Origin of the sequence: Novosphingobium flavum, from assembly GCF_014230315.1 — a bacterium.
GTDB lineage: Bacteria > Pseudomonadota > Alphaproteobacteria > Sphingomonadales > Sphingomonadaceae > Novosphingobium > Novosphingobium flavum.
Genome location: NZ_JACLAW010000001.1, coordinates 400578 through 457599, shown reverse-complemented (window position 1 = coordinate 457599; position 57022 = coordinate 400578). Strand labels below are relative to the sequence as shown.

At 64.0% G+C, this 57022-nt stretch carries 53 protein-coding genes and 1 tRNA gene (1 of these 54 running past the window's edge); 31 read left to right on the top strand and 23 right to left on the bottom strand.

Translation table 11 applies throughout. The annotated features are described in order from the left end of the window. A protein-coding gene (locus H7F51_RS01965; RefSeq protein ID WP_185662507.1) for a DNA recombination protein RmuC crosses the window boundary here: on the bottom strand, window positions 1-1064 show its 5' portion. Its footprint begins 355 nt before the window's first position; 1064 of the gene's 1419 nt are visible here — the first part of the coding sequence; the start codon lies at window positions 1062-1064; its stop codon lies beyond the left edge, outside the window. Between the two features lie 150 nt (window positions 1065-1214). After that, window positions 1215-1781: a peptide deformylase gene (gene def, locus H7F51_RS01960; protein ID WP_185662506.1), complete on the bottom strand. Its 567-nt coding sequence runs from the start codon at window positions 1779-1781 to the stop codon at window positions 1215-1217. A 115-nt stretch (window positions 1782-1896) separates the two neighbouring features. Here def and H7F51_RS01955 point away from each other — a divergent pair, with 115 nt between their 5' ends. Continuing rightward, on the top strand, window positions 1897-2283 hold the full coding sequence (locus H7F51_RS01955) for a nuclear transport factor 2 family protein (RefSeq protein WP_185662505.1): 387 nt from the start codon (window positions 1897-1899) through the stop codon (window positions 2281-2283). A gap of 11 nt (window positions 2284-2294) precedes the next feature. Here H7F51_RS01955 and recR read toward each other — a convergent pair whose 3' ends face one another. Next, window positions 2295-2891, bottom strand: coding sequence for a recombination mediator RecR (recR, locus tag H7F51_RS01950; protein WP_185662504.1), 597 nt, complete (start codon window positions 2889-2891; stop codon window positions 2295-2297). 53 nt (window positions 2892-2944) lie between these two features. Here recR and fmt point away from each other — a divergent pair, with 53 nt between their 5' ends. Then, complete coding sequence (gene fmt / locus H7F51_RS01945) at window positions 2945-3853, top strand: methionyl-tRNA formyltransferase (RefSeq protein ID WP_185662503.1); 909 nt, start codon at window positions 2945-2947, stop codon at window positions 3851-3853. Next, window positions 3850-4608, top strand: coding sequence for a tRNA pseudouridine(38-40) synthase TruA (gene truA, locus H7F51_RS01940; RefSeq protein WP_185662502.1), 759 nt, complete (start codon window positions 3850-3852; stop codon window positions 4606-4608). The genes fmt and truA overlap by 4 nt, the downstream gene beginning before the upstream one ends. A gap of 128 nt (window positions 4609-4736) precedes the next feature. Here truA and cobS read toward each other — a convergent pair whose 3' ends face one another. After that, window positions 4737-5729 (bottom strand): cobaltochelatase subunit CobS, encoded by a 993-nt coding sequence (gene cobS, locus H7F51_RS01935; RefSeq protein WP_185662501.1) that lies wholly within the window; start codon window positions 5727-5729, stop codon window positions 4737-4739. Between the two features lie 61 nt (window positions 5730-5790). Further along, the gene (locus H7F51_RS01930) at window positions 5791-6477 is read right to left on the bottom strand and encodes a winged helix-turn-helix transcriptional regulator (RefSeq protein WP_343061167.1); all 687 of its coding nucleotides are present in this window, start codon (window positions 6475-6477) and stop codon (window positions 5791-5793) included. A gap of 134 nt (window positions 6478-6611) precedes the next feature. Between H7F51_RS01930 and H7F51_RS01925 the strand changes: the two genes are divergently transcribed. Genes H7F51_RS01925 through H7F51_RS01895 form a run of 7 tightly spaced genes read left to right on the top strand, consistent with a single transcriptional unit; the run spans window position 6612 to window position 10451 of the window. After that, entirely contained in the window at window positions 6612-7043 is a 432-nt protein-coding gene (locus tag H7F51_RS01925; protein ID WP_185662500.1) for a VOC family protein, read from the top strand. Window positions 7044-7070: 27 nt separating this feature from the next. Further along, the gene (locus tag H7F51_RS01920) at window positions 7071-7442 is read left to right on the top strand and encodes a DUF1428 domain-containing protein (RefSeq protein WP_185662499.1); all 372 of its coding nucleotides are present in this window, start codon (window positions 7071-7073) and stop codon (window positions 7440-7442) included. After that, window positions 7442-8233, top strand: coding sequence for a VOC family protein (locus tag H7F51_RS01915; protein ID WP_185662498.1), 792 nt, complete (start codon window positions 7442-7444; stop codon window positions 8231-8233). Before H7F51_RS01920 ends, H7F51_RS01915 begins: the two co-directional genes overlap by 1 nt. A 5-nt stretch (window positions 8234-8238) precedes the next feature. Beyond that, window positions 8239-8871 carry a glutathione S-transferase family protein gene (locus H7F51_RS01910; RefSeq protein WP_185662497.1) on the top strand — a complete coding sequence of 211 codons (633 nt, stop codon included), beginning with the start codon at window positions 8239-8241 and terminating at the stop codon, window positions 8869-8871. Continuing rightward, window positions 8868-9344 carry a VOC family protein gene (locus H7F51_RS01905; protein WP_185662496.1) on the top strand — a complete coding sequence of 159 codons (477 nt, stop codon included), beginning with the start codon at window positions 8868-8870 and terminating at the stop codon, window positions 9342-9344. The genes H7F51_RS01910 and H7F51_RS01905 overlap by 4 nt, the downstream gene beginning before the upstream one ends. Window positions 9345-9348: 4 nt before the next feature. Next, the gene (locus tag H7F51_RS01900) at window positions 9349-9999 is read left to right on the top strand and encodes a glutathione S-transferase N-terminal domain-containing protein (RefSeq protein ID WP_185662495.1); all 651 of its coding nucleotides are present in this window, start codon (window positions 9349-9351) and stop codon (window positions 9997-9999) included. Between the two features lie 11 nt (window positions 10000-10010). Continuing rightward, a complete protein-coding gene (locus H7F51_RS01895; protein WP_185662494.1) occupies window positions 10011-10451 on the top strand; it encodes an SRPBCC domain-containing protein in 441 nt (146 codons plus the stop codon). A gap of 59 nt (window positions 10452-10510) precedes the next feature. Here the strand turns inward: H7F51_RS01895 and H7F51_RS01890 are convergent, their stop codons facing one another. After that, entirely contained in the window at window positions 10511-11101 is a 591-nt protein-coding gene (locus tag H7F51_RS01890; protein ID WP_185662493.1) for a J domain-containing protein, read from the bottom strand. 40 nt (window positions 11102-11141) lie between these two features. Here H7F51_RS01890 and H7F51_RS01885 point away from each other — a divergent pair, with 40 nt between their 5' ends. Both H7F51_RS01885 and H7F51_RS01880 read left to right on the top strand, forming a co-directional pair. Then, a complete protein-coding gene (locus H7F51_RS01885) occupies window positions 11142-11414 on the top strand; it encodes a BolA family protein (protein ID WP_185662492.1) in 273 nt (90 codons plus the stop codon). 3 nt (window positions 11415-11417) lie between these two features. Then, window positions 11418-12308 (top strand): pirin family protein, encoded by an 891-nt coding sequence (locus H7F51_RS01880; RefSeq protein WP_185662491.1) that lies wholly within the window; start codon window positions 11418-11420, stop codon window positions 12306-12308. Here H7F51_RS01880 and H7F51_RS01875 read toward each other — a convergent pair. Further along, on the bottom strand, window positions 12299-13378 hold the full coding sequence (locus tag H7F51_RS01875) for a DUF2332 domain-containing protein (RefSeq protein WP_185662490.1): 1080 nt from the start codon (window positions 13376-13378) through the stop codon (window positions 12299-12301). The two genes, H7F51_RS01880 and H7F51_RS01875, sit on opposite strands and share 10 nt — an antisense overlap. A 44-nt stretch (window positions 13379-13422) precedes the next feature. Between H7F51_RS01875 and hisG the strand changes: the two genes are divergently transcribed. The 6 genes from hisG to H7F51_RS01845 all read left to right on the top strand — a co-directional run bounded on the left by hisG (window position 13423) and on the right by H7F51_RS01845 (window position 20729). Then, complete coding sequence (gene hisG / locus H7F51_RS01870) at window positions 13423-14088, top strand: ATP phosphoribosyltransferase (RefSeq protein WP_185662489.1); 666 nt, start codon at window positions 13423-13425, stop codon at window positions 14086-14088. After that, entirely contained in the window at window positions 14088-15380 is a 1293-nt protein-coding gene (gene hisD / locus H7F51_RS01865) for a histidinol dehydrogenase (protein WP_185662488.1), read from the top strand. Before hisG ends, hisD begins: the two co-directional genes overlap by 1 nt. Beyond that, window positions 15377-15835 (top strand): transcription antitermination factor NusB, encoded by a 459-nt coding sequence (gene nusB / locus H7F51_RS01860; protein WP_185662487.1) that lies wholly within the window; start codon window positions 15377-15379, stop codon window positions 15833-15835. The genes hisD and nusB overlap by 4 nt, the downstream gene beginning before the upstream one ends. Next, on the top strand, window positions 15832-16710 hold the full coding sequence (thiL, locus tag H7F51_RS01855) for a thiamine-phosphate kinase (protein WP_185662553.1): 879 nt from the start codon (window positions 15832-15834) through the stop codon (window positions 16708-16710). Before nusB ends, thiL begins: the two co-directional genes overlap by 4 nt. Before the next feature lie 133 nt (window positions 16711-16843). After that, window positions 16844-18943: a sodium-translocating pyrophosphatase gene (locus H7F51_RS01850; RefSeq protein WP_185662486.1), complete on the top strand. Its 2100-nt coding sequence runs from the start codon at window positions 16844-16846 to the stop codon at window positions 18941-18943. A 148-nt stretch (window positions 18944-19091) separates the two neighbouring features. After that, entirely contained in the window at window positions 19092-20729 is a 1638-nt protein-coding gene (locus H7F51_RS01845; protein ID WP_185662485.1) for a family 43 glycosylhydrolase, read from the top strand. Window positions 20730-20977: 248 nt separating this feature from the next. On the opposite strand, the gene H7F51_RS01840 is transcribed toward H7F51_RS01845, so the two are convergent. Then, a complete protein-coding gene (locus H7F51_RS01840) occupies window positions 20978-22285 on the bottom strand; it encodes a bifunctional diguanylate cyclase/phosphodiesterase (protein ID WP_185662484.1) in 1308 nt (435 codons plus the stop codon). Window positions 22286-22382: 97 nt separating this feature from the next. Between H7F51_RS01840 and H7F51_RS01835 the strand changes: the two genes are divergently transcribed. The 3 genes from H7F51_RS01835 to H7F51_RS01825 all read left to right on the top strand — a co-directional run bounded on the left by H7F51_RS01835 (window position 22383) and on the right by H7F51_RS01825 (window position 26053). Beyond that, entirely contained in the window at window positions 22383-23165 is a 783-nt protein-coding gene (locus H7F51_RS01835; protein WP_246447586.1) for an NAD kinase, read from the top strand. 76 nt (window positions 23166-23241) lie between these two features. Next, window positions 23242-23316: transfer RNA gene (locus tag H7F51_RS01830), tRNA-Asn, on the top strand. A gap of 748 nt (window positions 23317-24064) precedes the next feature. Beyond that, window positions 24065-26053, top strand: coding sequence for a hypothetical protein (locus H7F51_RS01825; protein WP_246447585.1), 1989 nt, complete (start codon window positions 24065-24067; stop codon window positions 26051-26053). A gap of 57 nt (window positions 26054-26110) precedes the next feature. Here the strand turns inward: H7F51_RS01825 and H7F51_RS01820 are convergent, their stop codons facing one another. The 10 genes from H7F51_RS01820 to H7F51_RS01775 form a co-directional block, all read right to left on the bottom strand. Beyond that, entirely contained in the window at window positions 26111-26848 is a 738-nt protein-coding gene (locus tag H7F51_RS01820) for an RES family NAD+ phosphorylase (protein ID WP_343061170.1), read from the bottom strand. Beyond that, on the bottom strand, window positions 26814-27188 hold the full coding sequence (locus tag H7F51_RS01815; protein ID WP_185662483.1) for an MbcA/ParS/Xre antitoxin family protein: 375 nt from the start codon (window positions 27186-27188) through the stop codon (window positions 26814-26816). Before H7F51_RS01815 ends, H7F51_RS01820 begins: the two co-directional genes overlap by 35 nt. Before the next feature lie 283 nt (window positions 27189-27471). Then, window positions 27472-28242, bottom strand: a complete 771-nt coding sequence (locus H7F51_RS01810; protein WP_185662482.1) for a hypothetical protein — start codon at window positions 28240-28242, stop codon at window positions 27472-27474. Between the two features lie 678 nt (window positions 28243-28920). Beyond that, the gene (locus tag H7F51_RS01805) at window positions 28921-29283 is read right to left on the bottom strand and encodes a cyclophilin-like fold protein (RefSeq protein ID WP_221773947.1); all 363 of its coding nucleotides are present in this window, start codon (window positions 29281-29283) and stop codon (window positions 28921-28923) included. A gap of 140 nt (window positions 29284-29423) precedes the next feature. Next, window positions 29424-30308, bottom strand: coding sequence for an aldo/keto reductase (locus H7F51_RS01800; RefSeq protein WP_185662480.1), 885 nt, complete (start codon window positions 30306-30308; stop codon window positions 29424-29426). 4 nt (window positions 30309-30312) lie between these two features. After that, window positions 30313-30837: a (R)-mandelonitrile lyase gene (locus H7F51_RS01795; protein ID WP_343061166.1), complete on the bottom strand. Its 525-nt coding sequence runs from the start codon at window positions 30835-30837 to the stop codon at window positions 30313-30315. Window positions 30838-30839: 2 nt separating this feature from the next. Then, window positions 30840-31919 (bottom strand): alpha/beta hydrolase, encoded by a 1080-nt coding sequence (locus H7F51_RS01790; protein ID WP_100868569.1) that lies wholly within the window; start codon window positions 31917-31919, stop codon window positions 30840-30842. Next, window positions 31916-33148 carry an MFS transporter gene (locus H7F51_RS01785; protein ID WP_185662479.1) on the bottom strand — a complete coding sequence of 411 codons (1233 nt, stop codon included), beginning with the start codon at window positions 33146-33148 and terminating at the stop codon, window positions 31916-31918. The genes H7F51_RS01790 and H7F51_RS01785 overlap by 4 nt, the downstream gene beginning before the upstream one ends. Window positions 33149-33271: 123 nt before the next feature. Further along, the gene (locus H7F51_RS18575; RefSeq protein WP_185662478.1) at window positions 33272-34174 is read right to left on the bottom strand and encodes a LysR substrate-binding domain-containing protein; all 903 of its coding nucleotides are present in this window, start codon (window positions 34172-34174) and stop codon (window positions 33272-33274) included. A 654-nt stretch (window positions 34175-34828) separates the two neighbouring features. After that, a complete protein-coding gene (locus H7F51_RS01775) occupies window positions 34829-35773 on the bottom strand; it encodes a LysR substrate-binding domain-containing protein (protein WP_185662477.1) in 945 nt (314 codons plus the stop codon). 317 nt (window positions 35774-36090) lie between these two features. Between H7F51_RS01775 and H7F51_RS01770 the strand changes: the two genes are divergently transcribed. The 10 genes from H7F51_RS01770 to H7F51_RS01725 all read left to right on the top strand — a co-directional run bounded on the left by H7F51_RS01770 (window position 36091) and on the right by H7F51_RS01725 (window position 49148). Next, complete coding sequence (locus H7F51_RS01770; protein ID WP_185662476.1) at window positions 36091-36903, top strand: alpha/beta fold hydrolase; 813 nt, start codon at window positions 36091-36093, stop codon at window positions 36901-36903. Next, on the top strand, window positions 36900-37964 hold the full coding sequence (locus H7F51_RS01765; protein WP_185662475.1) for an MBL fold metallo-hydrolase: 1065 nt from the start codon (window positions 36900-36902) through the stop codon (window positions 37962-37964). The genes H7F51_RS01770 and H7F51_RS01765 overlap by 4 nt, the downstream gene beginning before the upstream one ends. A 56-nt stretch (window positions 37965-38020) precedes the next feature. After that, window positions 38021-39007, top strand: coding sequence for an ABC transporter substrate-binding protein (locus H7F51_RS01760; protein ID WP_185662474.1), 987 nt, complete (start codon window positions 38021-38023; stop codon window positions 39005-39007). A gap of 17 nt (window positions 39008-39024) precedes the next feature. Then, entirely contained in the window at window positions 39025-39924 is a 900-nt protein-coding gene (locus H7F51_RS01755) for a substrate-binding domain-containing protein (protein WP_221773946.1), read from the top strand. 185 nt (window positions 39925-40109) lie between these two features. Next, a complete protein-coding gene (locus tag H7F51_RS01750; RefSeq protein ID WP_185662473.1) occupies window positions 40110-42971 on the top strand; it encodes a TonB-dependent receptor domain-containing protein in 2862 nt (953 codons plus the stop codon). A gap of 216 nt (window positions 42972-43187) precedes the next feature. Further along, a complete protein-coding gene (locus tag H7F51_RS01745; protein ID WP_185662472.1) occupies window positions 43188-44657 on the top strand; it encodes an NAD-dependent succinate-semialdehyde dehydrogenase in 1470 nt (489 codons plus the stop codon). Between the two features lie 76 nt (window positions 44658-44733). After that, on the top strand, window positions 44734-45753 hold the full coding sequence (locus H7F51_RS01740; RefSeq protein ID WP_185662471.1) for a dihydrodipicolinate synthase family protein: 1020 nt from the start codon (window positions 44734-44736) through the stop codon (window positions 45751-45753). A gap of 10 nt (window positions 45754-45763) precedes the next feature. Beyond that, window positions 45764-46786 (top strand): ornithine cyclodeaminase family protein, encoded by a 1023-nt coding sequence (locus tag H7F51_RS01735; RefSeq protein WP_185662470.1) that lies wholly within the window; start codon window positions 45764-45766, stop codon window positions 46784-46786. A 28-nt stretch (window positions 46787-46814) separates the two neighbouring features. Next, window positions 46815-47717 (top strand): VOC family protein, encoded by a 903-nt coding sequence (locus tag H7F51_RS01730; protein ID WP_246447652.1) that lies wholly within the window; start codon window positions 46815-46817, stop codon window positions 47715-47717. A gap of 57 nt (window positions 47718-47774) precedes the next feature. After that, entirely contained in the window at window positions 47775-49148 is a 1374-nt protein-coding gene (locus H7F51_RS01725) for an MFS transporter (protein ID WP_221773945.1), read from the top strand. A 361-nt stretch (window positions 49149-49509) separates the two neighbouring features. Here H7F51_RS01725 and H7F51_RS01720 read toward each other — a convergent pair whose 3' ends face one another. The 5 genes from H7F51_RS01720 to H7F51_RS01700 all read right to left on the bottom strand — a co-directional run bounded on the left by H7F51_RS01720 (window position 49510) and on the right by H7F51_RS01700 (window position 56066). Beyond that, the gene (locus H7F51_RS01720; protein WP_185662468.1) at window positions 49510-51831 is read right to left on the bottom strand and encodes a hypothetical protein; all 2322 of its coding nucleotides are present in this window, start codon (window positions 51829-51831) and stop codon (window positions 49510-49512) included. Then, window positions 51821-52951: a hypothetical protein gene (locus tag H7F51_RS01715; RefSeq protein ID WP_185662467.1), complete on the bottom strand. Its 1131-nt coding sequence runs from the start codon at window positions 52949-52951 to the stop codon at window positions 51821-51823. The genes H7F51_RS01720 and H7F51_RS01715 overlap by 11 nt, the downstream gene beginning before the upstream one ends. 514 nt (window positions 52952-53465) lie before the next feature. Next, on the bottom strand, window positions 53466-53663 hold the full coding sequence (locus H7F51_RS01710) for a hypothetical protein (RefSeq protein ID WP_185662466.1): 198 nt from the start codon (window positions 53661-53663) through the stop codon (window positions 53466-53468). Window positions 53664-53676: 13 nt separating this feature from the next. Then, a complete protein-coding gene (locus H7F51_RS01705; protein ID WP_185662465.1) occupies window positions 53677-54237 on the bottom strand; it encodes a hypothetical protein in 561 nt (186 codons plus the stop codon). Between the two features lie 197 nt (window positions 54238-54434). Further along, window positions 54435-56066, bottom strand: a complete 1632-nt coding sequence (locus H7F51_RS01700) for a recombinase family protein (RefSeq protein WP_185662464.1) — start codon at window positions 56064-56066, stop codon at window positions 54435-54437. Window positions 56067-57022 lie beyond the last annotated feature (956 nt).

Here is a 57022-nt window from a genome sequence, read left to right as displayed (position 1 = left end):
GTGGCCAGCAGGACCTTGTTGCGAAAGGCGAAATCCCACAGTTCCGGATCGTGTTCGAGCGCGGCGGCAACGAAGTGTTCGCCCGGCACGAACATCACCACATAGTCCGGCGCCTCGTCGAACTGGCTGTGATAGGCCTTGGCGCCGAGTTGCTGCACGTGGTTGCGCATAGAACGCGCGTGCTGGTCGAGCGCCAGCTTGCGCGCCCCGTCGTCATCCGCCTCGAAGGCTTCCTGATAGGCGTTGAGCGAAACCTTCGCGTCGATGATCAGGCTTTTCTGCCCCGGGATGCGGATGATCGCATCGGGCCGCAGGCGCCCGTCCTCGGTACTCACCGAATGCTCGGTGACGAAATCGGTGTGCTCGGCCAGGCCGCATTGCTCCAGCACGTTCTGCAGCGCCCGCTCGCCCCAGCGCCCACGCGCCTTGGGAGCATTGGTCAGCGAATTGCCGAGCCGCTGCGCCTCGCGCCGCACCTGCTCCTGCCCGGCACGCAGAGCCTCGATCTGGCCGAACAGCTGCCCGAAGGCATCGACCCGCTTGGCCTCGAGCCCGGCCACCTGCTCCTCATAGTCCTTGAGCCGCTGGCCGACCGGCGCGAGCAGCGTGGCAAGCCGCTCGGCGCTCGCCTTTTCGCTTTCCGAAAAGCGCTGCTGCGCGCGGGCCAGAAAGGTTTCCTGCGCCTTTTCCAGCACCCGGTTGCCGGCGTTCTCGAACTCCTTGCGCAGGGCCTCCTGCGCTTCGAGCATCAGCCGCTTCTGCTCCTCGAAATGGGCGGCATTGGCCTTGAGCGTGGCAAGGTCGCCGGACAGCCGCACCTGCTCCTGCCGCGCCGATTCGAGCGCATGGGCAAGATCGTCTGCCCGCTCGGCCCTGACGCTAGCCCCCTCAAGATCGACGATGGCGCGGCGGAACTTCTCGTCCAGCTCCCGCGCGTCGAGATCGCGGGCGGCAAAGCGCGCCTTCCATTCGGAAACCGGCTTGTTGCCGAGAAACCAGCCAAGCGCCGCCCCGGCGCCAAGGCCGATCAGAAGCGCTGCGAAACTGACGATCTGCTGGTCCACGCCCGCACCCTAAAATATGGAACGAACCGTGAACCTAGAGAATGCCGACGAACAAGGCAAGCCGTTCGGCGAAGCCGCCGATGGACAAAGTTCAGCTAAGGTGAGCCGCCCCTCCCCGCCCCCACCCGCAGGCGGGAGCGAACGAAGGGATCACGCCGCCTTGCGCAGCTTTTCGAGCTTCTTGAGCGCCATGTTGCGCTTGAGGCGCGAGAGGTGGTCGATGAACAGGATGCCCTCGAGGTGGTCCATCTCGTGCTGGATGCAGGTGGCCATCAGGTCCTCCATCGCCTCTTCGTGCACCTTGCCGTCAAGGTCCTGCCAGCGCACGCGGACGGCGGCGGGGCGCTCGACCTCGGCATAGATGTCGGGCACCGAGAGGCAGCCCTCCTGGTAGATCGAATGCTCTTCCGAGGGATCGAGGATCTCCGGGTTGATGAACACCCGCGGGTCCTTCTTGGTCGGCTGGTGGTGATGGTGGTGGCCATCGTGATCGCAGGCGACCGGCTCGGCGTCCGGGTCTTCCGGTTGGAGGTCGATTACCAGTACGCGCAGCGGCACGCCGACCTGGATCGCGGCAAGGCCGATGCCGGGAGCATCATACATCGTCTCCAACATGTCGGCGACGAGCGTCTTCAGCTCCGCGTCGAACGCGGTGACGGGGGCGGAGACCTGCTTGAGGCGCGGGTCGGGGACTTCGATGATCTCGCGGATAGCCATGGGGCGCAGATAATGGCGATCCGGCCGGTTCGCAAGACGCCCGCGACGATCAGGGGAACCGCCGAGGCCGCCCGTTGGTTCCTTCAGCGAAAACCGCCGCAGGAGCCCCCGCGCCATGCACGCCAACTCACAGTCCATCCTCGATCTCGAATCCCGCTTCTGGCAATCGATGGTCGACAAGGACGCCGCTCTCGCCAAGACCATGATCGCCGACGAATGTCTGATCACCGGGCCTCAGGGCGCCATGCTGATCGACCCGGCCAAGTACGAGGAAATGACCGAGGAGGGCCAGTGGCGGCTCGATCATTACCAGTTCAGCGACGTTTCGGTGATCTTCCCGCGCGAAGATACCGCCGTCATCGCATACAAGGTCCACCAGACCGGCGAGATGAAGGGCCAGCCGATGGACCTGACCTGTGCCGACAGCAGCACCTGGGTGCGTGATGGCGAATCGTGGAAGTGTGCGCTGCATACCGAGACGATCCTCGGCCTGCCGCACTAAACAGGGTCGAACTAGGAAACCGGCCGCCTCGCCCTCAGCGCCTGCGCGAGCGTACCCTCGTCGAGATAGTCGAGTTCCCCGCCCACTGGCAGGCCATGCGCCAGTTGGGTGATCCGCACCGGGAACTGCTCGAGCCGCTCGGCGAGGTAATGGGCCGTGGTCTGGCCTTCGAGCGTGGCGTTCATGGCGAGGACCACCTCGTCGATCCCGCCCTGCCCGACCCGCTCCAGCAGCGCAGGAATGGCCAGATCCTCGGGCCGCACTCCGTCCAGCGCCGAAAGCCGCCCGCCGAGCACGTGATAGCGCCCGGCGAACAGGCGCGCCCGATCGAGCGCCCAGAGGTCGGCCACGTCTTCCACCACGCACAGCGCGCGGGAATCGCGGCGCGGATCGGCGCAGATCGCGCAGGGGCTGGTGGTATCGATATTGCCGCAGGTAGCGCACTCCACCAGCGCCTCCTGCACATGGGCGAGCGCCTCCAGCAGGGCCGGAAGCGCGCTCTGACGGCGCTTGATCAGCCACAGCACCGCGCGCCGGGCCGAGCGGGGCCCCAGCCCCGGCAGGCGTGACAGGGCGGCGACCAGTGTCTCGATCTCTTGCGATGCCATGGCATGGCAGATAGGGACCGCGCGCAACAAGAGCCAGTGTTTTGGATTCCGCCATGCGCATCATCTTCATGGGCACGCCCGATTTCGCGGTGCCGACGCTGGTTTCGCTGGCCGAGGCCGGGCACGAGATCGTGGCCGTCTACAGCCAGCCCCCCCGGCCCGGCGGGCGGCGGGGCAAGGAACTGACCCCTTCCCCGGTCCAGCGCGAGGCGGAACGCCGCGGATTTCCGGTGCGCCATCCCGTTTCGCTCAAGGGCGCCGAGGAGCAGGCCCAGTTCGCCGCGCTCGGCGCCGATGTCGCGGTGGTCGCGGCCTATGGCCTGATCCTGCCGCAGGCCGTGCTGGACGCGCCGAAGAACGGCTGCCTCAACGTCCACGGCTCGCTGCTGCCGCGCTGGCGCGGGGCGGCGCCGATCCAGCGCGCGATCCTTGCGGGCGACGCGGAAACGGGCGTGGGCATCATGCGGATGGAGCGCGGGCTCGATACCGGGCCGGTCCTGCTCGAAGGGCGCACCACGGCAGAGGGCAAGAACGCGGGCGAGCTGACTGACGAACTGGCCGCGATGGGCGCAAGCCTGATGGTCAAGGTCCTCGCCGACCTTGCGGCCTTTCCCGAGGCGGCCCAGCCTGACGAGGGCGTGACCTACGCGCACAAGATCGACAAGGCCGAGGCCCGGCTCGATTTCACGCGCTCCGCCGAAGAGGCCGAGCGACAGGTGCGCGCCTTCAACCCGGCGCCGGGAGCCTTCTTCGAGCTGGAAGGCGAACGCTTCAAGGTGCTGACCGCCGAGCTGGCGCCGGGCTCGGGCGAGCCGGGCGTGACGCTGAACGATGCCCTGACCGTCGCCTGCGGGACCGGCGCCCTGCGCCTCGCCGTGCTCCAGCGCGCGGGTCGCCCGGTGATGCAGGCCGCCGAACTGCTGCGCGGCAAGGCCATTCCTGCGGGCACGAGGCTGGGTTGACCCGCTTCGCCCTCACCCTCGAATTCGACGGCGGGGCCTTCATGGGGCTCCAGCGGCAGGCGCACGGTCCCTCGGTGCAACAGGCGGTGGAAGAGGCCGTCCTCTCCGTCACCGGCGAGACGGTGACCATGCACGCCGCCGGGCGCACCGATGCCGGGGTCCACGCCCGCGCCATGCGGGTCCATGTCGATGTGACCAAGGCCATCGCCCCGTTCCGCCTGATGGAAGCGCTCAATGCGCGGCTCAGGCTGGCCGGGTTTCCGATCGCCGTGCTGGCGAGCGAGGAAAAACCCGACGACTGGCACGCCCGGTTTTCCTGCGTGGGGCGGCGCTATCTCTACCGCATCGTCAACCGCCGCGCCCCGCTCACGCTCGACAAGGGCCGGGCGTGGAACGTGAAAGGCGGCCCGCTCGACGCCCTTGCCATGCACGAGGCGGCACAGGCCCTGATCGGCAAGCACGATTTCACCACTTTTCGCTCAACTCAGTGCCAGTCGGCCAGCCCGGTCAAGACGCTCGACCTCCTGACCGTGCGCCGCGAAGGCGGCGAGGTCCTGATCGAGGCCGCGGCGCGCTCGTTCCTCCACCATCAGGTCCGCTCGATGGTCGGCTGCCTCGCCCTCGTCGGCCTCGGCCACTGGCGGATCGAGCAGATGCGCGAGGCGCTGGAAGCCCGCGAACGCCAGGCGCTGGGTCACAATGCCCCGCCGGAGGGGCTCTATTTCATGCAGGCGATCTACCCCGACGAAGGGTGACCGCCCCATCGTCACTGCGAGCGCAGCGAAGCAGCCCAGAGCGGCTGCGAGTAGCCGCCCTGGATTGCTTCGGCCTACGCCCTCACAATGACAAATTCAGTTAGTGCAGCGAACAGCCCGGGAAAGCCTCACCCCCGCCCGACCACGCTCTCCGGCAGGTCCTGCCCGAACACCCGCTGGTAATACTCGGCCACCAGCATCCGCTCGGTCTCGTCGCACTTGTTGAGGAACGAGAGACGGAAGGCAAAGCCCGGGTCCTTGAAGATTTCCGAGTTCTGCGCCCAGGTAATGACGGTGCGCGGGCTCATCACGGTCGAGATATCGCCGTTGATGAAGCCGGTACGGGTCAGTTCGGCCACGCGGACCATGGCCCCGATGGTATCGGCAGCGATGCCGGGCACCTTCTTGCTGACGATCTCGGTTTCCACCGCGTGCGGCAGATAGTTGAGGCCGACGACGAGGTTCCAGCGGTCCATCTGGCCCTGGTTGATCGCCTGGGTGCCGTGATAGAGGCCCGAAGTATCGCCGAGGCCGACAGTGTTGGCCGTGGCAAAAAGGCGGAAGAACCCGTTCGGGCGGATCACCCGGTTCTGGTCGAGCAGGGTCAGCTTGCCCTCGGTCTCCAGCACGCGCTGGATCACGAACATCACGTCGGGGCGGCCCGCGTCGTATTCATCGAACACCAGCGCCACCGGGCGCTGAAGCGCCCAGGGCAGCAGGCCTTCGCGGAATTCGGTGACCTGCAGCCCGTCGCGCAGGACGATGGCATCGCGCCCGATCAGGTCGATGCGGCTGATGTGCGCGTCGAGGTTGATGCGGATGCAGGGCCAGTTGAGCCGCGCGGCGACCTGCTCGATGTGAGTCGACTTGCCGGTGCCGTGATAGCCCTGGACCATGACGCGGCGATTGAAGGCAAAGCCCGCAAGGATCGCCAGCGTGGTGTCCGGGTCGAACACATAGGTCTCGTCCCGGTCGGGCACGCGCTCGTCGGCCTTGGAAAAGGCCGGAACCTTCATGTCGATGTCGATCCCGAAGGTTTCGCGCACGTCGATTTCGATGTCGGGCGCGGAGAGGATCGTGTTGTCGCGGCTGTCAGGTTGCATCGGGCTCATCTCGGTCATCACCGGCCGTGCTAGGGGATGGAGCGCTGCGCCGCAATAAGCTTTGGGGCCGTAATTCGCCTTAGACCTTCGGCGGCAATCCGAACAGGGCGATGAAGCGCCGCGCCACATCGGGGTCGCCCTCGATCGTCAACCGGCCTCCAGCCTCTTCGGGGCTGCGCTTGCCATAGAAAACGGGCAGGAAATCGCCCGCCGTAGGCGCGGAGAAGCGCAGCGCCGGGGCCGCGAGCGGGGTCACCGCCCGGTGAACCGAAAGCGTGCCGGCGCGAAGGCGGGCGACATAGTGCTCCGGCCCGATCTCGAAGCCGATCCACATGTCCTCGCCCGCCGCGGCAAGAGGATCGAACATCGTGCGCAGGGAGAGCAGGAAAGAGACCGCGCTGAACGGCAGCGTGGGATCGTGAAGCGGCGATTGCACCGCCCAGCGCCCGAGCACCTGAAGCACCTCCTCCAGCCCCCGGCCCCACTCGGTCAGGCCGTAAACGCGCGAGGCGGCGGGCGGCGGCAGGATGGTCCGTTCAACCACCCCGATCTCTTCCAGCCAGGCGAGCTTGTCGGTCAGCGTCTTGGCGCTGATACCGGGCAGGCTGGCTCTTATGTCACTGAAACGCCTTGCGCCGAGCATAAGCTCGCGCACCACCAGCAGGGCCCAGCGCTCGCCCACCAGTTCGAGCGCAAAGGCCGCACCGCAGGCATCGTCATACCAGCGGCCGTGCATGTTGGTAACTTTTTGCAACTGTTCAGTCACCTAATGGACCCTGCAAGTTACATTTCCCTATTTGATAGTTGTGTTTTGTAACTCACGGTGAGACCTTCGGCAAGAAAGAACGATTCGCCACCCAAGAATCGCCAACGCTGGAATCGAAAGCGGGAGAACGGCCGATGCCCAAGATGTGCTTCATAAACCTGCCGGTGGCCGACCTGCCCCGCGCCATGGCGTTCTATTCCGCGCTCGGCTTCGTCAACGAACCGCGTTTCACCGACGAAACGGCAGCCGCCATGCAGTGGAGCGACACGATCGTGGTCATGCTCCTCACGCACGAGAAATGGCGCGGCTTCACCACCCGCCCGATCCCCGACACCGGGTCGAGCGAGGTCATGCTCTGCATCAATTTCGACAGCCGCGAGGAAGTCGATGCCCTCGCCGCCACGGCAGCGGCGAACGGCGGCACGGTCGACGTCAATCCGCCGCAGGACTATGGCTTCATGATGAGCCGGTCTTTCGCCGATCCCGATGGCCATGTGTGGGAGCCAATGTGGATGGACCCCGTTGTTGCCTCTGGGCAGCAGGAAGTGCCGCACGTCAGTTCCTGAGAAGCCCGAGCCGAGAGGAGGCCCGCCATGTCATACATCGATGGTTTCGTTATTGCCGTACCCAGCGCGAACCGGGACAGCTTCGTCGAACATGCCCGCATCTTCGATACGATCATCATGGAGCAGGGCGCACTGCGGATCGTGGAATGCTGGGGCGACCAGGTGCCCGATGGCAAGCTCACCGACTTTCGCCGCGCGGTCCAGGCGACCGACGAGGAAACGGTGTGCTTCTCGTGGATCGAATGGCCCGACAAGGCAACCCGCGATGCGGGCCATGCCCGGATGGAGGCGATGATGAAGGACGGAACCTTCGCCGGCGCCGACACGCAGATGCCCTTTGACGGCAAGCGCATGATCTACGGCGGTTTCGCGCCGGTCCTCGAACTGGGAGGCAAGTGATGGGCAATCCCGTGGGCAGCTTCATCTGGTATGAACTGATGACCACCGACGCCGATGCGGCGAGCAGCTTCTACGGCGCCGTGATCGGCTGGTCCGTCTCGCCGAAAGATCCGGCCGCGCCGCTCGACTACCGCTTCATCGGCCGCGCCGACGGCGGGATGAACGGCGGCATTCTCCAGCTGTCCGACGACATGGCGGCGCACGGCGCCCGGCCCGCTTGGGTGCCCTATCTCTACGTGACGGACGTTGACCAGGCCGTGACCGCGATCCTCGACGATGGCGGCAAGGTGCTGATGCCCAAGAACACCATCCCGCAAGGCAGCTTCGCCATGGTCACCGACCCGCAGGGCGTGCCGTTCTACGTGATGACCCCGGCGCCCCCGCCCGGCAAGCCCGAGGCGAAGAGCGACGTCTTCTCGGTCACCGAGCCGCAGCACGTGCGCTGGAACGAGCTGGCCAGCCCCGACCTCGAAGGCGCCAAGGCCTTCTACGCCTTCCATTTCGGCTTCGAGTTCAACAATTCGATGCCGATGGGCCCGATGGGCGACTATTGCTTCATCGACCACCACGGCCAGACGCTGGGCGCGATCATGCAACAGCAGCCGGAACAGCCGCCTCTGTGGCTGCCCTACATCGGCGTGGCCTCGACCAGCGCGGCCCGCTTGGCGATCGAGGAAAATGGCGGCACGGTGCTGCGCGGCCCGATGGAAGTGCCGGGCGGAGACTGGATCGTGATCGCCACCGACCCGGCCGGCGCCGTGTTCGGGGTGGTCGGACCGAAGGGGGACTGAGCGCGATGGCCGAATATACCTTCTACACCAACCCGATGAGCCGCGCCCAGATCGCCCGCTGGGCCTTGCACGAGGCCGGCGCCGAATACGAACAGGTGCTGGTCGACTGGACGAACAAGCCGGCCGGCCTGCTCGCGGCCAACCCCATGGGCAAGGTGCCGACCATCGTCCACCACGCGCTTGACGGGGACCGGGTGATCACCGAATGCGCCGCCATCTGCGCCTACCTCGCCGAAGAACACCCCGGCGCCGAACTCGCCCCGCACGAGCTGGAGCGGGCAGACTATTTCCGCTGGATGTTCTTCGCCGCCGGCCCGCTGGAACAGGCGATCACCGCCCGCTCGATGGGCTTCGAGCCCAAGGATGCGCGGGCCGAAGGCATGGCCGGGTTCGGCTCCTACGCCCGCACGATCAAGACGCTGGAAAGCCTCTTCGTTGACGGGCGCGACTGGGTCTGCGGCGAACGCTTCACCATGGCCGACGTCTATGTCGGCAGCCATGTCGACTGGGGGCTGACCTTCGGCACGATCCCGCCAAGCGTCGATTTCGTCGCCTATGCCGAGCGCATCCAGGCGCGCAACGCCTACAAGGCCGCCAAGGCGATCGACAACGCGCTGATCGAGGACATGAAGAAATGACCGAAGCAATCATCTGCCTGTGGTACGACGGCGCCGCCGAAGAGGCCGCCCGCTTCTATGCCGAGACCTTCCCGAACAGCTCGGTCGGCACCGCCCACCGCGCCCCGGCCGACTTTCCGAGCGGCAAGGAGGGCGACGCGATCACGGTCGATTTCACCGTGCTGGGCGTGCGCTGCGTCGGCCTCAATGGCGGACCGGCCTTCCCGCAGACCGAGGCCTTTTCCTTCCAGGTCCTGACCGACAGCCAGGAAGAGACCGACCGCTACTGGAACGCCATCGTCGGCAATGGCGGGCGAGAATCGGCCTGCGGCTGGTGCAAGGACAAGTGGGGCATGAACTGGCAGATCACCCCCCGCATCCTGATCGAGGCGCTCGGCAATCCCGACCGCGCCGCTTCCAAGCGCGCCTTCGAGGCGATGATGACCATGCACAAGATCGACATCGCCGCGATCGAAGCGGCGCTGAAGGGCTGATCCGGTGCTGGCGCTCTATGGTCACCTGTTCTCGTCCTACACCTGGAAGGCGCTGATCCCGCTCTACGCCAACGAGACCCCGTTCGAGTTCCGTTCGGTCGGACCCGACCAGCCGGAAAACACCGCCTTCGTCCAGGCCGCCGGGCCGATGGGCAAGTTCCCCGTCCTGCAGGACGGCGAGACGGTGGTGTTCGAATCGAGCGCGATCATCGACCATCTCGATGCCTTCCACCCCGGACCCAACCGCTTCGTTCCCGCCGATCCCGCCGCCGCGATCCGCACCCGAATGATGGACCGGGTTTTCGACAACTACGTGATGAACATGATGCAGGAGAGCGTGGTCGCGGCCATCCGCAATCCCGGCGCGCCCGATCCGGAAGTGCTCGCCCGGGTGAACGAGAAGCTCGAGCGGGTCTATGCCTGGCTGGAGAACTGGCTCGACACTTACGACCCGCCGCTCGGCATCACGCTGGTCGAATGCGCGGCCGCCCCCTCGCTGTTCTATGCCGACTGGGTCCACCAGATCGACCGCCGCTTCCCCCGCCTCGCCCGCTGGCGCGCCCATCTTCTCACCTTGCCCGCGGTCTCCCGCTGCGTCGAGGACGCCCGCCCGTTCCGCGCTTGGTTCCCCCTCGGCGCGCCGGACCGGGACTGAAAGGACCCGAAATGCACGACCTTACCATCACCCGCTTCATCGCCGCGCCGACCGACAAGGTCTGGGAAATCATGGCCCACCGCACCGGCGAATGGTGGTGCCCCGTGCCCTGGCGCGCCGACGTCTCGCAGTGGGACCGCCGCCCCGGCGGCTCGTCATGGACCACGATGTACGGCCCCGACGGCGAGGTGCACGAACACGGCGGCTTGTTCCTCGCCTGGGAGGAAGGCCGCCGCTTCGCCTCGACCGACGCGGTAACGCCCGACCTCCAGCCGGCCGGCCCCTTCATGATCGGCATCTGGGAAGTCACCCCCGAAGGTGAAGGCACCCGCTACACCGCCACGGCCCGCCACTGGACCGACGAAGCCCGGAACAAACATGCAGAAATGGGCTTCGAACAAGGCTGGGGCGCCTGCGCCGACCAACTCGCCGCCCTCTGCGAAAACCCCTGAGCCCCTGCTCACTCGTCATTGCGAGCGCAGCGAAGCAATCCAGTGCCGAACGCGGAACGTCACTCGAACAAGGCGGAACCCTTCAGCAGGTTGTAAGCCTCCACCACCCCTTGCAGCTTGCTCTCCAGCGACCGATCCCCGCCATTGCGATCGGGGTGATACCGCCGCACCAGCTGCGAATAACGCGCGCGCAGCGCCTTCCTGTCCGCATCCGGCGCAAGGCCCAGCGCCTCGAAGGCCCGCCGCTCTTCTTGCGTCAGCAAGCGCCCATCGGGCCGCTGTTGCGGCCGAAACGCCCGCGCCCGCTGGTTGATCGCGTCGAGCGGGTCCTTGAAGTCAGCCCAGCGCGGCGCGTGATCGACGCCCGCCGTCGGGCGAAAGGCGCGCGATTCGGGCTCCCACCCGGCCATGGGATGCTGGGCTGCGAAGATCTCCTCCGCACTCATGCCTTCAAACCAGTCGTAGCCGGCATTGAATTCGCGCACGTGATCAAGGCAGAACCAGCGGTATTCGCCCGGCCCGTCAAAGCCGTGAGCGCGATTTCCGGGCGCGCGAAACTCGCCCTGCTCGTCGCAGCCGGGCCGATCGCACCCCCGCCGGGGACCGTCCCCGCCCTGGCCAACGCGGCCGTGGAACCTGTCGTGTCTCATGGCTTTCGCAAATGGGCATTTTCGTCCTAGAAGGGAAGACATGACCGGACCAATCGCCCAAGAAATCAGCCAACTGCTCCAGCTGGCCTTTGCCCCCACCCACCTCGCCGTGATCAACGACAGCGCGAAACACCACGGCCATCTGGGTGACGACGGCACGGGCGAAAGCCACTTCACCGTGGAGATCGAGAGCGCGGCTTTTGCCGGCATATCCCGCCTGCAGCGCCAGCGGATGGTCAACGCCGCACTGGGCGATCTGCCCGGCCAGCGCGTCCATGCCCTCGCCATCAAGGCACGGGCACCGGGAGAGTAAGCCATGAGCGAACCGATCATCGAGACGATCACCCCCGTCACGCACGATCTCGGCGCCTTTCAGGTCCGCCGCGCCATTCCCGGCAAGCAGCGGACCATGGTCGGCCCCTTCATCTTCGTTGACCAGTTCGGCCCCGCCCACCTGCCGCCCGGCAAGGCGATGGACGTCCGCCCCCACCCCCACATCAACCTCGCCACCGTCACCTGGCTGTTCGAAGGGGCGATCGACCACCGCGACAGTCTCGGCTCCTTCGCCACGATCCGCCCCGGGCAGGTCAACCTGATGACGGCGGGCTCGGGCATCGTCCATTCCGAGCGCTCCCCCGCGACCGAACGGGTCGACGGTCCGCACCTCTACGGAATGCAGACCTGGCTGGCCCTGCCCGACGGCAAGGAGGAAATCGCCCCGGCTTTCGAAACGCAGATCGACCTCCCGCTGGTCGAAGACACCTGCGCAACCGCCCGGGTCATCATGGGCTCGCTCTGGGGCCGCCGTGCCGCCACGACCTGCCATTCCGACACGATCTACGCCGAGATCGTCCTCGCCCCGGGCGGGTCGATCCCACTCGACGACGACGCCGACGAACGCGCGGTCATGCTGGTCGGCGGCGAAGCCTCGGTCGATGGCCATCCGCTCGAACTCTACACCCTGACCGTGCTGGCACCCCACGCGAAGCTGGCCCTGACCTCGCAGGCCGGCGGGCGCATCATGCTGCTGGGCGGCGCAGCTTTCCCGACCCGGCGTTACGTCTGGTGGAACTTCGTCTCCTCCTCGCGCGAACGGATCCAGCAGGCCAAGGCCGACTGGAAGGGCGGACTTTTCCCCAAGGTGCCGGGCGACGAGGTGGAATTCATCCCCCTACCCGAAGTGGCGACGACCGTTTCCTATCCCTGATCGAGCCACTCGACCCACAGTCCATGGGCATGAGCCTGGCCCAGCAGGGCAGCCTCATCCCCGCCCGGCCAGTATCGCACCCTTAGTTCATGACGGAACGTTGCCCGGTTGGTCTCCAGCATGATCCACGCGAGCGGCCGTTCCGGGGTGGCCCGCGCGGCCGCCTGCGCCATCGCCGCCTCGATCCGCGCGCGGCCCGCTTCCGGCAGATATTGCCAGACGATCGAATGATAGAGCACCCGGGTCACGCCTTCGGCCTGCGGCTCGGCCAGCCGCGCCTCCACCCAGTCGGCCGCGTCGGCCCGGTCGATCCGGGGCGGCTGCTGGCGAGCGAGCGCGATGATCGCGTCGAGCCGCTCCAGCCGCGCGGTCATCTCCGCCCAGACATAGGACTTGAGCCGCAGCGCTGCCGCATCGTCGGAAAGGTCGATCGGCGCCACGTCGCAGCCCCTGATCGAGACGATCTCGACCGGCGCCCGAGGCGGCGGGGCGCCGCGCCATTCCGGACGGATCAGCACCGGCGATTGCTCCGGCCCCACCCGAACGCCGCCCAGATCATAGGCATATCGCTCGATCATCGTATTGGCCCCGGCGCTGGAGCCGATTTCCAGCAGTTCGAACTTCGGCCCGACCCGCCCGGACAACCACAGCAACCCGGCCATGATCGCGGATGAGCGCCCGGCCTCGTTGGTCTGCGGCGGCCCGTCGAACCACGGCAGCAGCGCCGCATCGTGATCAGCCACCACGGCGCCCACGATCGCGTCGATTGCCGCCTGCTCGGCCACCTCGTCCGCATAAACCGGTCCGAGCCGCGCGTCCGCGCCCGACAGGTGGAGCCAGTGCAGCCCACCCGCAAGCCTGAGCGGCATGGCCGATTCCAGCACCTTGCCCTGCCAGTTCGCCATGCGCCGACCCACGGCCGTTTCGCCGTTCAGCAATGGCAGCAGGGCCTCGATGACCTTGCCGGTGATCGGCGCGGAGTTGTTGCGCGCATGGTCCGCCTGCCAGGCGATCCCCTCGGCCGGATCGGTCGTCTCCATCGAGATCGCCTTTTGCTGGTCCTGACCCATCGCCATTCCTTGCCCTTTTCCTCCGCTCCGCCTAAGCGGCGCCCATGCCGGTTGAGACCAGACCCCTGACCTTCGCGGTCCCCAAGGGCCGTATCCTCGACGAAGCCTTGCCGCTGATGGCGGCTGCTGGCGTCGTGCCCGAAGCCGAGTTCCACGACAAGAACTCGCGCGCCCTGTCGTTCGCCTGTGTGGCGGACGACACGCGGATCATCCGCGTGCGCGCGTTTGACGTCGCCACATTCGTCGCTCACGGCGCGGCGCAGGTCGGCATCGTCGGCTCCGACGTCGTGGAAGAATTCGCCTATGCCGATCTCTACGCGCCGGTCGATCTCGACATCGGCCACTGCCGCCTGTCGGTGGCGGAACCCGTCGGCGCGGCTGAGCGCGAAGGCGCGGTGAGCCACCTGCGCGTCGCCTCCAAGTATCCCAGCCTGACCCGCCGCCACTTCGAGGGCAAGGGCATCCAGGCCGAGGTGGTCAAGCTCAACGGCGCGATGGAACTGGCCCCCAGCCTCGGCCTCGCCAGCCGGATCGTCGATCTCGTTTCCACGGGCCGCACGCTTAAGGACAATGGCCTGGTCGAGACCAGCGTGATCATGCCGGTTTCCGCGCGCCTGATCGTCAACCGCGCCGCGCTCAAGACCGATGGCCGCGTGGCCGAGCTGGTCGAGCGCTTCCGCGCGCTGGCCGCCAGCAAGGCCGCCGCCTGATGCTCCGCCTCAACTCCCGCGATCCCGGCTTCGCCCAGGCCTTCGACCGGCTGGTGCGCGACCGGCGCGAGAGCGACGACGATGTCGCGCGCGACGTCCAGATCATCCTGGGCGACGTGAAGAACCGCGGCGATGCGGCGCTGGCCGAACTCACCCGCAAGTTCGATGGCCACGCCCTCGTGAATGAGGACGACTGGCGGATCAGCGCCCAGGCCTGCCGCGACGCCTACGACGCCCTGACGCCCGAACTGCGTGACGCGCTCGAACTCGCCGCCACCCGCATCCGCGCCTATCACGAAGCGCAGAAGCCGGAAGACCGCGACTATGTCGACCATGTCGGCATGCGCCTCGGCGCGATCTGGCGCCCGGTCGATGCCGCCGGGCTCTATGTTCCGGGGGGCCGCGCAGCCTATCCCTCCTCGCTGCTGATGAACGCCATTCCCGCCAAGGTCGCGGGCGTCGAACGGCTGGTCGTCGTCACCCCCACCCCCAAGGGCCAGGTCAACCAGCTGGTCCTCGCCGCCGCCCATATCGCGGGGGTGGATGAGGTCTGGCGCATCGGCGGCGCGCAGGCGATCGGCGCGCTCGCTTACGGCACGGACCGGATCAAGCCGGTCGACGTCATCACCGGCCCCGGGAATGCCTGGGTGGCCGAGGCCAAGCGCCAGCTCTACGGCGTCGTCGGGATCGACATGGTGGCCGGGCCGAGCGAGATCCTCGTCATCGCCGATGGTAAGAACAAGCCCGAATGGATCGCCGCCGACCTGCTCAGCCAGGCCGAGCACGATCCCGCCGCCCAGTCGATCCTGATCACCGACGATCCGGTTTTCGCCGATCACGTCGCCGATCAGGTCGGGATCGAACTGGCCATGCTGCCCACGGGCAAGACCGCCAGCGAAAGCTGGAACACTCACGGCGTGATCATCGAGGTCGAGAGCCTCGATGAAGCCCCGGCGCTCGCCAATGCGCTGGCCGCCGAACACGTCGAAATCGCGGTGGACGAGCCGGAAGCCCTGTTCCGCGCGATCCGCCATGCCGGTTCGGCCTTCCTCGGCCGCCACACGCCCGAGGCCATCGGCGACTATCTCGCCGGGCCCAACCATGTCCTGCCCACGGGCCGCCGCGCGCGGTTCGCCTCGGGCCTATCGGTGCTGGATTTCATGAAGCGTACGTCTTTCCTTGCCGCCAGCGAAGCCGCGCTCGCCGCCATCGGCCCCGCCGCCATTGCCCTTGCCGAAGCCGAGGGCCTGCCCGCTCACGCCCGCTCGGTCGCCGTGAGGCTCGGCCAGTGACCGGGCGCGCGAAGAGCGGCTCCAAGGCCCGCGCCGCCGCCCGCCTCGCCGCGGTTCAGGCGCTCTACCAGTTCGAGATGGAGCAGACCCAACTGCCCATGCTGCTCGACGAGTTTCACCGCCACCGCCTCGGCGCCGAGATCGAGGACGCGCAATATGCCCAGGCCGAAGTCGCCTTCTTCGACGACGTGGTGAAGGGCACCATCGCCCGCCGCGACGAGATCGACGGCGTCGTGGCCGACAAGCTGGCAGACGGCTGGAAGCTGGAGCGGCTCGACCGCACCATGCTCCAGATCCTGCGCGCCGGGGCCTATGAACTGATGGCCCGCAAGGACGTCCCCACCGGCACTGCGATCAGCGAATACCTCGACGTCGCTCACGCCTTCTTCGACGCGAAGGAGGCCAAATTCGTCAACGGCGTGCTCGACGCCGTAGCGAAAGCCGTGCGCAGCTGACCAGCGAGCTCGCCTTCATCGCCGCCTTGCGCGCCCTGGCCGACAATCCGGCCGCGCGCGGGCTGAACGATGACTGCGCGGTGCTCGACTTTGGCGGCGAGGCTCTTGTCCTCACGCACGACATGATGGCCGCCGGGGTCCATTTCCTGCCCGATCAGGACCCGGCGGACGTGGCATGGAAGCTGGTCGCCACCAACCTGTCAGACCTTGCCGCCAAGGGCGCCGAACCGGTCGGCGTCCTGCTCGGCTACCAATTGGGCGAAAGCGCGCAGGACGCCCGCTTCATCGCCGGCCTGCGCGAGGCGCTCCACCATTATCGCGCGCCCCTGCTCGGCGGTGACACGGTCGGCGGGGACGGGCCCAAGGTGCTTGGCCTCACCGCCTTTGGCCGCGCCACGCACCGCCCCGTGCCTTCGCGCTCCGGCGCGCAGGCCGGCGACGGCGTCTGGCTGACCGGCGCCGTGGGCGGGGCCATGGTGGGCCTCGAAGCCCTGCGCTCCGGCCATGGCGAGAGCGCCCGCTATCGCCGCCCAGAGGCGCGGCTGGCCGAAGGCATCGCGCTCGCCCCGCAAGTCACCGCGATGATGGACGTGTCCGACGGCCTCCTGCTCGACGCGCTGCGCATGGCCCGCGCCAGCGGCGTGTGCCTCGCGCTCGCCAGCAAAGCCGTGCCCCTCGCCTGCCCGGAAGACCGCCGCGCCGAGGCGCTGCGCTGGGGCGACGACTACGAATTGCTGTTCACCCTCCCCCGCGGCGCGACTCCGGCTGCGCCGGCAACCTGCATCGGCGAAGTGCGCGATGCCCCCGCGGGCACCCTGCTGGTCGATGGAACGCCGCCCGATACTGGCGAAAAACTCGGTTTCGAACATCACTAGGGGATGAAGCGCCGATTAACGGTTGCGCTCCCCTGAATTCCTCCATAGCCCTTCGTCCCCAGGCGACCCCGCGCCAAAAAGCGGGGCGCTTTTTTTGGTGAGTCAGGATTCCACTTAAAGGGAAGGGCAGCGCGTGAACCTTGTCACGATAGCTATTGTCCTGGGACTGTTGGCCGTCGTCTACGGCTTCATTACCAGCCGCCAGGTACTGGGTGCGCCGGCGGGCACCGAACGGATGCAGGAAATCGCCGCGGCCATCCAGGAAGGGGCGCAGGCCTACCTGAAACGGCAATATTCCACGATCGCGGTCGTCGGGGTCGTCGTCGCCGCCATTATCTTCGCAACGCTCGGCGGCATCTCGGCCGCCGGTTTTGTTTTGGGCTCCGTGCTTTCGGGCGCGGCGGGCTTCCTCGGCATGAACGTCTCGGTCCGCGCCAACGTGCGCACCGCCGCCGCTGCCCAGCAGGGCCTCCAGGCCGGGCTCACCCTCGCCTTCCGCGCCGGCGCGATCACCGGCATGCTGGTGGCGGGCCTCGCCCTCCTCGCGATCGCGGGTTTCTACTGGTATCTCATCGAGGTTGCCGGCTACACCGTCGGGGGTGAGGACCGCACCGTGGTCCAGGCGCTCACCGCCCTCGCCTTCGGCGCCTCGCTGATCTCGATCTTCGCGCGTCTCGGCGGCGGCATCTTCACCAAGGCGGCCGACGTCGGTGCCGACCTCGTCGGCAAGGTGGAGGCCGGCATCCCCGAGGACGATCCGCGCAACCCCGCCGTCATCGCCGACAACGTGGGCGACAACGTGGGTGACTGCGCCGGCATGGCCGCCGACCTGTTCGAGACCTACGTGGTCACCGTCGGCGCCACCATGGTGCTCACCGCCCTCACGCTGAAGGGCGCGGGCGGCCTGCTCATGTCGCTGATGGCCCTGCCGCTGCTGATCGGCGGCGTCTGCATCGTCACCTCGATCATCGGCACCTATTTCGTGCGCCTCGGCGGCTCGAACAACATCATGGGCGCGATGTACAAGGGCTTCCTGGTCACCGCGGTGCTCTCGGTCCCGGCGATCTGGTGGGCCATTTCCTACGCGCTCGGCGGCGATCTCAACTCCACCATTGCCGACCAGCCGTTCACCGGCATGGACCTGTTCTGGTGCTCGCTGCTCGGCCTCGTCATCACCGGCCTGATCATCTGGATTACCGAATACTACACCGGCACCAATTTCCGCCCGGTGAAGTCGATCGCCAAGGCCTCGATCACCGGCCACGGCACCAACGTGATCCAGGGCCTCGCCATCTCGATGGAGGCAACCGCGCTTCCCACGCTGGTGATCGTCGCCGGGATCATCATCGCCCATCAGCTCGCAGGCCTCATGGGCATCGCCTATGCGGCCACGGCGATGTTGGCGCTGGCCGGCATGGTCGTCGCGCTCGACGCCTATGGGCCCGTCACCGACAATGCCGGCGGCATTGCCGAAATGGCCGGGCTGGACGATGCCGTCCGCGCCAAGACCGACGCGCTCGATGCCGTGGGCAACACCACCAAGGCCGTAACCAAGGGCTATGCCATCGGTTCGGCCGGCCTTGCGGCGCTGGTGCTGTTCGCCGCCTACACCACCGACCTGAAGGAGTTTTTCAGCACGGTGCCGGTGAACTTTTCCCTCGAAAACCCCTACGTCATCGTCGGCCTGCTGCTCGGCGCGCTCCTGCCCTACCTGTTCGGGTCGATGGGCATGACCGCGGTGGGCCGCGCCGCCGGCGACGTGGTGGTCGACGTGCGCGAGCAGTTCGCCAGCAACAAGGGGATCATGGAAGGGACCTCCAAGCCCGACTATGCCCGCACGGTCGATCTCGTCACCAAGGCCGCGATCAAGGAAATGATCGTACCCTCGCTGCTCCCGGTCCTCGCCCCGATCGCGGTCTACTACGTGATCACGGCCGTGGCCGGGCAAGCCAACGGCTTTGCGGCGCTGGGCGCCCTGCTCCTCGGCGTGATCGTCGGCGGCCTGTTCGTCGCCCTCTCGATGACCTCGGGCGGCGGTGCGTGGGACAATGCCAAGAAGTACATCGAAGACGGTCACTACGGCGGCAAGGGCTCCGATGCCCACAAGGCCGCCGTCACCGGCGACACCGTGGGCGATCCCTACAAGGACACCGCGGGCCCGGCCGTGAACCCGATGATCAAGATCACCAACATCGTCGCGCTGCTGCTGCTGGCGGCCCTCGCGGCGCACTGAGACCATCGGTTTAGCGGGGCGGCAGACCCCGCCAACTAGCCCCGCCGGGTCCGTCCCGGCGGGGTTTTTCTGTTGAAATCCGGGACCGGCCTTGCCGCTTCAAAAACTTGCAATTAGAATACCTCCTCTAATTAAGGGAGGGAGCCGCATGGAATCGCGTCGCGCCGCAATCAAGCTTGGACTCGCCGGTTCATTTGCCGCCGCCGGCATGAACTATGCGCGCCCCTCCGCGGCTACCGCGGTGGCGGCAAACGCGCAGGCGGGCGCCGCCGACCTGAAATGGGCTCGCGGCATCGAGGGGCAACGCAAGGCCGACCTCGGCGACGGGCGCTACCTGAACCCCGTGCTGCCGGGCGATTACCCTGACCCGTCTGTCCTCAAGGACGGCGACGACTACTACATGACGCACTCGTCGTTCGACGGCGCTCCGGGTTTGCTGATCTGGCACTCGCGCGACCTTGTGAACTGGCGTCCGCTCGGCCCGGCGCTGGCGAAGCCCATCGGCACCGTCTTTGCCGTCGACATCGCCAAGCACGATGGCCGCTACTTCATCTACATCCCTTTCATGAAGGCGCCCTGGTCCCCGCCGCTGGCCAGCTTCGCCAACATCTACGTGATCCACGCCAGCGCGATGGAAGGACCCTGGAGCGATCCGATCGACCTCGGCATCGGCGGCCTGATCGACCCCGGCCATGTCGTCGGGGAGGATGGCCATCGCTATCTCTTCTTCAACGACGGCAAGCGTGTCCGGCTCGCGCCGGATGGACTGGCCACCGCCGGGCCGGTCGAAACGGCTTACGAGGCCTGGCGCTACCCGGACGACTGGATCACCGAGGCCTGGTCGCCGGAAGGCCCGAAGCTGTTCCGGCGGGGCCAATACTTCTATCTCGTGAACGCCGTGGGCGGGACCAGCGGCCCGGCAACGGGCCACATGATCGTGGTGGCACGCTCCCGCTCGATCCATGGTCCTTGGCAACATTGCCCCCACAACCCAATCGTGCGGTCGAAGACAGAAGCCGAACTGTGGTGGTCGCGCGGCCACGCCACCTGCGTGGAGGGCCCCGGGGGGCGGTGGTACCTAGTCTATCACGGCTATGAGAACGGCTACCAGACACTCGGGCGGCAGACCCTGCTGGAACCCCTCGAGTGGACCGAGGACGGCTGGTTCCGGGCGACTGGTGGCGACCTGTCGAGGCCCCTGACCAAGCCCGCCGGGAAGGCCGTGCCGCACGGCATGCCTCATTCCGATGACTTCGGTCAGGACGCCTTGGGACGACTATGGAGCCTCTACGCGAGCGCGCCGAAAGAAGCCGGACGCGTATCGCTCGCAAATGGCACCCTGACCCTCCGGGGCAAGGGCACCGGACCGGCAGACTGCTCCCCCTTGACCCAGCAGGTCGGCGACCGGGCCTACGAAATCGAAGTCGAACTGGAACTTGTCGGCGAGGCCGAGGGCGGTCTTCTGCTCTTCTTCGACGACCGCCTGTTCCTCGGCATGGGGATCGATGGAAAGCGCATGACCACCTACCGCGGCGGGAAGCGGTCCTATTGGCCCGAACCGGCCCCGCCTGCGCGCAAGATGCACATGCGGATCACCAACGACCACCAGATCGTCACCTTCCATTACAGCCTCGATGGCAAGGCATGGACCCGGCACGGCGTGCGCAGCGAGGTGACCGGCTACAACGCGAACACCGTCGACAATCTGTTGAGCCTCAGGCCCGCACTTTTCGCAGCGGGCAGCGGAAGCGTGGCGTTCAGGCGGTTCCGCTTCCGCGCTCTGTGAGATCGGGCCGGGTGTCGCAGGGCCAGGGGCAGGGAGCGGGCCGCCAATGCCCCTCCCCCCTCACGGAGCCAACCGCATTTCCTACATCACCCCGATATGCCATGATCCGCACTGCTCTTTGACAGTGTCGCTCACCGCCTTCGCACAGGCCGCTAAAGCGCAGGTGGTTGGAAAAGTGTCACCCATGCACCGCGCGGCGGGTCCGTTTATTTTCAATAACTTGAGAAAGACCAACGGGTAAGGCAGGGTTACACTCGTGTCACCCTCGCCCGGCCTTCGGCAAACTGCAGGAAGGCCGCCGCCCCCATCGGCCGGGCACGGTGGAAGCCCTGCACGTAGCCGCAGCCCTCGCGCGCCGCAGTCTCTTCCTGAGCCGCGTCCTCCACCCCTTCCGCGATCACTTCGAGCCCGAGCGCGCGGGCCATGGCGACGATCCCGCGCAGCACGGCCAGGTCACGCGCATCGCGGGTGATCCCCTCGACCATCGACCGGTCGAGCTTGAGATAGTGCAGCGGCAGCAGCTTGAGGTAACGGAAGTTGCAGAAGCCCGCGCCGAAATCGTCGAGCGCCATCCGCACCCCGCTCTCGGCCATATGGGCGAGCGCAAGGCTCGCCTGCCCGATATCGGCGATCAGCGCCTGCTCGGTCACTTCCAGCGTCAGCCGGGCCGGATCGAAGCCGCTCCCGGCAACAATCGCGGCCATGTTCTCCGCAAAGCTCGCCGCCGCCAGATCGGCCGAGGTGACGTTGAGCGACAGGCGCAGCGGTTCGGGCCACTGAGTGGCGAGCGCCAGCGCCTTGGCCGCGATGTGCTGGGAAAGCGGGGCCATCTGGTCGGCCCGGTCGGCCAGCGCGAACAAAGCGCCCGCGCCGATCCTGCCGAGCCGGGGATGGTTCCACCGCGCCAGCGCCTCGGCCCCGGTCAGCGCGCCGTCCGGCAGGCTGAACTGCGGCTGGAACAGGATCTCGATCTCGTCCCGGTCGAGCGCTTCGAGCAGGTCCGCCTCAAGCGCCGCCGCGCTCTGGCCCGGGCGGACCACTTCGCCGTCGGCCCAGAGCAGGCGGCGGCCGGAACGTTTTTCGAGTACGGCCATGGTCTGCCCCAAACGGTCGAGCAGGCTTTCGGCTCCCTCCCCCGGCATGGCGCGCAGCAGGGCGATGCGCGGGGTCAGGCGCAGCGTGGCCGCGCCGCCGGGAATCGGGCGGGCGATGGCCTCGGCCAGACCCTCGCCCAGCAGTTCCCAGCGCTCGCGGCTCAGCGGCTCGCGGGCCAGCAACAGGAACGAGCCGCCGTCGAGCCTTGCGGCAAACCACGGTCCGTCGAATTCGGCCGCGGCGAAATGAACCAGCCGGGCCGCCGCCTCGGCAATTGCCACGTCGCCGGTCTTCCGGCCGAAGGCAAGGTTGATCCCCGACAGGCGCGAGAGGACCAGCAGCAGGCCGTGCGCCGGCGCTTCGAGCGCCCAGGCGTCAAGTTGCTTCCTTGCCGCATCGAGGCCCGGCAGCCCGGTCAGCGCATCGCGCGCCGCGGACAGCGAAGGAACATGGGAGTCCATCGCTTGCCCATACGTTATCGAGGGTTGCGAAAGCCTCAACCTTCGTTGCCAAACCCGCACCCGCGCCATAAACCTTGCGGCGCGGCTGAGGAGCACCATGAAAAAAGAACGCGAAAAGCTGGCCCTGATCGTGTCCGACAGCGCCAAGGCCCAGGCAGGCGCCGATGCCCTGCGCGATTCGCACCCCTGGGTGAGCGAGGAAGAAGCCGATGCCATCGTCGTGCTCGGCGGCGACGGCTTCCTGCTCCACGTCCTCCACCAGATGATGGACACCAACACGGTCAAGCCGTGCTACGGGATCAACCTCGGCACGGTCGGCTTCATGCTCAACCGCAACAGCTCCTCGCGGTCGATCGCCGAACGTGTCACCCGTGCCCGCGAGGTCGAGGTCGTCCCCTTGGAGATGGACGCAATCACCCAGGACGGCCAGCACCACCACTTCTACGCCATCAACGAGGTCTCGCTGCTGCGCGAAACCCGCCAGTCGGCCAAGCTGGAAGTGGCGATCAACGGCAAGGTGAGGATGCAGGAACTGGCCGGCGATGGCGTGCTGGTGGCCACCCCTGCCGGCTCCACCGCCTACAATCTCTCGGCCAATGGCCCGATTCTCCCGCTCGGCTCACGCCTCCTCGCCCTCACCCCGATCAGCCCGTTCCGCCCGCGCCGCTGGAAGGGCGCGATCCTGCCGGAAAGCGCCAAGGTTTCGTTCCGGGTCCGCGAACCGGCCAAGCGCCCGGTCGCCGCCGTGGCGGACCAGAAGGAAGTCCGCGACGTTGCCGAAGTCCATATCGCCAGCGCGCGCGACCACCGGCTGACCCTGCTGTTCGATGCCGGCAAGACGCTGGAGGAACGCATTTTCGCCGAACAGTTCCAGGTGTGAAAAAACCCGGCGCTAACCGCTTGCAATGCCCGAAAGCGGTGATATAGGCGCACCCCTGCCCCGGAGACGGGGCTGCTCCCTGATAGCTCAGCGGTAGAGCTCTCGACTGTTAATCGAGCGGCCGTAGGTTCGAATCCTACTCAGGGAGCCACTTTCTTTTTCGAACGCATAGGCCGCCTCCCCGCATCGCGGACGGAGGCCTAAAGCGATTCAAATCCCGCCTTCTCGACCATTTTGATCATTTTCGAACGCGCAATTTCCGCCACCCAGTGGGCCATTCGCGTGCCCAGCTTTCTTGCATTCCGCAACGCTATTTCGATCGAGCTCTTCTCGAAATATGCGGCGCCGTCCGAACTTAAACTCATCACAGATTATCACACCCGACCACGATCAAAGAATTTCCTCTTCATCAATCCAATACGATTACAGTACTCCTCTTGCTTGAGGCCATCAAGCACTATGGTGACTTTGGGTATTGTCGTACCGACATGAGGTCCTAGCGCGCCGCTTTCGTAATTTAATTTCCGGCTTCATGAAATTTCTGCCGCACCGAAGACATAGCGGCCCGCGCGACTCGAGATACGAAAGCATCCATGAGCGGCAGCACCGCCGTCACATCTGCCGAAGTGGTGCCGGGCGGAGCTCACAGACCCTCACAAGTGACTTCTAACGTGGCAAATAGATCGTGGCGGTCAGCTGGCGGCCATCACTTTCGCGCACCGCCGGAAGGAAAAAGCCCTCGGAATGCCGCCGTTCAGGGGCGTTTTCGGCCTGTTCGAATCCTGCCCTCGTCAGACGTCGGGCAAGATTCTTCCGGGAGCCTGACTATCATCCCATCTGAAATCCTGTAGGGGACGCCGCCCACTCGGATCCAGGCAAGCCTCTCCCAATCCATGTCTTTGAAGATCACGACCCCGCCGGGCGAACAGGCCGACCCAGTGCAAGCACCAGCCGCCCCCGGTCGCAGGCGCGGCCGCAAACCCAAGGCGGTGACAGAGTTCCCTGAAGCACTGACCACTGACTGGCTCGAGCCCGACAGCTTTCACGAAGCGTTGGCACTCCATGTCTCCCGTCATGGCGATTCGATCTGCCATCTCTATAAGGCCCTCACCCACCAAGGTATTCGGGTCGAGCGATCGACACTGCTGCAGTGGGCCGCGGGCAACAAGATCCCGCGGTCGGTCCGAAGCCTGGCCATTCTGGCCAAGATCGAGCAGCGCTATCGTCTTCCCCCGGGCTATTTTCAGGCCAAGCTGCCCATGGGAGCGCGGGCAGCGACCGGCCACGGCAAGCTCAAGGGGATAGCCGCGTCCGAGCAGCGGAGGATGGCCTGGCACTTGCCGGATGATTTCGACCGTCGGCCACCGCGCGAGCGCGAGGAAATCCTCTCGTGGGTGCGGCGGGTCATCATATCCGGATCGACCGACTACCGCCGGTTTCAGGCGGAAGCATCCCGGCACCGCTACGCCGTGCGTTTTCCCGAGATCACCGGGCACAAATCGCAGCGCTCACCCTCCAACGAAAGCGACGAGAGCCACGCCCTCGACGATGTAGAGGCCGAGCTTGCGGCCGCCACGATGGACGCCCCGCGCCGGCTGGCAGACGAGTTGGCAGAACTGATCCGGTTCAAGACCGCAACCCTGACCGACATCGGCTTCCAGCGCAGCGGCGTGTGGAAAGACAGCACCGCCCTACAGAAGGTCGAACACCTCGGGCTGCTGTTCGGCGCCCTTACAGCCCCACCATCTGATCCGGTGAAAGGGTTCGGCCTTCCCCGGGCCGCGTTGACGATGGGACTGCTGGTCTTTCCCGCGGTGTGGGACTGGTACGTGCAGTGGCGCGAACGGCGACGCGAGTTCTACACGGTGTGGGAGGTCAACATGCTCCACCTCGGCATGGCCCTGACCCGGACCGATACCGGCTGGCTGCGCCAGTCGCCCGGACTTGCCCGTCATCTGAAGCCGATCCCGGGGCTGGTTGCCGCAGCGGAAGTTACGGCGGCGCGGAAGGACTGGGGTGCGGCCTGCGACCTGTTCCACCAGCATGCGCTGGGCCGCGCAAAGGAAATCCAGCGGGTGGTACGGGTACACCGCGACCCGTTCGAGCCGATCATGCCGGTGCTCGAGGCCGACAGCCCACTCGGCGAGTACCGCAAGATCACCGAGGAAATCCTGCGTCTGATGCCGGATGAGCGGCGCTATCCCCGCGCGGCAGCCGAGGCGGTGCGGGCATTCCTGATGCTGCGGCTCGGACTTCACCTCGGACTGCGCCAAAAGAACCTGCGCGAATTGCTGCTTTGTCCGCGCGGCACGGTCCCCACCTCCGAACGCCAGCTCGAACTGCGGCGCCGGGGGGAGCTACGCTGGAGCGAACGTGACGCCGGGTGGGAGGTTCTGATCCCTGCAGCGGCGTTCAAAAACGCCGGATCCTCGTTCTTCGGCGGCCGGCCGTTCCGGCTGGTCTTGCCCGATCTCGGCGGCCTCTACGGTTGGATCGAGGCCTATGCCGCCCGGTACCGGGCGGCGCTGCTCAACGGGGCACCCGATCCCGGCACGATGTTCGTCAAGACGGTCAAGCGCACCAGCCGGGATGCCGCCTATAACCAGACCACGTTCTACGAGGCGTGGCGCCTGACCATCCAGCGCTATGGCATCGCCAACCCGTACACTGGGCGCGGCGCGATCACCGGACTACTGCCGCACGGCCCGCACAACGTGCGCGACGTGCTGGCAACGCATATCCTCAAGCAGACTGGCTCCTACGAGCAGGCGAGCTATGCGATCCAGGACACGCCCGAGACGGTCGCCCTGCACTACGGCCGCTTCCTGCCGCAGGACAAGGCTGCCCTCGCCGCGCAGATCCTGAACCGGGTGTGGGAGGCCGCGTGAGGGAAGACAGCTCGACCGGCAAGCAATAGCAGGCCGCGTCGAACAGCCGAAGGATTCTCAACGCTCTTCGTCGAGGCCGAAGCCTGCCGCGGTGAATTCCAGTTGGTCAGGCGAAGGGAATGCCGCCAAGGCAAGGAGCCGGCCGTCCTGGAATCGGAAGTGCCAGGTTCGACCCAGCCGATGTGTACGTTCCACGAAGGCAGCCGGATCCAGTATCACCACATTGCAACCGCCGGCCGCATCGCGGACCGACCTCGTCCGGAGTATCTCGGTGCCGGCGATTCGAGCTTCGGCGGCCAGTTGCTGACATACTGTGTAATCAACCGGATCGGTCCACTCCTTCTCGTGCTCATCGAACGGCGGCAGGGTCAAATCCAAAGCTCGTTCCGAGCGGATGGCCACTCGAAAGCTGCTGTGTTCCGTAGTAGTGGTCGGCGGACGAAATCCCGGCGAACGCGAAAGGAACCGCAGACGCCAATATGCAGCCTCGGCAAGAGCGGTTTCTTCAGTCTCGGCGGAGTAGAAAATGCCGGGCAACTCGCCGCTTTTGCGGAAGCGGCTGGCCCCGGCATGGCCGTAACGAAACGGAGCGGCGAGCAAGTAGTCGAGATGATGCGCCGACGCAGGAAGGCGAGGTTTGATCTCCTCGATCAGCTCCTCCAACAATGACTGCTCATCCCGGTTGATGGACAGCCGGTTGGTCGAGATACGGTGCTGAGCTTCAACGACGCGCCAGACTTCTCCAGCGTAATGTCGGTGCTCAGACGCGAGCGCGGTAGAAGTCCACATAATCACAAACTGCAATCAACCCACGCATTGTCTCAATCGCTTCGATCGGCCTGGCACCCAAATCAAGGTTCAGCGTCTGGAGCCACTGCCGGGCAGCGTCGTCATCGCTGCCCAACAGGGCATCCAGGCTACGAAATAGCCGGACCAAAAACTGGCCTGCTTCGAAGGATTTGCTCGCGACATCGAGCTTGGTTTCGCCCCGCTTCAGACGCGAGATCGTCGGTCCAGACAACCCCAGAACGGCGCCGAGCTTCGTGTTGCTGAGACCCCATAGGTCGGCAACGCGCGTGACCGCGGTTGACAGCACAACGCTGCGATCAGGCGTAGGCTTCGCGAATGCGTTCATGATATCCGCCCTTCATGTGAAATATATAGCTCACCATCATTCACTTGAAAAGGGATGAGTCGCGTTTGTAGCTAGCCCGCAGATCCCCCTGAACGTCGAGCGGGTCTGATACAGTGTCGCCCGTCCTTCGACATGTCGGTCATTCGCAGATGAAGTGAGGTGCCCTCGAACCGGACGTTCGTTCAGCAGGCCTAAGGCCATCGTCCCGCCGCCCAGCAGGGAGGCATAGGTGCTATAATTTCGAGACCTTCCGATGTTCCGGCAAATCTCGATCCTCCTGATCTCAATCGACGCGCGAATAGTACTTGTCACGTCGAGTCAGTTTGCGCTGGTCTGCCGTGCGCAATTGCGACGTTTCCTGCCAGAACTCAGTAAGAGTCTGGATGTTTTCGATGAGCAGTTTGCTGGCTCGAGGATTTCTGATTGCCCTGCGCCCAGGTGTGAAGGTTGTGTATGCCCATTCCGGTTCGCCGAGTTTCTCTGTCTCGGCGATGGCAACGCAGTTGATGCCGATCCGTTCGTCGATCTCCTGGGCAAAGAGGCGGCGGTACTGCCGCTCTGCGGCGAAGAAGCTGGTTAGATCTTCCTGCCCTTCGCCCAACACCTCGTAACGGCCGGTGAGTGGATCGACGATACGCGCATAGGTGATCGGCCGATGAAACTCCTCCGGCCCGTCGAGACTGACGACGATGTGGAGCAGTCCGACATACGGAAATCCAGCAGCGAGCAGACCAGTCGCCTGTCGGATCCCGTAACGATCGACGCTCTTGGTCCAGTTGGGTCCCTTGAGCGCCAGTCGCTTCACTTCGACCGCCGCTGCCCGTTCTGCGACGAGCTTGCCGTCGCGGACCGGAACAACAAGGACATCGATGTCGCCAGGCTGGCATCCCGGGCGCAGGCCAAAGTATTCCCGCGGGACGTTACAGGCGAAGAAGAAGTCCCACTTCCCGCGCTCGCTTGGATCACCGATCGCCGGGGTGACCACGAAGTCGAGCAGTTCGTAGAGCCCGGGCCAGTTGTCGATCACGTGTGCGATCAACGCCGGCTCGGGCAAGTCGATGAGACGCCTTCCGCGTCGGAAGTCTCGAGACGTACCAGGTCCGATATCGTCCTCCTCGTGGGTCTACGCCGGGTGGTCTGGCGGGTGAGGCTGGCCGATCAATCCTATCCCCTGTTCCAAAGCTCGCTGGTTCGCTCGATCGCCATCAACTCGGGTGGAAACAGGAGGCTCTGGAAGGCCAGGAGGTCCTCAATCGGACAGCTAAGCCACTGGTCGTACTTGTCCTCATGGCACAGCACCGGCATCCGGCTGTGCACCGGGGCGACTGCACTTTAGCAGAGGTCATCAGACCGGCATAGACCGCACCCGCTGACATTGCCGACATTCACGGTGCCGGATCAGGGCCATGTAACCGGTCGTTGGATCTCGTCGCTCGCGGCGCGCCAGAGTGACAAGCTTTGGGACTTTGCCGCCGTTCGCGACCGCGGCGGTAAATGACCAGTTTCGGATTAAACCGGCCATTCGTGAAGCGTCGGACATCAACCGAGGAAAGACAAAGATGGGGGTCGAGTGCAGACTGGCGGCTTCTGGGCACCCAAAGCGAGACAGCTGCCGTTCGATCCGGCAGGTCTCTCATGGCCAGTATCGACCAAACTCTTCAGTTCCTGCATCAATCACAGTCGACTGATAGCTGCCGAGCGTATACCGCGTTAGCGCGCGCCCAAGCAGCATTCATTCAGAGCGTTCGGCTTGACGGATGGTGACGGGAAACGGCTCTTTGCCGCCGAATTCCGCCACATCGCCCTGTAGCCGGCCAAGGCGGATCAGTCCCGGCGAGTGATGTCCGTCGCGATAGAAGACGGCGAGATTGCCCCATGGCGCATAGAACGCCAGATCGCCGGCCCGGGGTGTAATCGCATCCGGCGCACCCTCCCGCGACAAGGGACGCGGAAGGTCCGCGATTTTCTCGTTCCCGGCGTAATCGTTGAGGGCCAGCGTCAAGGGAAGCTGGACGAGGAAGTCGCGCGCGGAAGGGCTATCCTCGATGTTCGCGGTCCATCGGCGCGAGCCCGAGACAATGTCGATGCTGGTCACATTTGGTACCCTCTCCGCCGATCCGACGGCGGTCGAACGCTCATTGGACGCCCTGGTCTCGCCCGGCTCGGCATGACTGCATGCTGCCGTGCTCAACAACAAGGCAGCTGACGCGAACCGGGCGAGACGCAGTATCATCGTCAGTTGTCCGCCCCGACAACCTGCCGCTTCTTGCAAAATACCGGGAATGCCCCCGCGTCGCCATAATCGGTGCGATCATGGGCTTCTCGCAGCGCGGCCATGTCCTCATCGGAAATGGCGAAGTCGATCGCGGCGTTTTCGCGGATATGTTCGGCGCTGCTCGACTTGGGCAACGGCAGCAGGCCAAGCTGCAGGCAGTAGCGAATGCAGAGCTGCGCGATACCGACGCCGTATTTGTCGGCAAGCGCGATCAGCATGCCGTTCTTTAACGCAGCGCCGTGGGCGACCGGTGAGTATGCCTCGACCAGTAGGCCCTTGCTGCGGCTATAGTCGATGAGGTCGAACGGCGTGTTGCCGACATGGGCTAGGATCTGGTTGACCACCGGTGCGATGCTGCCGTGCTCGATCAGATTGTCGATATCCGCCGCCTCGAAATTTGAGACGCCGATCGCGCGGAGCTTGCCTGCCTGATGGGCATCCTCGAGCGCGCGCCACGCCTCGAGATTGCCCTCGAAAAAGTGCTCGCCCTCGCGAAACTCGGCCCAGGGCTGCGGGCTGTGAATCAGCATGAGGTCGATATGGTCGAGCCCGAGTGTCTTCAACGATCCGTCGATCCGCTCGCGCGCCTCGACGAAGCTCTTGCATTCGGCGGCGAGCTTGGTGGTGACGAACAGCGCATCGCGTGCGACTCCGCTGGCTCGCACTGCCTCACCGACGCCGCGCTCGTTGCCATAGGCCTGGGCAGTATCGATGTGGCGATAGCCGATGCCGATCGCGTTTCGCACGACCTGCCCGACCGCGTCATCGTCGATCCGCCAAGTGCCGAGGCCAAGCTTGGGAATGGCGACGCCATTGGCCAGCGTGAAGGTCTCTTCGAGGATCATGCGTTCACTCCTTCGGCTCACCAAGCGGGGCGAGATATTGCTCGTCGGTCACTTTCTCTAGCCAGGTGACGGGCGTGCCGTTCACCGATTCCTGGATGGCGATGTGGGTCATGGCCTCGTGCGGTGTGGCGCCATGCCAATGCTTGTGCTCTGCCGGGCACCAAAGGATGTCGCCTGCGTGAAATTCCAGCTTCGCTCCGCCCTCGATCTGCGTCCAGCCGACGCCCTCCGTGACGATCAGCGTTTGTCCCGCCGGGTGCGTATGCCAGGCGGTGCGCGCTCCGGGTTCGAAATGCACGATCGCCCCACCCACGCGGGACGGTTCGGGCCGCTGGAACTGGCCGGTTATGGTGGCCTTGCCGGTAAAATTCTCCGCCGGGCCATCGACAGGCTTCATGTCCGATTTGCGATCGATCTGCATGCTTGGTGCTCCTTTTCGTGATGAAGTCCGCTGCGCCTGCGCGTCGGCCGCACTCGACAACACAACGCTCGACAGCGCCGCAGCGGCCAGAATGACTTTGAGGTTCACGGTCAAAGGCTCCTGCTGAAGAAGGCGGTGATCCGGTCGAACGGGATCTTGTCCGCGCGATCATAGAGATCGACATGGTTAGCGCCCGGGATGATCACGAGTTCCTTGGGTTCGGCGGCAGCAGCGAATGCGGTTTCGCTGAAGTAGCGCGAGTGCGCCTTCTCGCCGTGAATCAGCAGCATCGGCCGCGGCGCGATCTCCTTGATGTAGATGAGCAGCGGCATGTTCATGAACGACAGCGGGTTGGTGATCGTCCACGAGGCGTTCGAGTTCACCGATCGCGGGTGGAAACCGCGCGGCGTCTTGTAATAGCCATGATAGTCGACCAGGAATTGCGCCTCGCCGCCCTTCAGCTCGTTCATCGGTGGCCCATAAGCGGGTGCACCACGCTCGGCATCCAGCCAGCGCTGCCGGCTCAGCTGCTCCAGCGTCTTGGTACGCTCGGCCAGGGTGACGCTGTCATTATAGCCTTTCGACATCACGCGGGTCATGTCGTACATCGTAACCGCGACGACCGCCTTAACGCGCTTGTCCACGGCGACGGCGTTCAGCGCCATCCCGCCCCAGCCGCAGATGCCGATCACGCCGATGCGCTCGCGATCGACGAAGGGCTGAAGGCCGAGAAAATCGACCGCGGCGCTGAAATCCTCGGTGTTGATGTCGGGCGAAGCGACGTTGCGCGGCTCGCCGCCGCTCTCGCCAGTGTAAGAGGGGTCGAAAGCGATCGCCGCGAAACCGCGCTCCGCCATAGTCTGAGCATAGAGACCCGACGACTGTTCCTTCACCGCGCCGAAGGGACCGCTGATCGCCAGAGCAGGCAACCTGTCGGCTCCGCGGCCTTTGGGCAGATAGAGATCGCCGGACAGCGTGATGCCATAGCGATTTTTGAAGCTCACCTTGCGGTGATCTACGCGGTTGCTCTTAGGGAACACCTTGTCCCAGTTGGCGCTGTCTTGCGCGGCATGGGCCGAAGTTGCGGGCATTGCCATCAGGCTTGTCGCAGCAACTGCCGCTCCGCTAAGCTGCAGAATGCCGCGCCGGCTCAATTCGGCTAAGCTGTCATTTCGCGGTTCGATGTTCATTTGTCTTCTCCATGTTTGATGGACTGTTGTTGTGCGGCTTTGCTGCTGCCGAGCACCCCCAGCAGAGCCGAGCCGCTCAGCAGGATTGCGCTCGCAAGGAAGGTCGCGCGGTGGCCGGCTGCGTCGAACAGCAATCCGCCCCCCGCCGCGCCCAGCGTGATCGCCAGCTGGATAACGGCGACCATCAGTCCTCCGCCCGCTTCGGCATGGTCGGGAAGGGCGCGGCTGAGCCACGTCCACCAGGCGACCGGAAGCGCGGTCCCGATCAGACCCCAGCCGGCGAGCAGCGCGGCAGTCGGCAGCGGCATCGTGCCGAACGCGATCAGACCGATGGCGATGGCCGCCATCACCAGCGGCGCGACAATCAAGGTGGCGGACAGGCTCCGCGCCACGGCGCGCCCGATCAGCCAGGTGCCGATGAGGCCCGCGCCGCCCATGGCCAGCAGCACCAGCGACAGCAGAGACACGCTGAGCTGCGTCACCCCTTCAAGGAACGGCCGCAAATAGGTGAAGAGCCCGAACTGACCCATAAATAGCAACGCGACAGCACCCATGCCCACGCGCGCCTCGCGCCGCCACAGCACGGCCAGCGCATTGGCGGCACGCGCGCCACGCGGCGAGGGCAACTGCGGCAGCTTACGCCACAGCCAAACAAAGGTGATCGCGGCTAGCGGGACGACGATGAAGAACGCGCCGCGCCAGCCGATATACTGTCCAAGGAAGCTACCCAGCGGCGCCGCGACCGTAGTCGCCAGCGCATTGCCGCCGTTCAGCATCGCCAGTCCACGAGGCACCTGGTCCTCGGGCAGCAGGCGCATGACCGTCGCCGCCGACATCGACCAGAAGCCGCCAATGACGACTCCAAGCAGCGCGCGGCCAGCCATCAGCACAGCGTAGGTCGGCGCGAACGCGACCATCGCGCCCGAGCCGAGCATCAGCCCAGCCAGACCAAGGAGAAGCGTGCGGCGATCAAGGCCACGGGTCAGCGGCGTGATCGTCAGGCTCGTCAGGACCGCGAACAGGCCTGACACCGAAATCGCCTGACCGGCTGCTCCTTCGGTGAGTCGCAGGTCTGTGGCGATCGGCGTGAGGATACTCACCGGCATGAATTCCGAGGCGATCAGCGTCGCCACGCATAGAGTAAGGGCCACCACGGCTCCCCAGCCGCCGCTGCCCGCACGCGTCGCCGACTGCGTGACTGTGATTTTGAGATCGGCGCCGGTCGCCATTTCAGTCCACCTTCATCCAGTTGTCCCGGGATATTGCGGAACAAGAAGGATTATGGTGCGTGTCGATGCGACAAATTAGACGTCGCTGCGTTGATGAACCGTTGAGCGAAGCTCAACGATCGATCAATGCCAGTTGGCGGCCCGGATGTGATCGATTAGCAGGCGAAGCGCCGTCGGCAACTGTCGCCGCCCGGGATAATAGATGTGAAAACCCGGGCCGTCCGAAGCCCAGTCCTCAAGCACGATCCGCAGGTCACCGCGTTCCACATAGGGCAATGCCAGCGGCTCCGGCACATAAGCGATTGCGGCCCCGCGACGGGCGAGATCCAGTGCCAGCGCGCTGTTGTCAATGGTGATCGCGCCGGGCACGTCGACGGCTACGTTCTCGTCGTGCCGATCGAATTCCCAAGCGTAGCGGCTGTCATCTCCTAAGCGAAATCGGAGGCAGTTGTGCGACAGGAGGTCATTTGGATGAAGTGGGGTTCCGTATCGCTCAAAATAGGAAGGCGCGCTCGTCGCGACCCAACGCATGTCCGGAGACAGTCGCTGCGCCACCATATCTTCGGGCACAGTACCGCCATAGCGGATCCCGGCGTCGGCACCTGCCTCCACCACATCGACCATTTGGTTGCTGACGACCACGTCGAGCTCGATTTGAGGGTAGCGCTCGATAAAGCTCGGCAGTGCCGGCGCGAGCAACATCTTGGACGCATGTTCCAGCACATTCACCCGGATACGACCGGCCGGGTCGTCACGGTAGCGGTTCAGCACGTCCACCGCCGTGCCGATTGCATCGAAGTGCGCGGAGATCGCCGCGCGAAGCTCCTCTCCGGCCGCGGTCAGCGTAACGCTGCGGCTGGTGCGATTGAGCAGGCGCACCCCGAGACGGGCTTCTAGGCCTTTTAGCGAATGACTCAGCGCCGAGGCGCTGACACCGACTTCAAGCCCCGCGCGGCGAAAGCTGCGATGCCGCGCGATCGCAAGGAAGTAGCTGAAGTCAGCAAGATCAGTCCGGTTGAGTTGCACACGGCCATATTGCCCGTGTGCGGCAGATACGGCAACAGCGCTGAGATGCGCTCAACGCTGTGATATTCTGCCTCCGTTCGCGTTGCGACAGTATGCTTCAGCCGTTCTGAGCCTGAGACCCGACCGGCAGCAGTGTCCCAATGTAGGTCCTTGCGGGTGCTGCTCACAATTGGATCGGAGAACGGTAGGTTTTGGGATCAAGGTGAACGGCCGAGATTGCGGCGCCTTCCCGCCATTCCGCTTCGAAGCATTCGATTGGCAGCTTCTGTCAGGAGCAGACGCTCGCGGCGGCTGATCAGAACGACCGTGTTGGGTCGGTCTTAGCCTTGTGATGCTTGGGCAGTCCGGAATGGCTCTTTTCAGGGCGCGTGGTGTAATAGCGGCCATTCGTTCATCGGCTCATTGGCTCATTGGCTCATCGGATTAGCGGATTCGCGGATTCGCGGATTCGCGGATTCGCGGATTCGCGGATTCGCGGATTCGCGGATTCGCGGATTCGCGGATTCGCGGATTCGCGGATTCGCGGATTCGCGGATTCGCGGATTATTGGCTCATCGGATTATTGTTCAACGGTGAATAACCATGTTCGGATGATTAAATAAAAATCATTTGAACACCTTTTGAGGGAGTTGCAGCAAACTCTGTGGCCCGCTCTTAAATCTCTCTCGCTCTGAGCTTTGTCGCAGCATCATCCAGGCAGTCCAGCATCAGTTTCGTCGCCGGACTGGGCGCTCGGTTGCGGTTCCACAGCACCCCCGCGCCGCGCGGCATCGCGGGGAGATCGAGGGGAAGCACGGAAAGTGAAGACGATGGATCGAATGCCGCGGCATTGGCCATGGCGGCAATGGCGTCGGTTTGATGTAGATAGGACCGGGTCAGTTGAACGGACGAGGTCTCGATGTAGTTCTTTTCGAGATCGAGCCCGTTGCGGATGAGTGCCCGTTCAACCGGCTCTCGCATCTGTGATGCCATCGGTGGGAGCACCCACGGATAGTCCTGAAGGTCGGTCCATTCCAGTTGCGGCCGATGCGACAAGGGGTGTCCTTGCCGGACCACCAGTTTCAGCTGTTCCTCGAGCAGCCACTTTTCCTCAAGGCCGCTCGACGGCGAGAGGATCGGCAGCCTTCCCACCACGAGATCGAGCTTGGCCTCCCATAGCTGGGGCAGCAGGGTCGAGGTCGTGCCCTCGGTGATCAGGACGTTGGTCGTCGGCGAGCGCTGCTTGAGCAGGCAGATCGCGCGCGGCATCAACACCGAAGTCGATGCGGCATAGACACCGATGTTCACCTTGCCCCCCGAGCCGGAACTCAGGGCCTTGAGCTCATCGCGGGCCTGCTGCAGCTCGATCAGCATCGTGCGAGCGTAGCGGATCAGGCATTGCCCATAGGCTGTGGGGCGCAGGCCCTGGGGGGTTCGGGTGAACAGCTCGAGATCGAGCCCCTTCTCGAGTTCAGCCAGCGCCTTGGACACGGCCGGGAGGGTCACGTGGGTCGCCTCGGCCACTTTCTTGAGGTTGCCCATATCGTCAAGCGAGACGAGCAGGCGCAGCTGCCGGGCCTTCAGATTGCGCAGAAGGTACCAGTCGAGGGGCGTGGCCATTCGGATTCAACCTGTTGATTTTCTGGTGCCGTGCAAATGGAACATGGCAGGTTCGCTGAATTCGGGCAAATCCGGCCCGATCACTTCCAGGCCGGGCGGTAGGTGCGAAAAGTGGCCGAAAAAACGAGGCTTTCCGCCTGCGCCAGGCGGAGGTTAACCGGACGGTTAATCGAGCACGCAGATTAATCAATCGACGCGGCCACGGCGGGTAACGAAAAGCATCGGCAAGACGGGCATCGGGCCTGCTGAAGCGGAGAGTAACGGGCCCATGATCCTCAACCAAACCCACCGCGCGTGGCGGGCCGGGGTCTGACGCGATGCTGCTTCCCCTTGCCGATCGCACACTTTGCTATGACTTGGTCGGGCCGGAGGACGGCGAGGTTGTTGCCTTCTCGCATTCGCTTGCGGCGGATCTTGGGCTGTGGGCCGAGCAGGTCCCGATGTTGCTTGCGCTCGGCTATCGTGTGCTCCGCCTCGATCTGCGCGGACACGGCGGAAGCCGCGATGACAGCGCGGCCTATACGATGGACGAACTTGCCGACGACTTGATCGCGGTGGCCGATGCCGCGGGTATCGAGCGTTTCCACTTTGTCGGCCTGTCGATCGGCGGGGCGATTGGCCAGTCGCTCGCCCTGCGCCATCCGGAGCGCGTGCTTTCGCTGCTGCTGTCCGACACCCAGAGTGAATCCTTTCCCGATGCGGCCAGCCACTGGGGCAAGCGGATCGAGAAACTGAAAGCTGCCCGCACGGTCGAGATCATCGCTGACGAGACAATGGGGCGTTGGCTGACTGCGGACTATCAGGCGAGCAATCCGCTGCGCTGGGCCCAGATCCGGGCGACCGTGGCGGGCTGCACAGTGGGCGGTTACGTCGGCTGCGCCGGGGCCCTGGCCGATTTCGACTATACCGATCGCCTGCACCAGGTGCGCGTGCCCGTCCTAGTGACCTGCGGCAGCGAGGATCCCCGCGCGACGCCGGAGGAAAGTCGCCGCATCGCCGCGCTGTTTCCCGATGGCCGCTATGTGGAATTCGTGGGTGCGCGCCACGTGCCCAATGTCGAGCAGCCCGAGGCGTTCAACCGGGTGTTGGCCGATTGGCTGGCCCATGTGCGCGAAAGTGCCGGGGCATGATCGGGCGCGCCTTGCGGCGACTGCTGCTGGCGGCGCTGTTCTTCCCCGGAGCGGCTCAGGCTTCGCCAGCGTCTGGCTACAAGCATTTCAACTGGACGGAGGTTGCCCCGGGCGTGTGGTTCGGCACGACCTTGCCCAACGACTTCCAGACCGGCAATGTCGCGATCATCACGCTGCCGCGTGGCGGCTCGATAGTGGTCGATACACAGAACGCGCCTTTCCTTGGCGAGGAGATCCTCGCCAAGGCAAGAGAGGTCGGTCGCGGCCCGGTTAAATACGTGGTCAACACGCACGCGCACCAGGACCATGTCGGCGGCAACGCGGCATTCCTGCGAGATAATCCAAAGGTCGGGATCATCGCTCACCGTGCCACCTGCGCGGATATTCCGGTGAAGACCATTCCGCGAATGGAAGAGAGATTGCCGACCCTCGCCAAGGGGCTTGAGGGAATGCAGGCCCGGCGGGCGGCGATGCCGGCCGGGGACGCAGGTGCGACCGCGCTCGACCAGCGGATCGCGGGCACCGCGCTTTACCTGGCCGATGCGCGCAACATGAAGTGGGCAGCGCCGAACCAATGCCTCAATTTGCGCGCAGGGCAGGAACGAGTGATCACGGCCGGCAACCGGCGGATCGAGATCCGCTATTTCGGCGGTGCACATTCGACGGGCGATCTGGTCGTCTATCTTCCGAAAGAGAAAATCGCTGTCGCGGGCGATCTGTGGGGTGACCGGACCGGCTACGATTTTCTCGATGCCGGACTGGACGGGCGCGACGGGCCCATCCTTGCCGCGCCCGAGACATTGGAGCGGGTTCGCCGGCTCAATTTCGATATCGTGCTGGTGGGGCATTCTCCCATCCTTCGCGGCAAGGCCAGCCTGGATAACGCCATTGCGCAAGGCAAGGCGATCATCCGGAAAATCACGCAGGCCAGGAGCGCCGGCGTGAGCGCCGATGAGTTCCTGCGTCTGCATCCATCGCCCGGTGGAGCTCCGCCCTTCGTGGCCGACGTGTGGCGCAACGTCGTCACCACGGCCTACGCCGAACTAGGCGACGGGAAATAATATCCTGTAATTCAATGCATTGCGCCGATTTCGAAAGTTCCGGCCGGAGAGACCAGATGACGAGCAATTCACCTGTCCCGCTCAAGATCGCGATCGCGACCTACGGGCACACCGCCGCGCTCAAGCAGGGCATCGTTCCGATCGATGGCGTGGACGCCGAGTTTGTCGAAGTGAAGCCGATCATCGCCGCGTTCCGGCGCATGGTTCGCGACCTGGAATTCGACGTGTGTGAAATGGCGCCCGCCACCTACATGATCGCGCGGGCAGCAGGGGCCCCATTCAAGGCGCTCCCGATTTCGATCTTTCGCCGGTTCCATCACGATGGGTTCGTCACCCGGTCGGATTCAGGAATCGCCGAGCCCAAGGACCTGGAAGGCAAGCGCGCTGGTGTCCGCGCCTATTCGGTTACGACCGGGATCTGGACCCGCGGCATCCTTTCGGACATGGGCGTGGATCTTTCGCGCGTGACCTGGGTGGTCGATGACGAGGAGCACGTGAAGTCGCTCCGTCTGCCGGACAATGTGGAGCAGGCTCCCGAGGGCAAGTCGCTGGTGGACCTGATGGCGGAAGGTTATCTTTCCGCCGCCTTCACCGCCAATGCCGGCATCGGCCGGGCCGGAGCGCCGACCGGGGACTGGCAGGTGGTCGATGGTTCGCAGGGGCCGGTCTATGAGGAACTGTTCCCCGACGGGGCCGAACGAGCGGCAGAGTGGTATCGCAGCACCGGGGTCTATCCGCTCCACGCAGTGATCGTGGTCAAGGACTCGGTGCTGGAACAGCATCCCGAGGTGGCGCGCGCCCTGTTCGACGCTTTCGTTGCATCCAAGGCGATCTACCTGGAGCAGCTTGCAGCCGGAACGTCGGATTTCGACAAGGACGACCACTACCGCGAGATGCAACAGGTCGTCGGCCCCGATCCGCTGCCCTATGGGCTTAACGAGGATCGTGCCTCGATCGAATGCCTGATCCGGTATTGCTTCGAGCAGGGCCTGCTGCCTGAGCAGTATGCGGCCGAAGACATGTTCATCAACCTTTCCAACTGATGACGGGACTGACCGCCATGGCTTCCGACACCGCCGCCAGCATGACGACGCTGCGCACCAACCTTGCCGAATATCCGCTGACCGCCGCGCTCCGCGATGGCCGCGTTACTTCGCCCATCGTCACGCTCGATTGCTGTGGACCCAAGGCCGCGAACAAGGGCTTCAAGCCGATGCTGCGCGAACATGCCTATGATTGCGGTGAGCTGGCGATCGTCACTTACCTGCAGGCCAAGTGCTACGGCAAGCCGTGGGTCTTGTTGCCGGCGCCCGTGCTGGGTCGTTTCCAGCATCACTGCGCCGGCTACAATAGCGAATTCGGCGACGTTTCACCCAAGGATATCGAAGGCAAGGAAGTCGGCGTCCGGACCTATGCGCAGACCACCGGGCTGTGGGTGCGCGGGGTTCTGCAACACGAATATGGTGTCGACCTCGACAAGGTGACCTGGATCACCTCCGAGGACGGCCATCTCGCCGAATATCAGGATCCGCCCAACTGCCGCCGCGCGCTCGAGGGCCGAAAGATCCCGGAAATGATGATGGCGGGCGACGTTACCGCTGCGCTGCTGGGCAACGAGATGCCCAAGGATGACCGTGTCCGCACCTTGATCCCCGATCCGCACAAGGCCGCGGCTGAGTGGTTCGAGCGAGAGGGCCTGATCCCGATCAACCACATCTTCGTGGTCCACGAGAACATCTCCCGGCAGCGGCCGGACATCGTGGCCGAGATATATCGCATGATCTGTGAATCCCGCGCGCTGGCTCCGGTGGAGGCGCTGAAGACCCAGCCACCCATGGGCATCGAGCTGAATCGCAAGGGGCTGCAACTGGCAATCGACTGGTCGTTCGAGCAGAAAGTCATTCCGCGTAAATTGTCAGTAGATGAACTGTTCGACGATGTTACCGGGGCGCTTATTTGAAAATTAAGCTGTGGGACGGCGTCTAAATGGCACGAAACCGCTTTAACCGAATAGTAAATCGACTTCGCCCAACATTCAATCGACACGACAGAAACTGTAGCGCAACTTGGTCGCGACAATGAGGACCGGAACTCGGAGGCGAGTTTCGAAGATGAATAAACTCGTCACACAAAAGGGGGATATGGATGCCTAAATTGCCACTCGCGGTGCGCCTTGCGGTCGGGGCAAGCGCCCTTACCATGGCCGTCAGCGCCCATGCCCAGGCTGCGAGACAGCCGGCGTCGCAGGCTTCGTCGGAAGACATCGTCGTCACTGGTTCGCGCACGATCAAGAACGGCGACGACAGCCCGTCGCCGGTCACCGTGGCCTCGACCCAGGATCTGCTCCAGACCCAGCCCGGCTCGCTGTCGAACGCGCTCAACGTACTTCCGGTGTTCGCCGGGTCGCGTACGACCTCGGCCAACCCGTTCTTCAACGGCAGCGCCACGGGCGGTAACTCGGCGGCCAACAACCTCAACCTGCGTAATCTGGGGCCGATCCGCACGCTCGTGCTGATGGACGGCAACCGTGTTCCGCCGACCACCTTCAACAACCTCGTAGACGTCGATATCATCCCCGCGATGCTGGTCCAGCGCGTCGAGACAGTGACCGGCGGCGTGTCCGCGGTTTATGGCTCCGACGCGGTTGCCGGCGTGGTCAACTACATCATCGACAAGAAATTTACTGGTGTGCGGTTCGAGGCCGAAAAGGGCATTTCGGAGCGTGGCGATGCACCGCGCTACCAACTCGGCCTTGCTTGGGGAACCAACCTGTTCGGCGGCCGCGGGCATCTGGAAATGAGCGCGCAGATCATCGACGAAGAAGGCATTCCCAACCGCTCGGCACGCCCGAACAACTATGACTGGGGCGTGGCCGGGGCTGGTACCGCCGCAAATCCCTTCATTTTGCTGCAAGACATCACCCAAGCCAGTTTCGCTATCGGTGGCAAGATCACCAACAGTGTGCTTGCCAACCAATACTTCAGTGCCAACGGCGTACTTAGCCCATTTGTCGCTGGCGGCTTTGCGGGCGTCTCCGGGACAGCCGGTTCGCCGGCCCTGCAGATTGGCGGCAGCGGCGCGCGGTTCGACTCGACTCTGGTCAGCGCGATGCGGGCGAAGCAGTTCTTTGCTCGCTACGACCATGAATTTGGCGACAACATAAGCGGCTATGCCCAGTTCAGCGGTGACATCAAGACCAACCAGGCGTTCTCGAACCCGATCCAGCTCACCAATTCGGTATTCTCCGCAGCCAACCCGTTCTTGCCGTCTACGGCGGCGACTGCGCTGAACAATGCCAACCAGGCAACCTTCACCCTGAGCGAGATTATGGGCAATTTCGCCCGTCTCAACAACGTGGCATCGGCCAACCAATATATCGCTTCAATTGGGCTGACGGGCTCAGGCGTGAAGTTCAAGTGGGATGTCAACTACACCCACGGCGCATCGACCCTGCACACTGCCTTCGCCAACAACATCAACAACCAGCGACTGGCAGCGGCCCTCGACGTAGTGCAGACTGCGAACGGTCCGGCTTGTTATGCGGCGACCCAGGCCGCGACGGCTGCGGCCTATGCCAACTGCAAGCCGCTCAATGTCTTCGGTCCGACTGCTGCGGACTCTGCCGCCCTCTGGGACTATGTCTTCCAGGCGACGGACTATCGCGCCGTCACTCTGCAGGACAGCGCCGCGGTTCATTTGTCCGGCTCGCCTGTCGACCTCCCTGCCGGTCCGCTAGACCTTGCCCTGTCGGCCGAATGGCGCAAGATGTCGTTCCATAGCTCGACCGATGCGAACAGCAACGTCCGGGCGGACTGCACCGGACTGCGGTTCAACTGCAATGGTTCCACCTTCCTGTGGGGCTACGGCTTTGCCGGCACGGCTCCCATCTCGCAGACGGTGAAGGAAGCGGCGCTGGAAGTGAACGCCCCCCTTATGCGGGATTCTGCCGTGGGCAGGGCGCTCAGCGTCAACGGCGCGGTCCGCTACACCGATTACGACACGAGCGGCTCCTATTGGACCTGGAAGGCCGGACTGGTCTGGGAGGTGACTGACACCCTGCGCTTCCGCGGCACGGTATCGCGTGATATTCGCGCGCCCACCCTCTATGAGCAGTTCGCGCCGATTAATTCGGTGCCGGTGACCTTTACTGACCTGCTCACCAACACAAGCCCGCGCGTGCCGTCTTCCGACCTTGCCAATCCCAATCTTAAGGCGGAAATCGGGCATACGTTGACCGGAGGTTTCACCTGGAAGCCCCTGCCTGGCTTCAGCTTTACGGTCGATGCCTATCGCATCAAGCTGAAGAATGCCGTGGCGCAGATCTCCGGCTTTACCAGCGCGTTCCAGAACCTGTGCTATGCCAGCGGCGGCACGTCGGAATGGTGCGCGCTGCAGATTCGGCCGGGCAACAACTACACCAGCACGGCTGCATCCAATGCGGTCACCGGCTGGTATGTCGCTTACCGCAACCTCGCCAGCATCGAAACTTCGGGTGTGGACGTGGAGGCGAACTACGCCAGCCGCCTGTTCGATCGGCCGTTCAGCCTTCGCCTGCTTGCTGCCTACCAGCCGCACGTCACCTACGAGATCCCGAATGTTCCGACCTTCGATCAGGGCAATGCGGCATTCGGGCCGACGGGCTATTCGATCGGTGCTGGCCTGCGTCTTACTGGCTTCGTTCATCTGGAACCGGCACCACGCTTTGCCGTGGATATCATGGAGCGTTGGCGCAGTTCGATGAAGCTGACCGGCGATCCGACCGCGGTCATCGCCAACAACCACGTTTCGCCATTTGCCACGACGAACCTGACGTTGAGCTACTCGGTACAGGGCACGTTCATGGGTGACGCGCGCCTGTCGTTCAACGTGTCGAACCTGTTCGACGCCAAGCCCCCGGCCGGGGCCGGCACGGCTAACGGCACCCGCTCGGGCGGCTCGGACGGCTTCGTGCTCGGCGATGACGTGCTTGGCCGCTACTACAGCCTGTCGTTCAAGACGAAGCTGTGATGCGCAGGGGCGCCTGACGAAGAGCGAGGGGCGCAACAATGCCCCCTCGCTTTCCGCCTCCGGCGAGGTGCGAAGTGGGCGGGAATGCCGATTAACCGAACTCGCAAGGCGAGGGCAGAATTTCTCAATATGCAGGTCACGGGTCATCCCCATAGTGGCCGGACCCGACAGGCCCGCACTGGCGCCGCCCCTTTTCCAAGTCACTCAAGGTCCGACATGAACCATATGCTCAATGAAGCGACGCTCTGGCGCAACGGCGCGCTCATCGACGGCCGTTGGCTGACTGAGACGCCGCACGGCTCTTACGGCGTCGTCAATCCGGCAACGGGCGAGGTGCTGTGCAGCCTGCCACGCTGCCGGGAATCGGAGACCGAGCTTGCCGTGGAAGCCGCAGCGCGGGCCTTGGTGGATTGGCGCAAGACCACTGCCGGGAACCGCAGCGAAATTGTCCGCCGCTGGTATGACCTGATCGTCGAGCACAAGCAGGACCTTGCCCTGTTGATCACGCTCGAAGAAGGCAAGCCCCTGACCGAAGCACTGGGCGAGATCGACTATGCGGCAAGTTTCGTGCAGTGGTTCGCCGAAGAGGCCAAGCGCGTCTACGGCGAGGTGATCCCCGCGCCCAGGCACGGCCAGCGCATTCTCGCCCTGCGTCAGCCGGTGGGCGTCTGTGCCGCCATCACCCCGTGGAACTTTCCCGCTGCGATGATCACCCGCAAGGCCGCGCCGGCCCTGGCGGCGGGCTGCACCATGGTGGTCAAACCCGCGACCCAGACCCCGCTGACCGCGCTGGCGCTGGGTGAACTGGCGCTGCGTGCAGGGGTCCCGGCCGGAGCCTTTAACGTGCTCACTGGCGACGATGCCCGCAGGATCGGCTCGGTTCTCACCAGCCATGACCTGGTGCGCAAGATCACCTTCACCGGCTCGACCGAAGTCGGCCGCGTCCTGCTCCGGCAGGCAGCCGCTACGGTCAAGAACTGCTCGATGGAACTGGGCGGCAATGCCCCGCTGATCGTGTTCGACGATGCCGACCTCGATGTCGCAGTTGAGGGCATTCTCAACGCCAAGTACCGCAATTCCGGACAGTCTTGCATCGCCGCCAACCGCATTTTCGTCCAGTCCGGCATTCACGATGCCCTGGCCAAGCGGCTGGCCGCGCGGACACGCGCGCTCAAGGTCGGCAACGGCCTGGAGGACGGCGTCCAGATCGGACCGGTGATCGACGAGGCCGCCGTGATCAAGCTGGAACGCCACCTTGCCGATGCCGTGGCTGGCGGGGCACAGGTTCTGGTCGGCGGTAGCCGCCACGATCTTGGCGGCTCCTTCTTCCAGCCGACCGTCGTGACCGGCGTGAACCGGGCCATGACCCTGGCCCGCGAGGAGACTTTTGGCCCGATCATGCCGCTTGTGCGCTTCGAGACCGAGGTCGAGGCAGTCACCGCCGCCAATGACACGATGTTCGGCCTTGCCGCCTATATCTTCAGCCGTGACGCCGCCCGCATCTGGCGGGTGAGCGAGGGCCTCGAGACCGGGATCGTCGGGGTCAACACCGGGCTCACCTCCAATGAGGTCGCGCCCTTCGGCGGGGTCAAGCAGAGCGGGCTCGGCCGGGAGGGATCGCGCCACGGCATCGATGAATATGTCGAGCTCAAATATGTCTGCTGGGCCGGGCTCGATCCCGCATGAGTTTCCGCGAAATCCGGTTCTGAATTCATTTCCGCCGCCAAGAGCGGTCAACAAATCGCACGAGAGAGTATCCGCTATGCCCGTTTACCACAGAGATGATGCCAAGGCCTGGGCCCATGCCAACATGCACGGTGTGGCCAACATCCTTCAGCCCTCGTTTTCCAACGACTTGAAGCTGCTCAACGAGGCGGCGATCCGGCACGACGTGCGCATGTGCAAGAAGCTGGGCTTCTGGGGCACCTTGGCCGTCTCGGAATGCGGCACCACCTCCGAGGAATATATCCGCTTCGTCGAGATCGCCTGCGACGAGGCGGGGCCTGATTTCCACATCATCTATCACGCCAGCTTCGACACGGTCGAGGAAACGGCGCGGGTCGGCAAGGCCTGCGCGGATGCCGGCGCGACCACCATGCTCCTCTCCTATCCCCCGACCTGGTATCCAAACTCGGAGGAGGAGCTTTACGAATACAACGTCAAGATGATGGACCAGACGGGGCTGGCCACGGTCCTGTTCGCCGTTCACCTGTGGAACTTCGGCCGTATCCATCCGGCGGAGATGTCGCCCAGGCTGATCGCGCGGCTGGCCGATCATCCGCTGGCCGTGGCCTACAAGTGTGAAGGCGGCGGCAACACCAATGCCCCGCACCTCCAGACCCTGCAGATGTGCGGCGACAAGTTGCTCGTCTCCGACCCGCGCGACGGCAATGCGCCCGGCCACGTGGCCTGGTTCGGGATGCAGTGGATGGGAACCAGCTGCTTCCAATACTTTGGCGGCAACATCCCAAAGTATTTCAAGCTGATGCATGAGGGGAAGTGGGACGAGGCGATGGAGATCTTCTGGAAGATCCACACCGCGCGCACGACCCGCACGGCGGTCACCCAGACCTATATGCCCGGCGCTCACTTCATCCACCGCCAGGCCTGGAAATACATGGAATGGCTCAACGGCTTCAACGGGGGCCGCCTGCGCCTGCCGACGATGCGACTGACCGACGCCACCTGCAAGCGTCTGTCCGATGCGCTCATCAAGTGCGGCATCATCGACGAGGTTCCAGGCACGATGAACGATTTCTACAACGGCCGCTTTCCGATGTGAGTGAAACAAGATGCTGCTTATCAGGGAGGCCGCGATCCAGGCGGCAATGCAAGGGGTGGACATCATCGGCGGGCTCGAGCGTTTGCTCGCCCGGCCCGGCGAGGATGAACTGGAATTGCCGCCCCGGTTGACCATCAACGACCGCATGGGCGGGTTCCTGCGGATGATGCCCGCCATCTGCTATGGCATCGGCTATAGTGGCGTGAAGACCATGAACCTGCACGCGCAGCAGGGCGTGCGTTACATGATCCAGTTGATCCGCATTGCCGACGGCGCGACCGTGGCCCTGATGGATGCCAACTGGATCACCGCCTACCGCACGGCTGCAGCGGCGGCGATCGCGGCCAAGCACCTGAAGCCGGCCAAGGCAGAGACGATCACGGTGATCGGGTCGGGTGTCCAGGCCCGTGCTCTGCTGGATTCGACATTGCAGGTGGTACCTGTCAAGCGGGTATGGATATCCAGCCCGACCGCGGCCAACCGGGAGCGGATGGCGGCCGACATGGCGGCGCTCTTCCCCGACGTCGAGATTGCTCCTGCAGACGATTCCGCAGCCGCGATCGGAGCGGCTGACATTGTCCTGAGCGGCTATCGCGCCAAGAACTTTCCGGTGATTTTCGCCAAGGATCTGAAGCCCGGAGCGCTCGTCTGCGGAATCAGTTCAGTCCGTCCGCAGCATCGCGAGGTCGATGTTTCTATATGGGCAGATAGCCGCGTCGTAGCCGACGACATTGAGCATGTCCTGGAATCAGGCGACGGGCGTTTGGCGGCGGAAAAGGGGCTAGTCGGGCCAGGCCGGGTGATTGAACTGTGGGAGGTCCTGCGCAATCCGGCTCTGGGCCGCCGCTCGGCGGGCGAGACCGTCCTCTACAAGGCGGTGGGTACGGCGGAGCAGGACATAGCCCTTGCCGCAATCGTATATGACCGGGTGGTTGCTCTCGGTCTTGGCGAGGATCTGGGCGATTTTCCCGAATGTCGGCCGATACAGTCCGAGCGCGACAAGCAGGCGATTGCGGATGCCAAGGTCGTCTGAGCGGCGTGGGACGGATGGGAGAGTGGAAATGCAAACGAAAACAGGCATCAACGGCGTTGCGCGGGTCCATTTCGGATTGCCCGACCTTGAAGCTGCTGTTCGATATTACGAGGATTGGGGGCTGACCATCGTCGCGCGCGACGTCAACCGGGTCTATTTGCGCGGCACTGGCCCTGACCATTTCCTCTTGGCGCTGCATCGGTGTGCGGAGCCGCAGTTCCTGTGTGCTGACATCTCGATCGAGACCCGTGAGCAGGCTGATGCGCTCCATGCCGCGCTGTGCCAGGCCGGCGTGACCGAGATCAGTTCACCCGGTCCGCTATCCGACCCTGGCGGCGGCTATGGCTTCGCATTCCGCGATCCGGGGGAGCGGCGCCCGTTTCGCGTGATTACCGAAGTGGAAAATCACGCCAATACCGGCGATTACCCGGATCGCACCCGCAAGGTGGCGCACTTGGTGTTCAACAGCCCCAACCGCGACGATCCGTTCTTCGTCGATTACCTGGGTTTCAAGGTGATCGATCGCAGCAAGACGATCACGTTCCTCAATTGCAACAGCGACCATCACAGCCTGGCGTTCTACGTGTCGGTCGGAAGTTCGTTCAACCACCTCGCGCTGGAAGTGCCGGACATCGATTCCGTGATGTCGGCCACCGCCAAGATGGTGGAGCGGGGCGAGGAGATCGGCTGGGGCGTAGGGCGTCATGGGCCCTGCAACAACGTGTTCTGCTATTTCGTCGGACCTGGCGGGTTCATCGTGGAATACACGGCCGAAGTCGAGCAGGTTGACGAGACGTATAAGGTCGGCGGGCCAAACGACTGGCACTTCCCTCCCGGTCGCCGCGATCAGTGGGGGCTGGCCCTGCCGACGCCCCGCATGCGCAGCGCCGAAGCGCGGGTGCCGTTTGCCGACGCGCTCTTTCCGCTTTGACGTATCAGTCAATCCGCTGAAGCGGACAAACGGGGCGTGAAATGAGGAGAGTTCGGGATGAGTGGCGCCGCTGAAGGCATTGTTTCAGGTATGGACGCCGACGGCCGGCGCACCGGTTCGAGCTACATCTGGGGCGTTCTCGCCCTGCTGGCGGTGGGCGTGATGATCGCCTATGCTGACCGTTCCAGCATCGCATCGGCAATCGCGGATAAGGGCTTCACGCAGCATTTCGCCCTGACCAGCGTCGAACGGGGCTGGATCGGATCGGCATTCTTCTGGTCCTATGCCGCTGCCTGTATCCCCGCTGGCTGGGTTGTCGATCGCTACGGCGTAAAGATACCTTATGCGATCTGCTTTGCACTGTGGTGTCTTGCCACGGCTGCGGCAGGCGTCATGACGATCTTCATCGGGCTGGTGATCATGCGCCTCATGGTCGGCGCCACCGAAGCCGCGGTTATGCCTGCAAGCTATCGCTGGATCCGGCTCCACATTCCCGAGCGCCACGTCGGCACGGCCATCGCGATATTCGTGATGGGAAACCAGATGGGGACCGCGCTGGGCGCCCCGCTCGCGGCGTGGCTCATTGTCGCCTACGATTGGAGGGCGATGTTCGTCATCACTGGCCTAGCTGGGCTCGTCTGGCTGGTGCCCTGGAGTTTGTTCGTCAAGGGGGACATGCCGCAGAAGAGTGAAATGGCCGCGGCGAAGGCACGGGCAGCATCCGTCCCCTTCCGCAACATCATCCGTTCGCCGGTGGTGTGGGGCGGGATCATCGTCAACTTCTGCTACAGCTATTTCAATTTCTACTGCATGACCTGGATGCCCTCTTACCTGGTCGAGCAGCGCGGGCTGTCGTTGTTCAACTCCGGTCTCTATACCTTTTTCAGTTTCGCCGGCATCGCCGTGGTCAATGTGCTAGCGGGATGGGCCGCCGACCGGATCATCGCGCGTGGGGGAGATCCGGTTCGCACGCGCAAGGCATTCGTCGTTTGCGGCTTCATCGGCGCGACGACAGTCCTTTTTGGCGCCTATTCGACCAGCCTTGATGCCGCGCTGTTCTGGAATATCTTCTCCCTGTCCTGCCTTGGGCTGGCGACGGCGAACAACATGGCCTTGATCAAGGTCACGCTGATCCCGGCGCCCGCGATCGGGCTGGTCGTAGGCGTTCAACATGTGGCCGCCGGTTTGTCAGGTGGCACGGCGGCAAGTCTGTCAGGATGGTTGCTGCATGTGGGCGGGAATTATGAGTTGCCCTTGCAGGTGATCGTAGTCGTTCTCGTAATCGGGGCAGCCGCAAATGTGATCCTGTTACAGCCCAAATGGTCCCCAAAAGTTGAAGGGGTAGTCAGCGTGGACAAATTTGAGCCAATCACAGTCGCCCATAACTCGGAGAACGACGGGCAGCTTTCAGGCTGCCAAATTAGGCACTGAATGTCGGTCTGTTGAGGCGAGCTGCCGTAACCGGACCGTCCGTATTTAGGCACCGGCTTTTGGCGTCTGAACGGCAAAAATGGGTCGAACATTGGTAAGCGGCAGCTAGGACTTTCCTGCCGGTCGGCGGCGCCGCTGGAAAGGTCCGGTTACGCCGACACCGGTCTTTGGTGGAGCCGCTTGAACCCTCTCTCGCATGTCTGGATTTGCGGACGATCCGGACCGGCAGTTTCCACGAGCTCTGAGCCGGATAGCTGAAATTCTAAGCAATGAGCTGATGGTCAGCAATGCGGCCCAAAATCGGTCATTCGAGCGGTCAGCTAACGGATCCGAAAGCTGGTTAGCCGGACAGAGGTCTTCCTTAATCCACAGGCTCCTCGTCAGCCGTCGGATCAGACGATTTGAGTTCAAACGTGGGCAAATTCGCCCATTTTAGCACTTGGCGCACACGTACACGGAGCGTGCCTTTCATTTCATCGCCGAGTTCGAAGGAAAGCTCCGCGTGACGATCAGGAGTTGCTGTCTTTGCGTATCGCACCTCGCGAAGTGAGTTCGCGGAGAACAACCATGCCTCACCCGGTCGAAAGTCCGCGCCGAACACGTCGACGCCCTCGACCGTGGCAATATACGACGCCCCTCTGCCCGAAAGCGGGCGCTGTTCGATTTCCAACCCCGGTCGATCTGCGGCCGGTGCATAGAGAAAACGACGCAACGCCCGGCCCTCGGCGTTACGCGAGACGACGAGCACTGGCTGGGGGCCAACTTGCTGAACCAGCGGTCGTATGTCGCGCCAAAATGCTTCCTCTTCCGCTCCACCTGCGACCGTGACCTCAATTCGCGGGCGTTGACAGAATGTATTCCAAGCGTGTCTACCCGCCATATCTCGGTACCCGGAGATCAGCATCTCTATAAAGCTGGAACTGGCGGCCTCCATTGGCGGCTCGGTGAGCTGCGCCTTGCCAATCCCCGAGAAGGTCATGTCGTGCCACTCAGCGCTGTCGTCTTCGGCTGCGCGACCGACCTCCACATCGCGGAAGAAGGGTGCCTCCACTTCCGAGGTCAGCAGCGCTTCTTCGATCGCCGAGCGGAGACGCTCGAGCTTCGCCGGATCAACGGGGCGAGCTTCAAGTCGGCGCCGCCGCTTTTCTTCGATCTCATTCCAAGCTCTGCTAATGATCTCTCTCAGTCGAGCTTTCGCCAACTCAGCGTCCTGGTCTGGCGAAAGGAGCTGAAGGCCGCGGGCAAGCGCGGGATACGGCTGCTCCAGCATCGACTTAAATTGCCCGAGCTGGTGCATGATATCTCGCAGTGACCCATCGCCCGCAGGCAGCACCTCCTCTTCGTGGGTGAGCGCGTTGATCCGTTCCTTCAGCCCATCGTCTCCCTCGTCCGGAACGTGCGCCAGCAAAATCACGAGACTGGACAATAGGAGCCCGTCGCGGCCGTGCAGAGTTGAGGGCGTGAACACGCGCCCTGGCACCACGCGGCGCTCGGTCATGTTGTCGAGCACAGCGACCGAGTGGTCGAGGTCGGCTCCGTAGGAACCGTCGCGATACCGCTCCCCCGTCATCTCGAGACGGAGCAGATCGAGAAAAAGCGAACGGAAGCTCGTCGGTTGATGGCTGACGTGAGCATGGTTGATTTCACTCGCCTCCCGACTGAGCAGCGCCCGTGCAGTGCGCGCGCCGATGTCCGAGGCCTGCTTTTCGTTGATGGTCCAAGACAGCAGCAGAGATGCCGTCAGTAATACGATGTCGTCGTGCGCACCCCGAATTACGCTCGCGAAGAGCTGGTCTGGCGTCGGCGAGGGCATGTAATCGTAGCCGAGCGCGGCACCCTTCAGGCTCGCCTCCGGCCAGTTCAGATCGAGGATGCTTGGGAAAAGCAACCGCCGATGCCGCAGTTCGGCTCGATCGTCCAAACGGTGATCAAGCGCATGTGCCCACCGTACCAGCGCCTCGCGGAACAGGGCGGCACCGATCTCGTCCTCATTCCAAACAGCCGAGGCGAGGCAGTAGGCCGTGTTCGTTAGGTGCTGCCACAGGAAGGGCCAACTAGCCTTGAACGCTGCCCAGCGCACGATGTCCGTCTGCTCGCCACGCTCACTCCAACCATACATTGATGGAGGGTAGTGGAGCAGGCTTTCCCAAGCTCCAACAATGTCGGGAACAACGCTCTCATACGCCTTTGCGTCTGACCCCGCGAGCGCCAGCCGAGGCTCCGCAGCCTGCCCCCGACGGATCTCAACAGTGGTGCGCTTCGTCACCCAGGCTTCGAGCCGGCCGACGAGTAAAGGGCCGAGGTCCAAGATCGCGCGCACCACGTTTGGCGATAGCTCGGGGTCCCCGGCTTTTGGCATCAGTCGTCCGGGAACGTACGCAAGGGATCGAACGAAATGATCGTCGTCGACGAGTTTGTCCGCGGCACGCTCGAATAGGCGACGGTACTGCTTGATCCATTCCTTATGTGGCGCATGCCACGCATTTCCGGCGATCTCGGCGAAGTTGAACGCAGAACCGTTCGGATCGCGAGAAGCTCCCACCGCCAATAGGAAGCGATGGTAGCGGGTCATTTCGCGGACGGCGCGGTCGAAGGCGACCGGTGCGAGGCGCTCAATCTGTGCTGCTACCTTGTCGGCCAATTCCTCAAGGATCTCTTCGGGACTGGGGAGCTCACTCTTCATCGCGGCTGCTCCGGAAAATAAAAGCGCGCCGCAACACGAACTTCTCGAAGGCGGTCAGGGGCACTCCTCCGCGCCTTCGGCACCAGCTGACATCTCCATGAAGCACACCGCGCATTTGGCATGTGAACCATATAAAGGGACCCTGATGCCCAAGGCCGTTCAGCGCCGGGGCGGGTTGCTGACCCGCTGCTCTTTCGCACCTGGCAGACCAGCGTCGCAGCACCCAGCGGACCCACGTCATCCTGACGTCATGAAGTACCACTGGTCGATCGAAGGGCGTCTCGATTTCGACGCTCCAGGGCGCGCCGAAGTCGAAACCAAAGGTCGCGGTCGGGCGTCCCCGATCCTCTTCCTCATCGCCGATGAGGTTCTTAGTCGCGAGACTGTACAACTGGTCGCGCAATCGCTGCGTCAGATCGCGAGGCAATACGACGTTGGCAGTGTAGCGTTCGCGAAGCGTCTCGCGAGCCGACTGCTGAACGAACCGGAATGTTGTGGCGATGAAGTAGGCAACGGCGGCAAGGTTCACCAACAACCACGCGAGGTGAACACCCAACAAGGAAAGCTTGAAAATCTGGAGGTCGGTTCCGAGCCCGAGGCGGTGAAGGAGGAACTGCAGGGGCCATAGGAGCTGGGCGCACAACACCACCGCTAGTGCGACGCAACTCGCGACGAGCTCGAACGAAAAGGACTCATGATAGTAGACTTGAACGTCAGTCGCGGATCCCTCGCGTTGCGCGATCAACGTTACGAGCGCCAGCGACAGCGAGATAACTCCGAGCACTCCGATTTGTGCACCGAGCAGGTAGCTGGAGACGTACAGGATCAAAGTCTTTAATTCGCTTAAGGGCGCTGAACCGGACATGCTCCATGACGGGAGCCAAGCTGGGATAAGCCAGGCGCCGAGGGCCTCGGCAACAACGGCCGTAAGGTTCACGGCCGCATACACGATGATGAACCGCCCGAAGGAGCCAGAGCCAAAGAAGCGTCTGAGCGCACTGTGGGCAAGCCCATACCGGGCGCGCCGGGCGACCGGGTTCTCCCGTAGTTGCTCGGTTACCTCTCGCCGCACCCAGCGATTGATGCTTCCGGTCCATCCTCCGCGACGCCAGTCGATCATATTACCCTATACGTTCATCATGTGCCGACAGCGCTTCATGTTAGGCGTGGCAATCTGAGCAGAAAATGGCAACAGAGGAGGAAATAAAGTCTCTTATACATTTGTCTTCGACCAACGTCTCTTGGCATCTCGGTCGCCCGTAAGCGCACGATCCCCTTACGGTGCCGTTGCCGTCGCTGGCGAAGCCCTGAACGAAGGACCGCTTCCAGGGAGACAACGAGATCGTGTGAACGGCTGCTCTGTTGGCGGGAGCACCGTCCGTCCACGAACATATGCCAAACGGGAGGTTTCGGCGCTAGTGGACGTTCACTTCGGTGCACCGGAACGGCGTGAATTGGTCGCGAGCTGCCGGAATCGGACGGTCTGCACCTGAGGCACAAAAATTGTCCGCTGAGCGTCTGGTAAGGGTCGGTCCCGGAAGCCGGCACCGAGGCGTTCGAATGTCTGCTATCCGGTTTCGTGTCCGTGAAGCTGCCGTTCCGGACCGCCCGACAAATGTGCCGTAACTGGCCGATCAATAATGCGCGGTGATAGGCTTACGGCCGACGGCCCGCGCCCGTTGTTTCATCCGCTCGAGCATCGCCCGCTTGCGCGGGGTCCGGGCCCCACCCTTGTTGCGCAGGGCTTCGGTCGCGGCAGGATCGTCGAGAATACCCAGGTTGCGCTTGCGCTGTTCGGCCTCAGCGATGAAGGCGTAGAAATCGAATTTCATTCCTGCACCTCCTTCATCGCGTCAAAACGCTCAAATCGAGCAATCCGAAATCGCCGCCTTCTTCAGCGACACGTCGTTCCAGATAAGGCAAGTCGATGGATTTTGCCATCGCCAAGAGCATTTGCGCCTGGCGAAGACGACTGTCGTCGGAGGGGCTGGCCACGGCATGCTGCCCAAGGCGATCAGCGATGAGATCTTCGATCGCGGGCAACGTCAGGCTGTGCTCGCCTCGAAAAACCGGCTTCAGGACACGTCCTCGATCCGACCTGCCATCAAAGGCCGGCCCCGAAACAAGTTCAATCCCATACTCGGGAAAGTCGGGGTGATAGTAGCCACCCTGTAAGCGACCAGGCCGTGCATCCGCCTTGAAACCGGCCAATTCCATGGCGTGGGCAAACGCCTCGTCATTCCCGGCCACGACATCGAAATCACCGGACATGAACGCGCCGGCTGTCAGGATCGCGGTGGCAGCCCCGCCCACCAGCAACGGGGCGCGCCCCGCCTCATCCTCGTAGTAGGTGAACGCGACAGCCAACTTTTCGAGCAATGCCACATAGTCGGTTGGAAATGTCATAGCCTGCCTCGAGTTTCACAGACAGTTATCCGGTCAGCCTCCGATAGGCTAGCGGCACCGTCGACATCTGCGCGGTAGGCAAGCCACTGTCGCCTTTGTCTTACAATGCCTTCCTCCTGCGGCTCTTTCGAGCCGCCGGAGATACCAACAGTAGCTGCGATCCGCGCACCGCCAGCATGTTCAGCAAGAAAAGCTCCTTACGCCGCGGCGACCTCAGGATCCGACCAGGCAAATTCCCCTGTCCGCGCTCGCTCCGCCTCACCCTGCTGACAACGGACCATCGCGTTGTACCGGGCGATCAATTGCTTGACGACTGCCGCGGGCCGACCAAAGGCCATGGCGATGGCCGCCAACAACTCGTCCGCGTCACCGTCCTGGCTCACCGTTCCAACATAGACCTCGAGCAGGTCGAATGGCGCAGCGAAGTTGACCGTGAGGGCACCATTGGCCCAGGTGCATTCTCCGAGCAGCAGCCCCAACATCCGACGCTTCTGGACAATCGGCAGGCCCGGCAGCGCAAGAAACGCCAGACGCGCCATTTCCATGAGTTCCAGACCTTGTCGGATCATCCGCTCGTCGTCGCGCACGATGGACGTGACTCCCGCATTATCGCGGGGTTGGGCGGCCCCTCCCCTCCCCTGCCCCTTGATGGCCTGTTCGATCCGCAGCGCAGCAGTGGTGCAATAATGCAGCCGCTGGAGGGCTGACACCAGGTGCGCTTCCAGCCGCTCCTGGCGCAGATAGGGTTCGGGGCATTTCCCGCGATAGCCCGTGCAATGATAATAGATGTAGCGCTGCTTCTTGATTTCCGCGACCATCGCACAGCCGCAATGGCCGCACTTGATCAAGCCGTGGAACGGAAAGGTCGCAATGTGGCTGTGCTGCTTGCCGGGACCGCGCTCATCCAGCAGGGACTGCACCGAATCCCACAAGGCCTGCGAAATCAAAGGGCCGTGTACTCCGGAGTACGTTTCACCGTTCCAGTCGAAGCGACCGGTGTAGATCCTGTTGCGGAGTAACGTGTAGACCGCTGACGATCCGAGCCGGCTACCGCTCTTGCGATAGCCCAGCCCTGCGGCCGCGGCCTTTGCCGTCAGCGATTTCACCGAATAGCTTCCGGTCGCAAACCACTCGAACAGGCGCGCCACCTGGGGACCGAGCACGGGATCAACCTCGATCACCTTACGCCCCGCGTCATTCTGCACATTGCGATAGCCGATCGGGGCAAAGCTGGGCCAATGCCCCTGCCGTGCCTTTTCCAGCATGCCCTTGCGGGCCTCCTCGGACAGGTTGTCGACATAGGCCTTGGCCATCAGCACCTTGATCCCATGCACGAACTTCTCCGAAGATCGGCACGCCTGCGACATGACGGCATTCTCCTTGACGAGATGCACATCGACGCCGAGGTCATCGACCGTCGCCCAGTCGCTGAGGTTGCGATACAGCCGGTCGGTCTTCTCGACGAGCAGGATGCGGACCTGCGGATTGCGGCGCAGGAATCCCAGCATGGCGCCGAAGGCCGTGCGACCGCGCTTGCGAGCCGTTTCCACATCGATGTGGGTGCTCATGATGGCGATGCCGTTGAGCGCGGCGTAATCCTCGAGCAACTTGACCTGGGCCGGGATCGAATAGCCCTCGCGCTGCTGCTCGAGCGTCGAGACGCGGGCATAGAGTACGGCCTGCGGCACGACCGGCTGGGTTTTGCGCCCGCGACGACGGGTGGACTGGGAGGTGACCTTATTTGATTTCTGCAATGTATTGCTCCTGCCTGGTTTGGGCAGGAGGTGCCTGACACTGGCCTTGCGCGAAGGCAGGCCCGGCCAAGTCATCGTCAACAGTCCTGGAACGCGCCAGGCGTATCACCATCGCCATGCTGCCTGCGTGCGCCCTGTTTCTATGGTGCGATTCGCGACTTCTGCGCCTCGAGCCACCTGCAACGGCAGATCAAAACCGGCGGCCACGCGTATTTCGGCACGACAGTGCCCAAAAGCGACACGACAGGATCTCACTTCGGTACTAACGTGCCCACTCCCTTTTTTGTGCCGAAAATCTCAGTTACGCGGTTTCCATCAAGGCCAAACCGAGGGTGCCATGCACTAAGTCTCCTAACGGAGCGGCGAACCTCTCGGCCCGGCACTGGTAGATGATAGCTTCTGCTCCATGCCGCGACCTGAATGAACGAACCAGGCAGCAGGCCATCGCCTCGATCTTGCAAGGGGCACCCCGCTGTCACGTGCTACGGAATTCCTGTGTCGTGTCTGGATCAGAAGACGGTTGATCATTCGTGATCCTTGATCACGGGTGAGTGGATGAACGAACCGGAAAGCGCGCGGTGCCACTCGTTCCGCAATGGAACTTGAACCTTCGCGCCTACGTGCCACGGAATTCCGTCACCCTAGACCCGGGACACGAACATCACGCCGGGCCACTTGCGGCGATCTCGAAGCAGCCCGGCGCCCGAACCGATGACCTACAGACAGAGACGCGTCATCACGCTGCGTCCAGAAACGCGGCGCGATAGCGCGCGACCAGTTGCCGCGCTTCGACGCTTGGAACGAGGAAAAAGTTCGATATGCATCCGATCAAGGGACCATTTCTATAATTCGAACACACATCCTCCCCCACATCGCGGGCGGGGATCTAAAGTCATGTCCGTTCCGTTTGGCCGCCTTCCAAAGCTCTCATCCAAGACAAGCAGCCTTTCTCGGAACATGTTTTCCGTTCCTGTTGAACCGGTGCCACCAAACCGTTGTCGAGCTAATAAAGCGAGAATACTCCTCAGCGC

Coding starts and splice junctions, on each gene's coding strand:
- H7F51_RS01750 (WP_185662473.1), top strand. CDS start 40,110: ATGCCTAAATTGCCACTCGCGGTGCGCCTTGCGGTCGGGGCAAGCGCC.
- H7F51_RS01910 (WP_185662497.1), top strand. CDS start 8,239: ATGGCCGAATATACCTTCTACACCAACCCGATGAGCCGCGCCCAGATC.
- cobS (WP_185662501.1), bottom strand. CDS start 5,729: ATGACCGAGATGAGCCCGATGCAACCTGACAGCCGCGACAACACGATC.
- H7F51_RS01955 (WP_185662505.1), top strand. CDS start 1,897: ATGCACGCCAACTCACAGTCCATCCTCGATCTCGAATCCCGCTTCTGG.
- H7F51_RS01735 (WP_185662470.1), top strand. CDS start 45,764: ATGCTGCTTATCAGGGAGGCCGCGATCCAGGCGGCAATGCAAGGGGTG.
- H7F51_RS01725 (WP_221773945.1), top strand. CDS start 47,775: ATGAGTGGCGCCGCTGAAGGCATTGTTTCAGGTATGGACGCCGACGGC.
- H7F51_RS01925 (WP_185662500.1), top strand. CDS start 6,612: ATGCCCAAGATGTGCTTCATAAACCTGCCGGTGGCCGACCTGCCCCGC.
- H7F51_RS01835 (WP_246447586.1), top strand. CDS start 22,383: ATGAAAAAAGAACGCGAAAAGCTGGCCCTGATCGTGTCCGACAGCGCC.
- H7F51_RS01920 (WP_185662499.1), top strand. CDS start 7,071: ATGTCATACATCGATGGTTTCGTTATTGCCGTACCCAGCGCGAACCGG.
- H7F51_RS01720 (WP_185662468.1), bottom strand. CDS start 51,831: ATGAAGAGTGAGCTCCCCAGTCCCGAAGAGATCCTTGAGGAATTGGCC.
- H7F51_RS01700 (WP_185662464.1), bottom strand. CDS start 56,066: ATGACTTGGCCGGGCCTGCCTTCGCGCAAGGCCAGTGTCAGGCACCTC.
- fmt (WP_185662503.1), top strand. CDS start 2,945: ATGCGCATCATCTTCATGGGCACGCCCGATTTCGCGGTGCCGACGCTG.
- H7F51_RS01915 (WP_185662498.1), top strand. CDS start 7,442: ATGGGCAATCCCGTGGGCAGCTTCATCTGGTATGAACTGATGACCACC.
- H7F51_RS01875 (WP_185662490.1), bottom strand. CDS start 13,378: ATGGGTCAGGACCAGCAAAAGGCGATCTCGATGGAGACGACCGATCCG.
- H7F51_RS01705 (WP_185662465.1), bottom strand. CDS start 54,237: ATGACATTTCCAACCGACTATGTGGCATTGCTCGAAAAGTTGGCTGTC.
- H7F51_RS01745 (WP_185662472.1), top strand. CDS start 43,188: ATGAACCATATGCTCAATGAAGCGACGCTCTGGCGCAACGGCGCGCTC.
- H7F51_RS01775 (WP_185662477.1), bottom strand. CDS start 35,773: ATGGCCACGCCCCTCGACTGGTACCTTCTGCGCAATCTGAAGGCCCGG.
- H7F51_RS01890 (WP_185662493.1), bottom strand. CDS start 11,101: ATGAGACACGACAGGTTCCACGGCCGCGTTGGCCAGGGCGGGGACGGT.
- H7F51_RS01800 (WP_185662480.1), bottom strand. CDS start 30,308: ATGATCCTCGAAGAGACCTTCACGCTGGCCAATGGCGTCGCCATTCCC.
- H7F51_RS01755 (WP_221773946.1), top strand. CDS start 39,025: ATGGCTTCCGACACCGCCGCCAGCATGACGACGCTGCGCACCAACCTT.
- H7F51_RS01885 (WP_185662492.1), top strand. CDS start 11,142: ATGACCGGACCAATCGCCCAAGAAATCAGCCAACTGCTCCAGCTGGCC.
- H7F51_RS01840 (WP_185662484.1), bottom strand. CDS start 22,285: ATGGACTCCCATGTTCCTTCGCTGTCCGCGGCGCGCGATGCGCTGACC.
- H7F51_RS01895 (WP_185662494.1), top strand. CDS start 10,011: ATGCACGACCTTACCATCACCCGCTTCATCGCCGCGCCGACCGACAAG.
- def (WP_185662506.1), bottom strand. CDS start 1,781: ATGGCTATCCGCGAGATCATCGAAGTCCCCGACCCGCGCCTCAAGCAG.
- H7F51_RS01815 (WP_185662483.1), bottom strand. CDS start 27,188: ATGAACGCATTCGCGAAGCCTACGCCTGATCGCAGCGTTGTGCTGTCA.
- H7F51_RS01740 (WP_185662471.1), top strand. CDS start 44,734: ATGCCCGTTTACCACAGAGATGATGCCAAGGCCTGGGCCCATGCCAAC.
- H7F51_RS01845 (WP_185662485.1), top strand. CDS start 19,092: ATGGAATCGCGTCGCGCCGCAATCAAGCTTGGACTCGCCGGTTCATTT.
- H7F51_RS01710 (WP_185662466.1), bottom strand. CDS start 53,663: ATGAAATTCGATTTCTACGCCTTCATCGCTGAGGCCGAACAGCGCAAG.
- H7F51_RS01905 (WP_185662496.1), top strand. CDS start 8,868: ATGACCGAAGCAATCATCTGCCTGTGGTACGACGGCGCCGCCGAAGAG.
- H7F51_RS01770 (WP_185662476.1), top strand. CDS start 36,091: ATGCTGCTTCCCCTTGCCGATCGCACACTTTGCTATGACTTGGTCGGG.
- H7F51_RS01880 (WP_185662491.1), top strand. CDS start 11,418: ATGAGCGAACCGATCATCGAGACGATCACCCCCGTCACGCACGATCTC.
- H7F51_RS01715 (WP_185662467.1), bottom strand. CDS start 52,951: ATGATCGACTGGCGTCGCGGAGGATGGACCGGAAGCATCAATCGCTGG.
- hisD (WP_185662488.1), top strand. CDS start 14,088: ATGCTCCGCCTCAACTCCCGCGATCCCGGCTTCGCCCAGGCCTTCGAC.
- recR (WP_185662504.1), bottom strand. CDS start 2,891: ATGGCATCGCAAGAGATCGAGACACTGGTCGCCGCCCTGTCACGCCTG.
- H7F51_RS01790 (WP_100868569.1), bottom strand. CDS start 31,919: ATGAACATCGAACCGCGAAATGACAGCTTAGCCGAATTGAGCCGGCGC.
- H7F51_RS01765 (WP_185662475.1), top strand. CDS start 36,900: ATGATCGGGCGCGCCTTGCGGCGACTGCTGCTGGCGGCGCTGTTCTTC.
- hisG (WP_185662489.1), top strand. CDS start 13,423: ATGCCGGTTGAGACCAGACCCCTGACCTTCGCGGTCCCCAAGGGCCGT.
- H7F51_RS01785 (WP_185662479.1), bottom strand. CDS start 33,148: ATGGCGACCGGCGCCGATCTCAAAATCACAGTCACGCAGTCGGCGACG.
- H7F51_RS01760 (WP_185662474.1), top strand. CDS start 38,021: ATGACGAGCAATTCACCTGTCCCGCTCAAGATCGCGATCGCGACCTAC.
- H7F51_RS01730 (WP_246447652.1), top strand. CDS start 46,815: ATGCAAACGAAAACAGGCATCAACGGCGTTGCGCGGGTCCATTTCGGA.